This is a genomic window from Alicyclobacillus sp. TC, assembly GCF_016804365.1.
Classification (GTDB): domain Bacteria; phylum Bacillota; class Bacilli; order Alicyclobacillales; family Alicyclobacillaceae; genus Alicyclobacillus_I; species Alicyclobacillus_I tolerans.
Window position 1 is genome coordinate 2,593,195 of record NZ_CP044434.1, and the last position, 57,671, is coordinate 2,650,865.

Sequence of the window (57,671 nt, forward strand, 5' to 3'; positions counted from 1 at the left end):
TAATGCACAATATTGCTTGTTAAAACACAATATATGTCATACGTGAAATTTAATCTTAGGCAGTATTCAAGATCATCATGCCATATAAAAAAATCATCTCTTGGTAAACCATACTTTTCTACTGCTATTTTAGGAATTAAAAGTCCGACGAAGGATGAATAATCTACTTTTATAGAGTTCATCTTATTATTAATTTTCTTTAAATCTTTTTGAATTAAAAATTTTTTTGAGAAGTTTCCACTATGTTTTTTTTGTTTTATACCTCTAACATCTGTAACATTAGAGGAAACAATTAGTTTATTAAATTGATTGTATTCATTATTTTTAAAATTTATCAATTCTTCAAGAGCGTTATAATCAGGAATAGCATCGTCATCTAATGTCCAAATTAAATCGTAATTATCTTCTACTGCTGCACTTATTCCGACCTTAAATCCTCCTGCCCCACCAATATTTTTTTTATTAAAAATAATTTTAAAAATATCGTTTTTTCTTATTATACGTAAATAATCAACAACATCATTATTACTGGCATTGTCGACAATTATGATTTTGTTTAATTGATAACTTTGCGAAAGAAGAGCATCAATACATTTAATCAATAATTCTTTTCTATTATATGATACAACTACTGCTGCAATTCTTTCATTTTTCCCCATTTTATACTCTCCATTTTATTTATCATTACTTTTATTTCACGAGTTGTTTTTTTCCACTTTTTATTAAATTTTAAGATATTAAGAATTATTGAAATAATATTATTTTCCAGTTTAACCAAACCATTATCAACAACTGCATAAACATTTTTTGTAATTATATTAAGCAGTAAAGAGCAATTATTATATGGTACTATTGCTATATCAAAAATCTTTTTTCTAATAATTAAATATAATAATATCTTAAAAAATCTTTTCATTCTTTTATTAGGATAAAAATATAAATTAGACCCCAACAAATATGCTCCAGCCATAAAATCATTTTCTGATGAATATACAAACAAACTTTTAATTTGATTTCGTAAATCATTTATTATATTTTCAACATTTGTTCCAGAAAAATTTGGTGATATTACAACTTTATCTACTCTCATTAGTTCAGTAGCAAATTCACCCCAGTTAATGACTTTTGTATTTTCGTTAAGATTATGTAATGATTTACCTTTTATCCCCCTAATAAAATCATTTATACCTAATAAAGTATTATTCGCAAATTCTTCTTTACCCAAAACAATATTTTTAATTGCAGATAATCTAAACCTATTTATCGCTTTAAAAGCAGAATTACCACCATAATACTCCATAAGCAAATATAAATAATTCCTTACATCATAATATCTAATCCACGTTACAGGTTTTGAAATCATCGACATATGCCAAATTATAGATTTTGGATTACAATAAATTTTATAACCATATTTCCTTATTCTCATACACCATTCGATATCATCAAAATGTATAAACATATCAGCCCATAATCCCACTTTATCTATAACTTCTTTTCGAACTAATAGACTAGCTGCCGCACAATAATGTACTGATATTAATTTTTGACTCTCTTTTAATTTTGCAAATTCATCCACTTTCATGCCGTGATGTAGTAAATATACACCACCCATTTCAGGAATTATCAATCCTCCATTTTCATTTATTATTTCCGGATTTTCTAACTGTCTCATTTGAGAGCCAATTGCTCCAATATTATTATCTGTTTTCATAGCATTAATTAATTCAATAAAAGTGTTTTCATCCAACACAACATCATTATCTAACAGCCACAAATATTCATATTTTCCTGATTTAACAACACTACTTATTCCGGTATTAAAGCCGCCTGTACCACCCAAATTTTCTTTGTTAACTATTAAATTTACATCAGGATGGTATTTTTTTATTAATAAAACAGTATCATCTGTAGATGCATTATCAACAACAAAATAATCAAGTTTATAATTTTCTTTTTTAATTTTATTTAACGAGTTAAGCAAAGAAAGTACAAAATTTGATTTATTCCATGTCACAATAATTACGGCTATTCTCAATTTGATACCTCCGTTAATTTGTTTATAACTTATATATATATATATATCAAAAGTCTCCTTTAGCTATTTTTTCAAATAAAGTCAATGCTTGCGCAACAACTTGATCCATATTGTAGTATTTATATGTAGCTAGTCTACCGATAAAGTGTACTGATTTTAGTTTTAAAGATAGTTCTTTATATTTAGAATATAGTTCATCATTTTCTTCTCTTGGAATAGGATAATATGGGTCTCCAATAGAGCTTGAATATTCCCTTACAATTGTTGTGCTTTCTGCAGTTTGATTTGTTAAATGCTTAAATTCTGTTACTCTTGTAAAATCATAGGAATTCGGATAATTAATTGTTGCAACTGGTTGATATATTTCTTTTTTATAATTTTCAAATTTAAATTTTAGTGATCTATATGGTAATTTGCCATATGATAAATCAAAAAAATCATCTATAGGGCCAGTATAAATTAGTTTATTAAATTTAATATCATTTATTATTTTTTTGTAATCTTCTTTTAACAAAATCGATATATTTGGATGGGATAAAAGAGATTCGAACATCTTTGAATATCCATGTTTCGGCATCACTTGATATTTATCTGAAAAATATCTGTCATCATCATTAAATCTAATTGGTATTCTTGCACAAACCGATGGGTTTAACTCCTCAGGATATAAATCCCATTGTTTTTTTGTATATCCTTTAAATATTTTTTCATATAATTCAATACCAATTTTAGAAACAATTATATCTTTAGAGTTTTCAATTTTATCTATATTAATTTTGATTTTTGAAAAAAAATCTTCTACCTCATCATTAGACAATGATAATCCAAAAATTGAATTAACAGTCAATCTATTTATCGGCATTGGAATAAGTTTTCCATCCACACTTGCTAATACTCTGTGTTCGTAATAATTCCATTCTGTAAAATTTGATAAATAATTAAAAACCTTTTCGCTATTAGTATGAAAAATATGTGGTCCATATTTGTGTATTAAAATTCCATTTTCGTCATAAAAATCATAAGCATTTCCTCCAATATGATTTCTTTTATCAACTACTAAAACTTTTTTATTTAATTGAGATGCTAGTCTTTCAGCAATAACTGAACCTGCAAAACCTGCGCCCACTACTATATAGTCGTACATTTAAGTCCTCCAAATCTATTTGTTATTTTGTATATATTTCTTTATATTTTTTTAAAACTTTATCTACATCTCCTATATCTTCTATTCTAGAACGATTAAGGAGAACTGCTTGATCACATATTTCTTTTACGGCTGATGAATCATGAGTTACCAATACAATTGTTCTATTTTCATTTCTTAACTCTTTCATTTTGTTAATACATTTTTTTTGAAATGATGCATCTCCAACAGCTAATACTTCATCCAACAATAAAATATCAGGTTTAATTAATGTAGCAATTGAAAAAGCTAGTCTCATATACATCCCCGAGGAATACCCTCTTATTGGCTCATGTATAAATTCTCCTAGCTCTGAGAATTCTATTATTTCATCAATCCTTTTATTTAATTCTTTTTTTGTAAATCCCATTAACGATCCATTTAAATAAATATTCTCTAAACCTGTAAATTCCGGATGAAAACCAGCTCCTAATTCAAGCAAACTTGAAACCCTACCACTAACAATTACTTCACCGGAGTCTGGATATAATATTCGTGATATAATTTTTAATAAGGTACTTTTACCCGAACCATTAACTCCAATGAGCCCTACTGTCATCCCCCTTTTTATATCTATTGATACATTTTCTAGTGCTAGAAATTCTTTGTGTTTTGTTCTACCTGCATATAATATTTTTTCTTTTAATGTGAAATTTTTTTCACCATATATCCTGAATCTTTTAGTAACACCTTTAACCTGAATAGCTAAATCTGAGTGTAACATTTTATATTTCCTCCGCAAATCTTCTATTCAGTTTAATAAATACCTTCCAACCAATATATAGAATCATGATACTAAATATAACTGAATACAAAAACATTTTCCATCTTAATGGTTGATGATAATATAATATGCTTTGGAATAATACTTCAAAATCAGTCATCGGATTAAGTTTAAAAAGTAAATGATATTTAGTTGGTATTAATTTTATAGAATACACAACTGGAGTTATATAGAACCATGCCATCAAAAAGATATTTAGTACGTGTTCAACATCTCGTAAATATACATTTATTGAAGAAAAAAATAATGAGAAACCTGCTATTGTAATAGTTTCAAACAACAAAATTACAGGTAATAATAACCAAAATATGGAAGGTTTAATCCCTGAAACTAAAAGAAAAGGTATTAAAATTAACAAAGAAAAAATATAATTAATCACATTTGATGCGACAATTGATAGTGGGAGAATTTCCCTTGGAAAATATATTTTTTTCACTAAAGATGATTGCCTAATTATAACCCCAGATGTAGAGCTTAATGATATTGAAAACATATTCCATGCAAGTATTCCAATAAACAGAAATGCTGGGTAATGAGGTAAATTAGATTTCATTATTATTGAAAATACTATAGAATATACAATAAGCATTAATAATGGATTTAAAAAAGTCCATAAAAATCCAAGTATTGAACCTTTATACTTTGTTCTTAACTCTGATAAAGTCAAACTCCAAAACATTGTTCTATACTCATAAATTTCTTTTATTCTATCTATCATAATATATCAACCTTTTTATTTTTTCTAATAATATACGAATTATATTTTGTTATAATATTTATTAATAAATTAATTATATATAATGTCATTTTTTTATTGGGGTAATGTTTAGAAAAATAAATTATCATAGCATTGTAAAATGAATTTTTACTAGTTAAAGTTTTTCTCCCTCCATTTGCACCTTTTATGTGCAAAGAAATTATTTTACCCTCATACCAAATCAATTTTCCTTTATCTCGTATTCTCTTACAAAAATCAATATCTTCACCATACATAAAAAAAACTTCATCCAATCCAGAAAGTTCCCAATATAGATTTGTGCGTGTTAATAAAAATGCTCCACAAATACATCCAACTTCACACGAGATATCTTCTGGCAAATAGGTCAGATTATAACCGGAAATCCATTTAATACGAGGAAACAATTTAGAAATCCCCGAAAATTTCATTGCTGAATTCCATAATGTAGGAAGTGAACGCTTGCAGGCTAAATCAAGTTCACCATTAGGCATTCTTAATTGACAGCCAACTGCCCCTATATCTTTTCTATTTTCAAGCACATGCAAGCATTTTTCTATGGCATCCTTTCCTACATAACAATCTGGGTTGAGCAATAACAAATACTCCCCCTCAGCAATCTCAGCCCCTCTGTTATTCGCAAATGCATATCCTAGATTCTCATTTAATCTCATCGACTTTATATTATAGAAATAACATCTATATTGATCTAATAATTGAATTGTATATTCCCATTCCTGAATTGTAGAAGCATTATCTACTATAATAATTTCAAGCATACTAGCTATATTACTATTTCCTAAGTATTCCAAGCAGTCTTTAATAACTCCTGACGAATTGTAAGTAACTAGAAGAACAGAGATCATTTCAATTAACCTCATTCTATCCGGAATATAATTAATCGGATATTTTATTCAATACGCATTCTCATCCACAAACCCTCTCGTCAGCGTTTTCCAGACGATTTGAAAATCGAGGAGCAATGACCAATTTTCAATATAATCGATGTCAAACTTGATTCGCTCCACTATAGAAGTATCACCACGCCAGCCATTGACTTGCGCCCAACCTGTAATACCCGGACGCACACGGTGTTTGACCATGTATTTAGGAACTTCCTCCTTGAACTTATCGACAAACTGAGGACGTTCTGGACGCGGGCCAATGACACTCATATCGCCAATCAAGACATTCCAAAATTGCGGCAACTCATCAAGACTGGTTTTTCGCAGCCACTTGCCAAGCGCTGTGCGCCTTGAATCGTTGGGAACCGTCCAACCCAAATCCGCTTCCAACTGAGTGACCGCCACTTCATGGTTGCCATTGTCATGCTCAACAACCGATGAAACTGAGGGATTCACCACCATGGTACGAAACTTATACATGGTGAACAAGCGGCGGTTTTTGCCAACTCGCTCCTGTTTAAATAAGATAGGACCAGGAGAGGTCAGTTTGACCGCCAGTGCAATCGCCAAATAGAGCGGAGACAAGCCCACTAAAACAAGTACAGAAAATAAAATATCAAACGCTCGCTTAAACATAGCGTTGAGAGCGTCATCCAGCGGCACATAGCGCGTATCAATCAACGGCATACCCGCGAATGTCTCAAAGCGAGGACGAGCAGGCAGAACATCGAAATAATCAGGGAGAATCAGCGACTGCACGCCATGCGCTTCACAAACACTCATGACATGCGGAAGATAGGACACATCCTGGCGGGAGAGCGAGATAAGAACGTGATCGACCAAATGCTCATGAAGTACATCATCAAGATTGTCTATAGTATTCAGTACAGGCAAGGCAGGTTTTTCACGAGTGATAAAACTTGCCCCCTGCGGTAAAACACATCCTAGTACATGATAGCCAAACCAGGGATGCGCATCCATGGCTTCAATAAACCGCGCTGTGGCAGGCGTATAACCGACGAGCAAAATAAATTTCTTGTTAAAACCGCGACTGCGCAACAAACTGAGCGTACTGCGGACAGCTATTCTCTCCACAACAATGAGCGACGCATAGACAACTGCAAATAAAATCAGAACGGCACGCGAAAATTGAGCCAAATGGAGAAAATAGAGCAAACTCATGAAAAACAACATGCCGAAAAACAGCGAACGAATGAGCGCCGCACCTTCTTGAAAAAAGGTGCGAGAACGAATGGGTTTATATAGGCCACCTATCCAGTTAGCCAGCCAGAAGAGCGGCAAACTGATCAAAATGGCCGGCAAAAAGCTAGCCAACGGTTCATGTCCGCGGTAAGGAAGAAGTCCAGTATCAAATTTGATACGCCAAGCGACAAAAAACGACAAAATGACAATGCAGGCGTCTATGATCTGAAACATACGATTCCAGAAGACCTGGTAGGTTCGAAACAACGGTTTCCCTCCTGCGCCTTCAACCCTTTACCATGCTTGTTCTATCTCTTTACTCAGGTTATCCGAAATTTTAAGATTTGACAAAGTTTCACTGTGTACAGTATAGCGAAGTGATCAACTTTTTTGAAGGTGATTCTAACGTGTCAATGAAAAATTCTGTCAAACTGTGTTTTGACTTCTATGATGAAAACAACCAGCCTGAACAACTTTACTTCTCTCAACCCATCAAAATTTTTGCCGCACACCATCTATCCGAAGTACGGCCTGTCCTCCAAAATGTTGAATTATGGAGTCGCTCAGGCTATTACGCAGCCGGTTTTCTGAGTTATGAAGCCGCCCCAGCTTTTGACGACGCTTATCAAGTCTGTGCGCAGCAAACAGAACTGCCACTAGCTTGGTTTGCCATTTTTGCAGACGTCCAGCATTTACATTTAACTGCAAAATCTCCGCAGACTGCTTCCATAAATTTGCCCAATCCATGGACGCCGTCCAAGACGGAACAGCAATTTGCGGATGATCTCGATACGATAAGACGGTTGATTGAAGCCGGCGAAACCTATCAGATGAACTACACTTATCGGTTGCATACCATTTTGAATGAAAATCCGCAGACTCTCTATGAATACTGGAAAGAACAGCAAAATTGCCCGTATGCAGCTTATTTAGAATTTCCCGGTTGGCGTCTGCTTTCTTTCTCACCTGAACTGTTTTTCCGTACCTCTACATCTAGAGAAAATTCTGAACGTATTCTTTTGACCAAACCGATGAAAGGAACCGCCGAGAAAGGTCGATGGCTGGAGGAAACCCTGTACAACAGAGATTGGCTGAAGCAATCCGAAAAAAATCGAGCGGAAAATGTAATGATTGTCGACTTGCTGCGCAACGATATGAGCCGAATTTGTAAAATCGGCAGCGTACATGTACCTGTGCTGTTTGAAATTGAAGAATATCCTACCGTTTGGCAAATGACCTCCACCATTTGTGGAAACTTGCAACTCAACGTCCGTTTGGAAGACATTTTTAGCGCCTTGTTCCCTTGCGGGTCGATTACTGGAGCGCCCAAAATTCAAACGATGCGGCGTATTGCTGAGTTGGAAGCTGAACCGCGCGGAGTTTACTGTGGAGCTATTGGCTATGTCAAACCAGGCGGAGACGCGATATTCAACGTGGCCATTCGTACCGTTACATTGCATCAAAAGGGAAACACTTGGCAAGCGGAGTACGGTGTTGGCGGAGGCATAACCATAGATTCTACACCAACCGAAGAGTGGCGTGAGACTCAGGCTAAAACAGCATTTCTCAGACAAAATCGTTCACCTTTTTACCACAAGGAATTTGCTTTACTAGAAACACTCTTACTGCAAGATGGACAGTTTGTGCTACTAGAGGAACATATGGAAAGATTGCGATCATCCGCAGCTTTTTTCCATTTTCCTTTGCCAGAAGAACGCATTCTGGCTGATTTGCATTCACTGAGCATTGCCAGTTTTCATGAAGCAGCTTTGCGCGTACGTCTGACTGTGGATGCAAAAGGAGGATATGATATCAACTTCCAACCTACAGAACGTATGCACGGGAGAACCGATGCACTGCCAAACCCAGAAAGCACCAGACAAAACCCTGTCTTCAAAATCATGCTTGCCCAAAACCCCGTGGACTCAACAAACTTGTTTCTCTATCACAAAACAACCTATCGGAACCTTTATCAAGTACACGTTTCAACCAATCCTAACGTACTTGATACTTTACTTTGGAATGAGCGTGGTGAAGTAACTGAATTCACGATTGGTAATTTAGTCGTATGGGATAAGGGTCGCTATTGGACACCCCATCGCCATTGTGGCCTTTTAGCAGGTACGCTGCGCCAACATCTTTTAAAACGAGGACTTGTAGAAGAAAGCGTGCTGTCGTTGGACGACGTGTTGCATGCGGAGCATCTGTGGTTTATCAATTCGGTTCGCGGATGGAGAAAGGTTGAAATATGCAAAAATATTTAATTATATTCTATTTTTTATAGACAAGCCCGAATAGAATGATTATGATAAAGACAAATTTAAGAATTAAATTTAACATGTGTCAAAGGCAAACCTGTGGAAATGCAGGGACGCAAAGCTAAAGGGGCTAAAGCGAGAGAATCGCCATGCTTGCCAGTTGCCACTCATGAATGATGACGTGGTTTAACTGGCAATCAGGTGTCCTCCAGCCTGTCTGCCAGTTTTTCTTTTCTTTCAAGCCAGATTCAATAGCTTACTGGCTTCATCCATCGAAGTAAAAGGGGTTGGGTAAACTTGATGAAGAAATGGTTCAGTCAATTACAGCCAGACAAAAAATCTCTCCTTACCGGTGCAGTCGTTGGTACGCTCTTTGGCTCGCTGCTTGCGGGAGGTGCTGTGTTTGCAGCTACCAGCAACTTTGTCCAGGCTCAGAAAGAAATCGCGAATTACGACGGCATCAAGGGCAGTGCTCTTGTTTATGGCGGCACAACTTATGCTGAACTTTATGCCGTACAGCAAGTGCTCCAAAAACAAGGTATTGTGAACCAGTGGAATGGCGACGTCAAAAACTTCTCTATGGATTCTCCATCACAGAGCCTACAACAACTTTCCAGTGAGAACAGCAACCTAGATCAACAGGTAGGAGATTTTAAAGATATTCTCAAAAGTATTGAGAAACTTCCGAGCAATGACCAGCAACAAGTATTGAATCAATTAAATGGATTGCTTAGCAGTACGAGTACGTCCACCAATACAAGCACATCGGATAACAGCACGAGTGATTTAAATGTTTGGGCCAAAGGATTGTTAAGAGCTGAACAAGAAACGGAAGGAAATCCGGGCAACGCAAACTCAGTTCTGCAAAACCTGATTCAACAATTTTCTCAAAAACATGGAGATCACGGCAACAGTCAAGATCATCAAAATGATGGACAAGACGGACAAAACAATTCACAACAGAATAACGGCAGTAATTCAGGAGACGGGTCAACTACAGGATCAGTCTATGGCAATACAGGGGATAACTCCGGAGATTAAGGGGCAAGCATGACATTTGACCGTGTACTGCTATGATAAATATCTCGCCAACAGAGAAACAAGCGGTTTCAACGTTTCAGCAACGATTCCAGCTTTGGCGAAACAAACCGGTACACGGTCAATTGTCCTTTACGCTCATGTTTGGATTGATGCATAGCTTCGTTTGCAGCCAAAATCAAGTCTTCCAGCGTCTCCACTTGCACCGGATAACAGGCGGCCCCTACACTAACCGCGCCCTCAATGGTCTGCCCAGCGATGGTATATTGTCCACTCAACGCGCGAACGAGACGTTGTCCTACCAGATTACACTCTTCCAGTCCGTGTATTCGGCAGAGCACAATAAATTCATCTCCACCGTGGCGCACAACCACATCTCTTTGGCGCACCGCTCCACGTAAACGTTCTGAAAATTGCACCAAAAACGCATCGCCTGCGTCATGACCATAACGATCATTGATAAATTTAAAATTATCGCAGTCAATATAAAAAAGTCCATATGTTGCGCGAGAATTACGAAGAAGTCGCAGGCACCGATCTAAGTATCGACGATTGTGGAGCTTAGTCAGCGGATCGCGATAGGCAGCCTTTTTCAGTTTCTTTTCATAGCGTTTACGCTCAGATATATCACGTATAGTCAGAAGAAAATAGCGATGCTCAGCAAGCCGCTGCGGAAGAGGGTCAACGACCACTTCGCCGCACCAGCCTTCAAAATCCATATCCATCACATGCCGCCCGCTGTTTTGCGTTACAGTGCGCATAAGTGGAATGAGTTGTTCGAGAACATGGATACTGTGCACATCATGCAAAGAACGTCCAGTAAGTCCCTGCCATCCCCCAATACGCGCTTCCGCTGATGGGTTGCCAAAAATGTAAGTATATTCACCATCTGGCCCCTGGCGGACAACCGCCAACGGATCGGACATATGTTTGAGAATGTCGGAAAGCAAATCCAAGTGTTCGTACAGCGCTAATTGCGCAGCATCACTCGCGGCCATTTCCAGCCCTTCCTCTCCTAACCGCTCACTGGTTTCCATCGGTGAACGGCGACGATGAACAGCATCTTCACCAGAGAGGGCAGGATTTACTTCACGTCGAACCTTGGGTGGCCATTCCTTGGAGGCATGGGCATCCTCAGAATTCAACAAAGATTTGGCTTGTGGAATTTTGAGCACGTCCATTTCCCCTTTTCCCTCCGACAATCTCTCATCTTTTTTTATAAATACTAGTCATTGTATGGAATATCCACTAATGGGAAGACAAACTTTCTCCTATTGTACAGTTAGCTTATAGAATTCTCAATATCTTATGCACAAAAGGTTCATTCTATTTTTAGAATTAAAAAATCCCCCGCAAAACTAGGACACTGTCTTGCGGAGGATCGATCTATATAGAAAGCACATTACTTCAGGGAATTCAGATCTTTTTGCAAGTCTGAATAGTAGGCGTTGGATTTTGGCACTACTTTCAAAGCCTGTTGAAGAGTTTGCTTGGCTGCTTGTTTTTGGTTCAGTTGTATCTGTACGAGATATAAGTTAAGCCACGCAACTCCGTATGTTGGACCTATTTGTGTAGCTTTTTTGTAATACGCTAGTGCCTGGCTTGGCTGTTTCAACCCCCGGAAATAGACATTACCTATATTGTTTAAAGGAATTGGGTCTTTAGGGTTTAATTGAGCCGCCTTCTGATAATAAGTGATGGCTTTCTCAAACTGCTGGTTATCAAAAGCACTAATACCTGCATCCATCTGCGCCTTCTCGCTCTTAGGTTGCGCCTTGGCCGCGTTCTCAAATTTTTTAAGATTTGCTGCGCCATAATATGCGGTAGCGCCTACCATGACTCCTCCGGGTGTCTTGATGGCCTGGTTAGCAGTCTTTTGAACCTGCTTGGCCGCTTGATTGGCCGTTTGATTGACAGTGCCACAACCAGCAACTAGACCGAGTGTAGCTACAGTTGTCAGGGATAAAAGAAGTTTTTTCATTTTTCTTGTCACCTCTCCTCGCTTTGGGCTTGTCTCAGAAATATTTCTCTGTATGGAAACACTTAGCCCATGCTTGCTAGCCCGAATGCTTAATGAAATGCAAAACAGGCTGCGATTCATTTCCAGCCCTTCTTACTATAACCGAGCTTGTCCAAAGGGCAAAGTCAAAAAGGCTCGGTTTCAACAAAATGTGACATTTTTCGATCTAGCTTTCCTTGCCCCGTGATACAATACACATGATTCGAACACAGTATTGGAGGAATTGTCCGTTGCAGTCATCCAGCATCCGAAATTTGAGTCAACATCTTTTTTGGATTGCGCTATCCGCTTTCATTGCCTGGATGCCTTTTTATAACAATGGCGTCTTTTTTAGCCGCGGTCACGCGCATATCGATCTCGTTTTGCTTATTCTGCTTTCATTCTATCTTGTCTTTCGAATCATTTCTTGGTTTGTGGACAAGCCCTCAACCGGGGAAAAACCTTTATACGTACATCTAAGTTGGTTTGATGTAGCTTTTGCTGTGTATGTTATCCTTTATCTCCTCTCGCTTTTTTATGCAGCCAGCCTGCCGCTGGCAGTTGAGGGCGCTCTGGATGCTTTAGCGCTTATCTTTCCCTTTGCGCTGATGCGTAATTATGGGCACTTCTCGCTTGCATCAACTTATCTATTGTGTGCACTCGGGATTTCGTCTATAGGTATCAATGCTATTGGCTTTGCCAACGGCTGGGGGCAACTATTATTTCCAAGCGCTATCACTCTTTCACCAAGTCTGCAAGTATCGTCTGTTTTCCAGTACCATAACACGTACGCGTCATTTGTAACGGCGATTGGACTTGGACTAATGGCGTATTGCGCACTTTCACCACGATGGATTATGTTGCGCGCGTTTTTTACAGGCATGGCCGCTCTTGATTTTGCTGGCTTGCTTCTTTCTGATTCTCGTGGCGCATTACTGTTTTTTGTTATTGTCCTCATCTGTCTTTTGATTGGACTAAAGACACAAGAAGGCAGCCAGGTTGCCCGTTCGCGATTTCTGCTCTTTTTTGCCGCTGCATGGGTGGGAGCTGGTTTATCTTACACGCTTCTACGCTCAGCCATTTTGCATCAGGATGTTGGTAACGGCTGGATTGCCTTTGTCATTGGAATCGTACTGCCAATTTTTTTAGTTCTCGCTTTTTCTGTTCCCTTTCGAGACTATACGAGCGTTCTCCTATCTGCCAAAAAAACTCTACCTATTATTACCACGGTCTATATTGTCGGTATCCTTGGCATAGCCGCTATGAAGTCAAAAAGTTTTCTACACAAGATTCACAGCTATCATGTCCATCAATTGTCAGTCATACAACGTTTTATTTTTTGGCGAGACGGATTGCGTATTTTTGCCTACAACCCTATCAGTGGAAAAGGTTACGGAGCATGGGCGGCCATGTTTGAAAGAGTAGAATCCTACCCATATTACAGCACGCAGGTACACTCGTTTTTCATGGACACCTTAATGAATATTGGCATCTTGGGAATCTGTGCCCTGCTCTTCGTCTTATGGCCACTCTTGCGAACTGTGATTGCCCCATGGCGCACCATTCTTGAGACAGATGTCTCTATTGCTGGCAGACGGGCACTATCCGTTATGGCTTTGATGCTGTTTGCCCACAGTCTGATGGATTGGGATTTTGCCTTTCTTTCCATGGAATTTCTGTTTTTCCTCGGTGTCGGATCTGCTTTTTCCTTGCGATCACATCTATCTGGACAAGGATTCTCTGTTCCTTTACATGGTTGGTTGATGCGAACGGCAACGACAATCACATGTCTGCTTTGTCTGGCTGGATTGTATCAATCAGCGCAAACTGTCCACGCAGAGAATTTAGTGCGAAACGCAAATGCCACACTCAGCGGAGAGGGACGCATCAATCTATACGCTGAAGCCGTGCATATAGTCCCTTACAATACAACCTATTTAACAGATGAAGCCAACGCATTTTTGGCAAACGGATCAAGCCAACAGAATTTGCAACAAGCCATCTCTATTTTGCAAAAAACTTTACAATTCGACCCATATAACGCTACAGTGCAATCTCAATTGGCGACCATCGCTTTTGAGGATAGGCAGTATTCTCTCGCCTACGAGGCTGCAGCGCGAGCTTTCCGTAACGCTCCTTTCTTCCCTTCAAATGTCAGTCTTGCGATTAACGCCGCCACCATTGACGGAATGCAAAAAGCTCCGAGTAATCCTAGCGTGGCAAGACAAAGACTTGTTGCTGCTCTCTCACTCTATCAGCAGTACCAAAAAAACTTGTCAATCGTTCAGCATTTGCCGCCCTATCTGCCGCCGATGCAACCGTATGTGCTCGATTCGTTCACCTTCGACTCACTGGCAACTGCAGAACTTGGCATTGGCAACAACCAGATGGCCATACAATTTGCCGCTAAAGAACTGGCAAACAGCGACAAACATACTCGAGACGTAGCCAAAATGATAACTTTAATTGCCCAACAGGGAGGACTCCCCGCCCTTCAAAATCCTACTGTTTTGGCTTTTGTCAAAGAGCGGCAAAATCTGCATAGTAGCTATGCACTGCTTACGAACTTGCGATTCTTAATGCCCTAGTGAATTTTTTGAGCCACTCCGGTTCGATCCAGTTGTGAAATAATGGCGCACCGAAATCGGTGCGCCATTGATTTTTAGCTTAAATCATGAATTGGAAAAGAGAAAATTACAGTATATTTTCTTGCGATTCCATACTGCCTGAAACAGAAGTCGAATATTTGACTACTTTTTCAAATTCAACAAATGGCATAGGTTTGCCTAGCAAATATCCTTGTATATAATCGCAGCCGTGCGTGTCAACTCACGTAAAAATCTTACCGAAGAGAGATGGCTAACTCATTTAAAAATCTAACCCATTCCCGATTCCGTTGAAGTGGGAGGGGTGAATGGCCGTAGGCCAGAGGGGAGGAGCGAAGCGGCTTCCCCTTTTTTTGTGTCTGTGGAGCTTGTGGGCAACTTGAAGAGTTGTCCATCAAATCCACAGACCGAATGTTTTGGCCTCAATAGGAGTCCCGAGTGCCGTTTCGTTTGTCGTTGTCGATCCCCCTGGAAACCGGTGCGGGCAGCGGAGCAGGAGCAAGGTTCGCCCCGCCTAGTCCCTGTGCCAGCAGTGTCACCAGTTGTCGGTGTAGCTGTAGTGGATTGAGGGACTGTGCCCACTCACTCCAGTACTTTTGGCTGTTCGTTGGGATGGCACTAGCATCGAACGCCCGTTGCAAAGGAGTTTTTGCTGAGTCGTATTTCTTTTGCATGTGACTGCCGTTACGTTTTTTCTCAATGACCTTGCGCATGGGCAGACAGGCATTGGCATATACGTCAAGCCACGCATAAACCGTGTTGAGCCATTGAACATGCTCTGGAGTGTCGAAACGCTCGTAACCTACGATTTCGCGGACCAAGAATCGATTCTTTTGCTCCACGTGAGCGTTGTCGTTCTTCTTGTAAGGTCGGCTTCTGGTGAGCGACAGCCCATTCGCCTTCGTGAAACGAACCAGGTGAGCATTGATGAACTCGCTGCCGTTGTCGCTGTGGATTCCCCACACCGGATATGGCCATTCCGTTAGTATGCGTTCCAGCGCTGCCATGACACCAAGCTGGCCCCTGCCAAGTACCGCAACGCGTCTACTGTATCCCGTCACGACGTCGACGACGGAGAGGGTGTAAGCGAAGTGTCCCAAGGACGATCCGCCGTTGTGCTCGACGAGGTCGATTTCCAACGCACCAGGTCTGTCCTCGTCCCAGTCATAGCGTTCCACTGGAATTTCCGAGCGTAGATGCGCGGACGGGCGTCTGTCGGCAGGGATGTGCTTGGGACCGGGACGCTTCCATTTGGCGATACGACGGGCCAGCGTCGCACGGCTCATTTGCTGCAAGTCACGGATTGCCTCTTGAGTCAGCTTGACCTCACCGTGATTGGCTAACTGTGCGGCAGTACACATCAGCACGGGATGCAAGCGCTCTGCACAAGGATAGTCGAGTGCTTCCCAAACGATTTGAACGATGGGCATCACATCCCTATACCGAAGAGAGCGAGTACGCTTAGCGGGCGGTTTATCGTGCTCCGGTTTGGGTTTCATAGTGGCAATCGCGTACTTCCGCGCGTATCCCAGGGTCCGCTCCAACTCATCCAAAATCTGCGATTTCTCTTGCCTAGTGCGTGCCTTAAGGTAACGCACGCGCATCGTACTCAGGTACTCTTGCCGACTCTGCATGGACATCCGCACATCGATCCCTTCGGTAAGATTTCTGTTTGAGTGAGCCGATACCCTTTCGGTAAGATTTTAGCTGAGTGATCGCGCCGTGTTGCTGTAGCCATTGCAATTGCGGTACTGTTTCTACTCCTTCTGCGACAGTGGAAATTCCTAGCTGACGAGCCAGTGTCAGCATCGAAGCCACAATTCGCTCATTGTCCCGATCCGGCTTGTCCACCTGAGCCAATTTACGGATAAATGATTGATCGATTTTGATGACATCCGGTCGAATATCGAGCAGATAAGTGAAAGAGGCGTATCCAGTGCCAAAATCATCAATGGCTATCATCACACCGAGGTCTTTCAGCTTTTTGATCATTTCCAGATGGACGGCACTGTTGAGCATGACGGTCTCTGTGAGTTCGAGTTTTACTTGAGAAGGAGGAATGATATGTTGAGAAAATAGTTTCAATAAATAGGGATAAAATTTCGGATGCTCCAATTGATGTACAGAACAATTAATCGAAAGTATCAATGGAGACTCCAAATTTTGACGATATAACGATGAGAAATCTTGAAAAGCCTGTTGTAAGACGTACTCGCCCAAGTCATGAATCATGCCTGTTCGTTCTACCACTGGAATAAATTCAGCAGGAGAAATTGCACCATTCGGTCCATTCAGTCGAAGCAAGGTTTCTGCGGCTACCAATTTCTGGTTGATATCAAAAATCGGTTGATATACTAGATAAAATTGTTTTTCATCCATAGCATCTCTGAGCAAATTATAAAAATGCTGACGACGAAGTACATCCATGACCATCTGCGGATGATAACAAAGCTGAGATTTGCCGCTGCTACGTGCTAAGTGTAATGCTGTTAATGAACGTTCTATGGCTGAGTTGATTTTCTCAAAAGCATCTAATTCAACAATAGAATTGATATAGAGACCACCTATAATGCGTGGACGAAATAAAAGTGTCTGTGAAAAATTGTTTTTCTCTAATTTTTTCATCAATCGAGCAGCCCAGTTTGTAGCTTCTTCCTCATCCTGAATCGGATGAACGAGTAGAAATTCGTTCCGTTCTGACTGACCAAGATATATTTCAGTATCACAAGTTTGCGCTTGCAACATCAATTCTTCCATTACATGGTTAGCCATTTTCCAACCGTACGCATCTGCCACAATGTAAAAATTATCAAACGAAATCGCAAGAAACAGTAGTTTTCTCTCATCTTGCAAACGTCCAAAGACACTGCTGATTTTTTCTTGTAGCCAACTTTGATTGGGAAAATTCGTCCGGCTATCAAAATAAGCCAGATGATATAAAGCCTGTTCTGAACGAATCTGTGGCGTAATATCACGGCATATAGCAAACGCATAAACCTCATCCTGAACAGTCAGAAGTTGTGCTGTGACTTCAACAGTCAACAATTTACCACCCTTACAAACATGTACAGAATGGTACTGCTTAGGAACAGCCTCTTCCAAAGTTTCGAAAAAAGAAGAGAGCCGACTATGCAAATTAGGATGAACAATTTCTTTAGTACTTTTCCCTATCAATTCTTCTCGGGAATACCCAAGCATACAACAAGCAGATGGATTTACATCCAAAATCACACTTGGAGTTTTATAGGGATCTAGTTTGCAGATATAGAAGGCATCTTCTGTTAATCGAGAGAGAATAGAAAAATCCGATATAGAGAGCATGTGGTTTATGGCATCTTTCATGCTATTTGGAGAAGAGAGATTGTCCAGTCTTATCACCCCAATTGGGAAGTTAATCCGTATGCCGAAACGATTGAGGACAAATGATTCTCTACTCCAACCAACCTGATTTCTACATATTTTTACAACATTCAACAAGATTCGACATTTTTATTATGCAAAGGAAGCTATTGCTAGGAAATCACTGTCCAGATTGACTTTAACATGAAATTCACACAAAAGTATACTGTCTGTACCAGTTCTTGTTCCTCATTTCAAAAAAATTTAACTTTATATTCTAGGCATCCTATATTTGTTCACCTTTGGCATGTTTTTAGAGAACTATTTTAAGAAAAAAGAAACTGCCAAAAGGCAGACAAGCCTTGCTGGCAGCCGAAAATCACTGATAAACATTAATAGACCGATTTACTATTGATTGCATAGTTTTTGGTGCTCCATGTAAACCAACGAATCCCAATACTCGGTGCATGGCCATCACTCGGATTTCTTACAATGAGGCTGTCTGGCACCGGCAAGTTGCCAAGTTCAATCACCGTATTATTCGGATTGGTTGTATAGAATGTTAACCCGCGTATATCTGCAAGCGTTGGCATATACGACCCGTCCACTGGATCGACCACACCATCGATGTGAATGTACGCTTTGCCATCTCCATAAGTGACATGATAGCGGACATACTGTTGTACGACATTGTAATTCAATAATTGGCTGGTGGTTGCGATGAGCAATTTTTTCTGGTCGTACTGACCGGCTAGCAACCATAGAGCATCTATCGCATTCGGTGGCAAGGGCAATTTAGTGTTCAGAGCCTCCAAATGCTGGGCAATAATGCTGTAATCATGATGTTGCTCAAGCCATTCCAACTTTTGACGAGTAATCTGCTCCGACAAATCACCAACCGTCCAGTTCCATTCCGGTTGACCGAAGCGGTTCCATCCGTTGCTTGTGTATCTCCAGAAACCCCAAACTTTATCGCCATTGGGCAATCGCATAGGATAAATCATGGATGACATACCAAAATGGTCATTTGCTCCATCCGCCCAAATAAAGCGAACACCGTAAGGAATGGTCATATCAGCATGATAGTATGGCGACCACGGATTGGCTCCTTGTTGATATCGATAAAACCGCGTAAGTCCAAAATCCCCCATATCATCTACATTGCTTTGATTCCCATGGTCTGTCCAAACAGTAAGGTAGTCTCCATTGGCTTTCAACGCTTGAATAGCCTGTGCTGCAAGCTCGGGTGAAAAACGAGTTTCAAACGGGTCTTTCATCGTGAAATCGCCCCACGAATGAAGCGTGTCTATCCAGCCTACGTGGATATAGTAGTTCAATATGCTTGCCGCATAGGGCTGATTACTGGTGCCTTTGAACCAGGAAAGTTCATGTGGTTTGCGAACATCACCGTAGTCGATAACTTTGTCAGTGTTACTGCCGTTATACATAAAGAAAGAATCCGCAAAAGGAATGCCTATGCCATAGTATCCAAAAGGCGTCATGTCGTGTGTATTGATAAACTCATGGATAAGATTGAATTTGCGCAGCGTCTCATGATCTGCATCTGATGAAATGGCGAGCATAGCCTGATAGGGATATGGAAATTTACGCATCCCCAGCACCTTCGGCGCCTGCTGCGTGCTAGGTTGCAAACTGAGTTCTTGCGTCATATTCCCAGGGTTGGTTTGAGGATGTTTGATTTGCTGCAGTCCATAAATCCCTGTTCCAATAGCTGCCGCCGCAATAACACCAGCAGCCCAAACAGGCCAGATTTTTTTATTTTTCTTCATACAATTTAACCCCCGTAAAGAATGAAATTCCGCTTCCCCATCTGCCTCTTTATCTTTTTCTCTACTGATTCGGATGATAGCACGGCTTGCTATAGGGCTCAATGACGTAAAAGATAAAACTTTTCTTATCTAATTTTCAGAAATAAAACGATTCAAATTGACAGGATTCGACCATTCCTGCTACAGTTTAACTAGGATCGTGTAACCTACCACTGTAGCCTATAATCTTATACCTCTTCCATTTTATTGCTATACACGCGCCTCAATTGCCTTGCGGACTCCATCAAAATCGACAGGATGTCGCACTCGGGCTGTTGGAGAATTTTTCTTGCGACGGTCGCAGTTTCTTGTTTTCCAGCGACCCTGTTGATTAGAGAGCCAAACTTGAGGATTCAACAATCCTGTTCATTCACAGCAAACTCCAGCAATCGGAGGTAGGTCATGAAAAAAACATCTCTTCTTGTCAGTCTTCCGGCCGTCATCATGCTAGCCGCATCGGTCAACACGGTGGAGGCAGCCACCCAGCCATCCGCATCGTCTATGACAGTTTCCAGTCACGCCAAAACCATCTATTTTAACCAGCAAAAAATTACACAAGCGTATGCAGTCGTGGCAAACGGCACCACCTACATGCCACTTTGGTATATTCAATATGCTTTGCAAAGCATTGGTGTCTCTTCTAAATGGATGCAAAATGTATGGTCGTTGCAAGTACCCTCCATTGTTCCCGTCAACGATTCCCATTTGCCACAGAAACCAAAAAAACTTTCGCCATCCACAGTTGTCATTCGTCTCAATCAAAAGACGGTTGACTACATTCCTGGTTTGGTTCATGTCGATCCGGCCAGTGGACAAGCTGTAGAATTCGTTCCGATTTGGTACGTGAGTCAAGTTTTGCAAAGATTTGGTGTACAAAGCGAATGGAACGGGAAATCTTGGTATCTTAGCAATCAAGCTAGTAGCGGTGTGACCGTTACCAGCACAACTTCCAGCAAAAGCTCTGAAAGCAGCCAGTCTTCTCAAAGCAAGCAAACAACAAGCAAAACGGGTAACAGCGCAAGTTCTACTAGCGGATCGGCCTCATCTGCCGCATCTTCTCAGCAATTATCAGATAACCAATCGAGCAGTACTCCACCTATACAAATGGTGAAGAAAACGATATCGTTTTCTGGCAATGTTATTTCTACACCTTATAGTTTCGTGGAAAACGGTACAACATACATGCCTCTCTGGTACGTAGGACAAGCTCTGAAAGCAGCCGGCATTGCAGGCACCTGGAAACCGGGTGAATGGTCGTTGCAAGCCCCTTCCAATATGACGGCTAAGCTTTCCAACCTGCCTTCCGTGCCAAAAACCCTTCCTCCCAATACGGCTATTGTCAAACTGAATGGCCAAGCCGTTTTGGTTGTGCCAACTTCAGTGCAAGTCGATCCTGATTCCAACAGCCCAACTACGTACGTACCCATCTGGTATATTCAACAGGTGCTCAAGCGCGTTAACTTGCAAACCACTTGGAATGGCAGTGAATGGAGTATTCCTGCTCCCAGTGCAACTAGTCCATCGAGCAGCGGCACAAGCAGCAAGAGTAACCCAAGTGGCAGTTCGCAAGGGAATAGCAGTCCAGACCCAAGTACCTCTGCGAATGGCAGTACCAGTTCAGGATCGGGCAGCAGTGGTGACCCACAGGGAGGCTCTAGCTCAACGCCCAGCAGTTCAAACGGAACCGATCCGAGTTCCAGCAGCAGTGGGACAAGCAATAACTCGGCAAGCAACGATCCCATTATTGCCCAATTCGGGGATACCGGACAAACTGTCCAATTGCTACAAAATGATTTAAACATTGTTGGAGACAATGTAGGACCCGTTGACGGAATTTTTGGCCCCATGACTGAGGGAGGGGTCAAAGCGTTCCAGCAATCCGCTGGTTTGCCTGTGACGGGTATTGTTGACCAGACCACTTGGCAGCAACTACAGGTAGCCACTTTACAAGCTGAAGAAAAAAATGGATTTCAATTTAACGACAATCCGCCACCTTCCAGTAACACGTCAGGAAGCAGCAGTTCTGCTGGCGGCACTTCATCAAACACTGGTTCCAGCAGTACGTCAGCAAATAACGGACCGAGCTTTACCAATGTGGATTTGCGTTTTCCAGCTCCTTCTGACGTTACGGCAAGCAGCATCGACAGCTACCTGTCGAGCAACGGATCGCCCATGACCGGCTTAGGAACTGTATTTATGCAGGCGCAGAATACTTACGGTGTAGACGCAAACTATCTTGTCTCGCACGCAATTTTAGAGAGTGCCTGGGGTAAGAGCCAAATCGCGCTTGCGAAAAACAATTTGTTTGGTTACGGAGCATACGACAGCAATCCAGGAAATGATGCTGGCATGTTCCCGAGTGAAGCGTATGCCATTCGTTTCCAAGCTTGGGAAGTACGCAACAACTATCTCGATCCGTCCGGCTCGCTTTACGTCTCACCCACCCTGACTGGCATGAACGTCAATTACGCAACCGATCCCAACTGGGCGACAGACATTGGCAATTTAATGAACCAATTTGCCACATCTCTGGGAAGCTCAGTCAATGACTATGTACAGTACACGCCGAATGACAACCCTCCACAACCTGCGTCTACAACAGAACCTGTCTTTTTGATGAATGGAGCCGTGGGCAAGGTTGTGGCCGATCCCGATTATAACGGCTTGCCTTATTACAGTTCGATGGGCGAAGGCGAATCGAACATGTTTTTTGGCACACTCTCTGAAGGATCCTTTGGCAGCAATGTCGCTTCCGTACAGGAGTATCTGAATCAAGTAGACAATGCTAATCTTACGGTAGACGGACAATTCGGACCGGATACACAAGCTGCTGTTGACCAATTTGAACAATCCCACAACCTTCCTGTCAATGGACAGTGGGATTACAGTATGTGGGCAATGTTTAACCCTGCTCCACCGCAAATGCTACAAAACGGCGCCACTGTTCAAGTTGAAGAGATGAAACAAGGAATGGCTGGCGGCATTGTCACTGAATGGTATGACCTGGCCGGGTACGGTTGGGTAGACTCCAATTATATACAGTTACAGAATGTATATCGCATTACCGTGCCTGACCCAACTTCAACCAACACAGAAGTAACCGTGTATAACGCTTCCAATCCGAGCCAAGTGTTGACTCAGTTACATGCGGGCAATTTTGTGGTATGCAATAACCCAGCGCCCAATAGCCAAGGCTATATCACCATTCAATTTGCCAATCAATTGACAGGACAAATGGAAACGGGGCTTATCTCTACCAATCAGGCTAGTTTGACACAGCAGCAATAACCATAGAGTTAGTAAAAATTGCCCATACGCACAAAGGCGCCTGCCATCTCCATTGAACTGAGATGCAGGCGCTTTCCACTTTTCACATTTTTCGTCTATCCTCGCGATTTCGACGAGGGATCTTGATTTGACCACTCATCCCACAGAAAGAGAAGAATTCTTAATATGCCGATGCCACCGAGAACTGCGCTTGTCCACAATATCCAGGAAACATCCCATGAACTTGATGTACGAAGGCTTGCCCAAATAATAAACAGTAAAATACCCGCTCCTAAAAACAACAAACCGTAGGTGACTGACCCAAACCCGATGGAAGTCTGAACATCCCATGAATCTATAGGCGTTTCATGATGATGATTTTTAGGAGGCAGCGGATTTTGAGTTGAGCCTTTTTTTTCATCTGCCTCTTTCTTCATATGTTCAAAGGAGCGGGAATCTTTGGCCCAGTTCTCCATTTCTGCCTGGCGAGCCAGGTCATACGAGGCACGTCTCTCTGGATGACTTAAAATACGATAAGCTTCCTGCAATGCCTGAAAGCGTTTGGCTGCCAATTCGTCTCCTGCATGGCGGTCTGGATGCCAGACAAGAATTTGCTTATGATACGCTCGTTTGATTTCTGGCATGCCAGCGGAAGCTGATACTCCAAGCACTTGATAGAGTGAATCCGATAAAGGCTCATGGCAAATTCCGCAACGAGCCCTTTGCACAGCTTCCAGTTTAACGCGATTTTTTGCGCTACAATGCGGACAGAGCAAGACCCTCTCCACTCCGTTGTACTCCTCGCGTGATGACATTTACCGCTCCTGTTGATCTTCCGTTTGATTTTCTGCAATAGGTTCTGGCTGTTGTTTCTTCTGTTCTGCCATGGAGCGCAACGCGGCTCGATAAAAAGAATCACTGCTACCCGACATAACTGGTTTGCGCTCGGGAGAAGGTTCTAGTTCTTCTCGCGGAGCTTCACGAGAAATGAACGACGCGGTTGCCTCAAGGTTCTCTGCCGCTTCTTCTGTAAGCGGTGGGCGGTCGGTTGTTGTAGGAGCATGACCAGAATTTTCAACTTTCATAGCTTCCGAAGCTCGGTTCTCCTTTTTTCCCTGAGAGTTTTCCGAATTGGAATCCAGCGCACGCCAATTAAAGAAAATCAAAAGAATGCCAATGACAACAACTGCCAACACAAAAATAACCAGAAAATTCATGCTCTCTTCCCCCATCCGCCCATACGCAGTGTTCCTGCTGTAAACCATGGTTTATGCATGGTCAAATAACTTCCCCGCCACATCAGCCACACGTCTTCCAAGGACGCGACCGAGTACTAAAAACTCTTCCGCTGGTGCATTCATAGGAGCTGAAGCATCTTCTTCTACTGGGCAAGTTACACCAAGACCATAATAACTTCCGTACAATACGTTTTCCGGCACATTGCCTGGCAAGCCAACGATAATCATACCGTTGTGCAACATGGGCGTCAGTAAATTCATTAAGGTCATTTCAATGCCCCCATGAACAGTTGCAGTGGTACAAAAAGCTGCACCCACCTTGCCCACCAATTTGCCTGTTGCCCAGAGATGCCCTAATTGATCTATCCACGCTTTCAGTCCAGACGAAATAGTGCCAAAGTGTCCTGGGCACCCCCAGATAATAGCGTCCATCTCCGTCAAATCACGCGGGTTGGCATCCTGGACATGATGCAAAAACACTTCTGCCTGCGGTTGAGTGCGCGCCCCTTCTGCAATCGCTTTAGCTAAAACTTCTGTATGGCCGTTTTCACTGTCATAAACGATATAAACTTTCACAAAGACGACCTCCTCACGCCGCGTCACCCGAAACCATCTTATTCTTTCAGTCCTGGCTAAACCAAGCAATCAGTTGTAGATATGAATATTTTAACTTCTATATTATCTTGCTGACCCGATCTTATCGAAGCCTTATGGAAGAATCAACCTCACAATTTAAAACCCAAAGTAAACTTGTGCATGCTTGCAATATTTTTTTCACAAAAGTTTGCTATTAGGTTTCCCAATGACATTTCTTTCTTATCCATCGAGGATACATTTCAAACACTTTATTCTCCTGGCACCAAGACTATCCAATCATAACAGCCAATCCATTAAGATAAAAAGATGTTTTTAAAAATGTTCATTTCTTGACTCACCATTTTCAATGCAAATTTGATTATGATAAAAGTGTCGCTTCATTGATTTGTATTTTTATCTTCCTATTTAAAACGCGGAGGAGCTTATGGCAAAAAAGAGATCGACCAAAACTAGGAGAAAAATGCCAGCCAGCCGACTTTGGTTTATTTCCGGCATGACCACTCTTGCGTTTACCAGTTTGATTTTACGAATGGGTTATTTACAAGTTGTGCAAGGCGCAACATACCGAACGGATGCCTCCAATGTAGCGGTTGTCTCCACTCCCGTTTTACCTTCACGTGGCTATATTTACAGCAGTAATGGCACCATACTTGCACGCGATCAATATATCTATGATGCCTATCTGGCCAGAGTACCCCATGTGCACCAAGATTATCGAAAAATGGCTGAATTATTGGCTCCCATCTTTCATACGACAGTTCAGAAACTTTTACAAAAAATGAACACCAGTCCGTTATCCCCGCAAGTAAGAATTGCACAAAATTTATCTTATACCGCCATTTCTTATATTTCTGAACATCATCATCAACTCCCCGGTATTGAGATTCAAACGGATTATGTACGCCAATATCCACTAGGCGACTTGGCCGGACACATTCTCGGCTACGTGGGACCTATTACCCCACAAAATGAGTCGTATTATGTCAACAAACTCCATTATTTAAATAACCAAACAGTCGGTGAAACGGGTATCGAAGCAGAGTACAACAAATACTTAGAAGGAAAAGCTGGATATGAGCAGTATCTCATACACAGTAATGGCAGTGTTAAAAGTTTGGGTCTATTACCCCCGCCTCAATCGGGGATAATATCCAACTTACCATCAATTCGGCTTATCAAGCAGAGGCGCAAAAGATTGTTTCGGATTTTATTCAACGAGACGATGTGATGCGATATGAAATTAATTCAGCGTCTGCCGTAGTTTTAAACGTCAAAACAGGCGCCGTATTGGCTTTGGTCAGTTACCCATTCTACAATCCAAATTGGTTTGTGGATGGAAACTTAATGAAACATGAAAAATATCTTAACCAAACTTCAGCCTTGATTGATAACGCGATTCAAAGCCCTGAATACCCTGGTTCGGCTGTCAAACCTGCCAATGCGCTTGCAGGATTGGAGACGGGTACGATTACCCCCAATACGATAGTGGATGATAAAGGCTATCTGAAGATTGGTAACCGCATCTTCCACAATTGGTATCTTCCGGGTTTTGGACCTGTCAATGTAGTGCTAGCCCTTGAGCATTCTGACGATACTTTCTTTTATCAACTAGGCATGTGGTTAGGCGGTTGGACCAACCAGCACTATCCGAATCACGAATCCTATACACAATGGGTGAAAACTCGATTTGTTAAAGCGTTGGATACCATCTTTGGATGGGAATACAAGTTTGGACTAGGTCAATTAACGGGTATCGATCTCCCAGGAGAAGTCAAAGGACAATTCTACGAAGAAGACACAAAGAAAAATTATGAAGAAGTGTCTTACCCTTTGCTCAAAGCAGAGGCAAGTATGAAAAAATATGGGTACTTCAACAACTGGGGTGCTTTACCAGACTTGGCATTTGCTGATATTGGACAGTCCCAAGAGTTTACACCGATTGAAATGGCCCAATATGTAATGACACTTGCCGACAAAGGCGTGAAGTATCAACCCTATATCCTTAAAGCTATTTACCCGGCCAATGAAGTGCCTGGAGCACCAGGCAGCAAACCTATCTATACTATGCATCCGAAAGTTCAGGCTCGCATTCAACTCAATCCTAAAGATTTACACGCTGTATATCAAGGCATGTATCTCATGGCCAATGCTCCAGGCGGTTTGCTGTATCAAGGAGGATTTGCCGGATCGCCCTACCATGCAGCCGGAAAAACGGGAACTGCACAAATTGTGCTGAATGGCAAACGCGTAGACGATTCTGTGACCATTGCTTTTGCGCCCTATCATCATCCACAGATTGCTATTGCCGTAATGGTTCCCGGCGGTGGAGCAAGTACGACTACGGCGTCCCATATTGCGCATCGACTCTTTAACGCTTATTTTGAGATGCACCATGAATATTTCCCTCAAAGTCAGTGGCTTTCCGATCATTTTCAAGCAACTGCTTGGCTGCACTCCTTTGCTTACAAGCAACCTGAAGAAGGGGTGTTGCCCTAAGAGCGACTCGAGAACATGGTTCTCTCTTGTTTTATCTGTTCGATAAGCATGAAACTCGACTTTTAGGAAATGGAGTTGCGTTATCCTATGTTTGTAAAACGTGCCGTCCGTTTCATTTTATACAGCATGATGGCGGTTGTGTACGCGTTTGTGCTGGGTTCCCTTTTACTTTTTCATGGGCCATTTCCAGCAGTTCGACAATATGTGATTGATTCACTGGAAACCACCATGCATGGATATTTACTTGAACCATTGGCTTTAGATACACTTCCTGAAAAAGTCATTCAGTCGGCACAGCCTCATCTTCGCGACATCCAACAAGCATCAACGCATGTCGTGCGAGAAAATTTTCTATATTCTAAAACGACTACTGTCCGTATCGAGACCTATCACGGCAGCACCTACACTGCCGATATTATGTTGATTCCTGATCCGACCCGTGTTCGAGTGGGAGTCACCAAGTATATTGGTAAATTTGGCATGACATTAAGCGAAATGTTGAACTATTATCATGCTATCGGCGGCATTAACGGCGGAGCTTTTCAGGATGTCCAGCACTGGCGGGGAACTGGCGGATCACCTCAAGGTATTACAATTATGAACGGAAAAGTCATTACCGATCAACAATCCAGTAACCAAACCGTCATTGCCTTAACCAACGAAGGTCAATTAATCACTGGCCCATACACCTTGTCACAATTGCAAAAACTGCATGTAACGCAGGCGCTGACTTTTGGACCTACGCTTGTTCAAAATGGACAAGGAATGATCAAAAACGGCAATGGTGGATGGGGATATGCGCCACGAACCGTAATTGGACAAAAATCTGATGGAACATTAATTTTTATTGTGACGGATGGTCGAGGTATTCACGGCCCTAACGACATTGGCGCCTCACTTCTGCAAATGCAAAATTTAATGTTGCGACTTGGAGCTGTTACTGCTGCCAATTTAGACGGCGGTTCATCGAGTACAATGATGTATAATGGGAAACTTGTCAATCAACCGACAGACGTGTTAGGTGAAAGAGAAGTCGCCACTGCTTTCTTAATCTTTCCAGCCAGTAATTGAAAGGTATGATTGATTATGGCAAGGACTGTAAAACGTTCACATACTGTCATGGCAATACCTAAACAACAGAAACCACAAAAACATGCTCAGAAACAAAGACATTTAGGCAGACGCATGTTCATGGTGGCAGCTGTCATTGCTGTTGCGGAATTTTTGTTTTTTCAACACTATAATGCTCTATTGATTCATTCCGAACAGAGAGCACAAAAGGTTAGTTTGCAATTGAACCAGCAGCAGCAAAAAATATCTCTGATAGCTCAACAACATCTAGACTCTATAGAGAAGTTATATTCTCCTTTGGTATTGACTTCACCCAATCGACAATATGTGGCTTATGTCAATTCCAATGGCACGCTCAAAATTAAAAACTTATCTACCGAGAAATTGCTCTACTCGAAGACATTTTCCAATCCGATCACGTTTTTGCGCTGGATTCGCAACGATGAAGTTTTTGTAGGCGAAAATGATGGTAATGGCCAATTGGTTTTAAAGACGGCCAATCTCTTGACAGGTTCTACTCGTTTAATTCAAACGTTTGCTGGTCTATCCTCTAATGCGCAGTTTCTTAAAATTACTGATAGTCCATACACCAACGACATGTACATTTTAATTGCCGACTCAAGCAGCAGTGTAGTCTATCATTACGATACAGATGGAAATATGTTTCAAACCCACTTTGGCGGTTTAGATATCCGCAATATCTCTGTTTCAGAAACGGGAGATATTCTCTACTTTGAAGATTACTCCGGTGGAACATTTAATGTTGGATATTTAACACAAAGTCCCCATCTCAATCACTGGTCAGTACATTTGATTCAACAAAACGCTGGTTTGATAGGATGCGTAGGAAATACTTTTTATTACGCCGCTATCAATCAGCAAGGTTTAGCTACCGCCGTCTACAAATTTGATTTGCAAACCGGACAGTCCACTTTGGTGGAAAATCTGCAAACGCCAACTATTGCTCGCTATATCGACATCACATCGACTGGAAAACTGCGAGTGTTAACTCACCCTGCCCATTATGCCATTTTAACAAGCAACAGCAATGTTTAAGTTTTGTGTCACAAAATAGCTCGCCATAACGTCTATCCAGTAACATAAAATTTTTCTATAGATATGGATAACAAAACGGGGTGAATGATGTGCGTTTCTCTCGCTTGACTGTTGTAGGCGTTTCCTTGGGTCTGGCTATTTTGTCCACTGGTTGTGGTGTACTTTATTTAAAATCCAGATTATCTTTTTTTCCTGATACACAATCTCTGGCCCCTAAAGTTTTGCAGTCTTCTGACCATACAAATCCAACTCAATCCACTGTGAAGACGGTCTCTTTACAACAAAGCACCAGTCAATCTTCCAACAGCCAACCGCAGAACTCTGCCACTCCCTCATCACCATACCCCAGTTTTGGCTTGGGAACCACAGGTCCTGAAGTTCTGGCGTTAAACGAACGTTTAGCCGAATTGGGATATCTGCCTGTGACGATTGAAGGAAACGCTCCGGACATTACTCTGAATAACATTCAAAATCCACCACAAGTCACATTTGTTTGGAAGTACGGAAATATTCCCTCTACCCTTCAAAACTTGTGGCAACCAGACACTTATACCGCATTAACCAGAGCTGCTGTCATTGCGGTTGAACATGTCAATAACCTCACCATTGATGGAATTGCCGGACCAGCCGTATGGCAAGCTATTCTTTCTCCTAACGCCGTCGCAGATCCGCATCGCTTTACATACGTGTTGGTTTCCAAAAATCCAGCACCGGAAACATTGCGCATTTGGAAAGATGGTGAGTGGATTTATCAGTCTGTTTGCAATACGGGTATTCCTGGAGCAAGTACACCAGACGGTACATATGCTATCTATTTACGCTTTCAATCGCAGACCATGCGTGGAGAAAATCCTAATGGCAGCAAATATGTCGATCCCGGTATCCCAGATGTTAATTACTTTCACGGAAGCGATGCTATTCACGGGTTTATTCGAGCCAGTTACGGGTTCCCACAGAGTCTGGGTTGCGTAGAACTGCCGTATGCTCATGCTGCACAAGTTTGGACACTTGTCCACTATGGAACTCTGGTGACCATTCGCGGTCATTATGTGTCACCATCCAGTGTGAACATCACAACGACTTCATCTTCAACATCACCTTCCAATCAGGGATCAGAAGGCAACACGGATACCAGTCATTCGCAACCTAGTACAGCGCAGTCTGTCTATGTCCAAAACGTGAACTAAGTTGTCCGCTGGGAATCATTCTGTCTATGGAAGATTTGTAGCGAGCTGTTAAAATCAAGCTTTTCCGTGCAGTAAATTCTCTGTCAGTTGGGCATCGGCGACATGAACATGTACTACGTGAACAGCATCATTTTGATAGCCTTTGCTATTCCATTTCGCTTTCATCGGTTGAGATTCGCCAAGTTCGTTGGTCGCTTTGGCCATCAATGTATAGACTCCCGGTTGATCAACACGCCAATCCAGCGACCAGCGCCGCCATGAATACGCTATATCCGGATCGAGCAGTTGAGCTTCTCTCCAATGTTTCCCTCCATCCGTGCTTACTTCTACTTTACTTACTGAATGTTCTCCAGCCCAGGCATAACCACAGATAACATGCTGACCCATAGCGATTTCTTCTTCTTCCGAGGGAGAGGCTATCGAGGAATTGATGACAACGGAAGAAACAGGCTTGGCATGTGTATAATCATTGGGTTTCTCTAGAATGACATAATCGATACTTTGAAAAGGCCCCTTAAATACTTCTTCAACCACACGAATACGATGCAGCCACTTCACTGAAGCCATAGCATAGTACCCCGGCACGAGAAGACGCAAAGGGAATCCGTGTTTGAACGGCAGAGGTTGGCCATTCATCTCTAGTGCAAGTAACGTATCGGGATGAAGCGCTTTTTCAAGGGGCAGGCTTCTTTCAAAAAACACCTGTTCTTCCATATCCGGACGCTGGCCACTATCAAGTCCTTGAAAAACAACTTCTTTCGCTTGATGGGATATTCCAGCTTGTTCTAAGACATCTTTGAGACGCACGCCTCTCCATTCAGCATGGCTAATGGCACCAAGACTAAATTGAACTCCTTGCGCTTTCTTGTCCCATAACGACCTCTTATTACCTGCACATTCAAGAGTCGCCGGCAAGGTAACCAAGTTCATCTTCAGTAAATCTTGATAAGTTAACTGAAGGGGTTGAACGACCATACCTTCTATGGAAAGCGACCATTGATGGACATCCACAAAAGGGTATTCAAAATGATTTCTAACGTAAAACAATTCATTGGGAGTGATGAGTTGTGGTTCTGTCATCATTGGATATTCAAGATTTTCCGATGGATAGTAAGAAACAGGCTTTACATGAATGTCACGCAATCCAAAGTACCCTCCAACGTCCAGAAATGTAAATCTATACATTACCTTGTCTAGACGTCATCTTCACCATTCCATCCCTTTGTTATAGAAGGATAGAAAGAAATGAAAAAGGCAAGCATCATGTGGCTGCACTGTGGTACTTTGAGGTTGACTTATGAAAGTGTCGGAGCCTGCAAGGATACATGCACCTGTTCACCTGGATAAACGGGCTGACCAGCAGCAATTGAACTACCAACGACAAATCCCGAGCCAGAAATGATAGGGCGCAAGCCAAAATCATGTAAGAGTTGCAACAGAGGTGTTAACGTAAGACCTCGGATCGACGGCATTTTTTCTTGAGTTCGGGCTGTACTTGTCCAGACATAAATGGGTTGAGAAGCTTGTACCGAACTACCCGCCAGCGGCCACTGACGGAGAATGGTTGATCCGTTACCGTTGACCACAAGGGACCCTGCTATACCATGAGCCACCTTTTGGGCTTCCTGAACAGAATCTCCAATTAAACTGGGCAGGTTTTGGATATAGACAGTTTTTTGGGCAGGATGAGTCAGCATAGAGGTTTGGGCTGAGGTAGCCGTACGCGGAGCTATGCCATAGTAGTTCATTAGATCTTTCATGACTTGGCGTACAGCTGGTGTAGCCGTTGTACTGCCCCATGTATCGTTGGCAGGCAATTTAGGCCAGTCTACCGCGCAATAGATAACCACTTTCGGCGCCCACCCAGGAGCGAAACCTACAAAAGATGTGATAAACCTGGAACTATAAAATTTCCCTGTCTTTGGATTGACCACTTGAGCCGTTCCTGTTTTCCCGGCAATCTCATAGCCTTTAATATACGCTGCGTTGTCAATACCTTGTGAAACATCGAGTATCATACCGTGACGCACAGTTGCCAATACAGAAGCAGGCGCAATATTGCGTCGGACAACATGAGGCTCTATGGTTTGAATCACTTTTCCCTGTGGAGAAATAATTTTTTGGACTACATAAGGCCGATACAATGTTCCACCATTCGCAATTGCGGAAACACCATCCACAAGTTGAATCGGGGTGACTGCAATACCTTGACCAAAACCTGTGGTAGCCAATTCGATTTGACCTTCTTGTGAAGGCGGGAAGAGAATGGAGTCGCCTTCATCCGGCAAGTCGATACCGGTTGGTTGGGTAAGACCAAACAGGCGAAGATAATGCATTAAATTGGTCCATCCCACCCTCATGGCAATCTTTGCAAAACCTACGTTGCTAGAGTATTCAAGCGCCTTTAAAAAACTGATTCTCCCCCAACCCCAGTAGTTCCAGTCATGAATAGTCCGTCCGTCAATGGTGATTTTCCCAGACATATAGGTTTGATTCAGATGAATGGAATGAGTCGCCAACGCAGCCGTCAAGACAAATAATTTAAATGTCGATCCCGGTTCAAACGCGGCTGACACTCCCCAATTTTGATCGAGAGCGTTGGAAGTAGCGGTCCAGTAATGGTTTGGATTAAAATCCGGTTGATTGGACATGGCAAGGATTTGCCCGTTCCAGGGGTCCATGACAATCATGGTTGCATGCTCAGGGTGAAGTTTTGCATTTAGATTTTTCATCACGTGATCGACAAAACCTTGAATGACCGGATTGATGGTCAGTTCCACAGAATCCCCCGGTTTAGGCGCAACAAGAGTATGCACCGTTCCAGGCAACGGGAATCCTAACGCGTCTTGTTTATAGATGATTTTTCCGGGAGTCCCTTCTAAGAGCTTGTTTTCCTCCGCCTCTACCCCCATGACTCCCTGACCATTAGAACCGACATAACCTACTGTAGCCGCCGCAAAGCTACCAAAAGGATAAAATCGTTTTTCTGTAGCTGTAAAACTGAAATCTGTCGCATGCTTTCCATTGCCGTACAATTTTTCAATAGCATCTTTGGCGGTCGCAAGAATAGGCTGATTCCATTGAATCCAATCATACTTTTGAGCAATCAGGGGATAAATTTCACTATAAGGAAGGTTTAATATTTTGGAGAGATTTTGCGCTAAAGCTTTTTTATTAGAAAAATCGGAGATTTTAATATCCATCATATAAGCCGGCACATCATAAGCAATGGGCTGTCCTGCAGAATCCAGAATCTCTCCGCGTGGAGCCAATTCTACCTTGGATACATCTTGTACCTTAGCCGCTGCCGTGAGCAATTCATGGCCCATGGCGTGTTGAATGTTGGCAATCCGCAAAATAACTAGACCAAGCGCGGCAAGTCCGCCCACCTGCAAAGCTAACATGCGTTTTTTATGACGGCTTGAGTGTTTTTTCATGATGATTTTCCCAGGCTTGTAACCTTGCTTGCCTTTCAAAAAACCACTTCCTTAAAATATCCTGACTGAGGTGAAAAAAGGGGCAGCCGCTGATAGTGAAAACCACCCCGATGGACAATGGAAACGTGTAATCGTGGTTAACCTTTGATAGAAGTATGAACGCCAAGGCCGTAATGGTAGACCATGGTCCCTCCTAAATGGCCGGTAATTGTTACCAGGACCGCGGCTACAATACTAAAGAGAAATGCGAGTAAAGAAATTCTATCTTTACGGCGAGCTAGTAGCCATTGGAAAGCCAGAGCAATAACCAGAGCCACTCCCGTCAATTCACCAAACTTTCTGTGCACAGGCAACATAGCTCTTGCCCCAGCAGAAATATGAACTAGATAAGATTCACTGATGACACCGGCAACTCCTGCCGCAATGGTGGATAAAATGGCCAATATGAGAAGATAGGTGTAAGACCGCGCGTAAAATCTATCTCCTGGACGAAACAGGCCAATGAATCCAGCCAGCAAAGACAGATAATTGATGGCAATGGTGAAATGTACGACCATAGGGTGAATGGTAGCAGGAAATAGGTGATAAATAGACTCTAACATGGTTTCCTCCTCAATATACATGGATGAGCTTGGTTATCCAGCACTTTTAAATTCAGTATCTTATTTTACTCTATATCGATAATAAAATTGGAGAATTTTTAAATCAAACCTTGAAAATTTGTATAAAACGATTCAAAAATCCTTTTTTTCGATTCTAGACAAGCCATGAAAATCCTTGTCCAAGAGGACGAAAAAAATAAAATTTGTGGACAAATTGCAACAAGCGTTGACTCTCCATGGTCATGATAGAATCATAATGAAAGAGGAATGAAGGAGGAGAAAAAATGGGATTTTTTGATAACCTCGTTCGTGCTATGGAAGGCAATTCATCAAACGGTAACTATCAGGGAGACCATGAATGCCTACGTTGCCACATTCCCATGCGCTATCATGGCGCCCATGTTTTACGAACCGGCGGTGTCAGCCGAGGGGCAGGTCTCATTGGCGATTTGCTCTTGGGAGGCAGAGATGAAGAATTTATCAATACCGCGTTAGAAAGAAATGTAGCTGTCCACGTCTTCGCATGCGAGCGTTGTGGCAGCTTAGAATTTATTAACGACCCTCGCCATGGATTTCAATAATCCTTGTCTCGATGAGGCTTGTCTGAAAAAGAGGGAAGATGCGCTGACGAAGTTGCTTACTCGGCAGAATTCTTCTTCATACGCGCAATAATATCTGGTCGAGGTGTCCAGCAACGAAATTGATAGAAACTGCGCGTTTCATAGCCAAGACGGGCGCAATACGTACGCACGCGCGATTTCTTTTCTGCAAGCGAGTCTCCAGCCTCTTGCGGGCTGGAGAGTTGTTGCTTGCGAAGATTTTCCGCGCGAAAATGCTGGCAAGTTGCGCAGCAATGGTATCGCTGATTCTGCTCAGACAAGTTCATTCCAGTCCCCAATCCACATGATTCGGATCGTATTCGAAGCTGCGTTGGTTGCGATTGAGGGCCGTGATTTCAGCAACTTCTTCTTGGCTAAGCTGAAAATCGAACAGCTGGGCGTTTTCCGCAATACGTTCGCGTCTCACCGACTTGGGTATGGTAACTACCTCTTGCTGCAAATCCCATCTCAATACAATTTGTGCTGGCGTTTTCGAATATTTTTCAGCCAAACGGAGAATCAACGGATGGTTCAACAATTCTCCACCACGCATCAGAGGCGACCAAGCTTCCAATTGAATGTGATGAGCGCGGCAAAACTCGTATAACTCGCGCTGCGTCAGATAAGGATGAAACTCTACCTGGTTGACAGCCGGAACCACTTCAAAATGATTCATAATATCCTGGAGATGTTTAGGCTCAAAATTGCTGACACCAATCGCTCTGACATATCCATCTTTCAGCAGCTTTTCAAAAGCGCGCCAGGATTCTAAATATTTCCCTTCAATCGCCCAATGGATAAGATAGAGATCGACATAATCAACTCCCAGCTTTTTACGGCTGACTTCGAAGGCTTGCAGAGCTTTTTCGTAACCATGGCTGTTATTCCATAGTTTCGTGGTTATAAAAATTTCCTCACGGGCTACGCCGCTGTCGCGAATCGCTTGGCCAACACCTTCCTCATTGCCGTAAGCTGCTGCTGTATCTATATGGCGGTAACCCAATTCAAGGGCGGCTCGAACCGCATTCTCAACCTCGCCGCCTTGTTTGGATTGCCATACACCCAAACCTACATAGGGCATCTCCACACCATTGTTCAGTTTTGCTGTACTGGTCAAACTGTTGATGCTGGTCATCATACCCCTCCATAAGCAAATATTTTCAATCTTTTTTATTGTACACCTCCGTTGAGTCAGAAGCGAATGATGACGCAGCAAAAATGGTTGTCCTGCTCTAGTGTTTGCTATCTGACTTGTTCCTGAAAAATCGAAAGACAAACAAGATTTCAACTGATATATTTGAAGAAGAAAAAACATAGGAAGATGAAGTATACTGCGCCTACGATAGATGATTGGGGGAGAATGGGTTTGAAAAAAAGCCTACTAGGATTAATGGGAACCTTCTGTGTGATGGGCATGTGCTCTACCAGTGCCATGGCTTCACCCATGCCGCAAATGAGTCCTGCTCCATACGCCCTGGCAGACGGCTATCCCATCCACATGCCAGGCAGTGTCACCTTGCATGGTGAAACCTACTTGCCCTTATGGTACTTGATTCATGATTTACAGCGGGCAGGGATATCCTCCCATTGGGAAGCAGGTTCGTGGGTCATTCATTTGCCAGGATTACAATTACAACCTATTGGAAAGCTCGCCGTTGCAGGTGTTCCAGTGGTTGTCAACGGCACCACCATTGCTATATTGCCAGGTATGAATCGGGTCGATCCGTTTTCACACAAGACCACCTTTTTTGTCAACATGACCGATATGGACCGCGTTGTACAGGCTCTAGGTTGGCAGGTATCTTTTAACGGCAGTCAATGGCAAGCAGACAGTCCCAGCTTGCAATCTTTAAAAATCGCGTTGACCGATACATCAAGCAGTCCTTTTTACCAAGCCAACGCCATAGAACATCTGCACATGCAAACACAACTGACCCAAACTGCGATAAACGATTTGAAATCAGCCCAGCAAAGCATGCCAACGTCTGAAAATTTAACTATACAAACGAAGATGGAAGTCGGCAAGGTGGCGGGTCAAAGAGCAGAGTTGGCCGAAGTAACGACGCAGATGCAAGACAGTACGATACCCCCACAGAGTTCAGAAGTTTACATTCAAGGCAATCATCTCTATGAGAGGATGTTGAACAGCAGCGGATCGACCCAAGGACAAGGACAGTGGATGGAATCCACCATCTCGGAAAAATTGCTTAAATTGGAGGAAAATCCGGAACTGGGCGCTGATTTGTCGCTTTCCATGCTGCGCAACATCCACATCACTGCTACCAGAGGCGATACGACTACCTATGCAGCTCAACTCGACACCAGCAGCCTTGAACGTTACATGTCTTTGCTTTTCTCGGAAAGTGGATTAAGTGGATTGGCAGGACAGGAAAATTTGTCAAGCTCGCAAATGCTCTATCTGTTAAATCACATTCTTCAAACCACCAAGATGCAACTTCATTTGACGGTCAGCGGGCAAGGAGACAACGCAAAATTGTCAAAAGAAACGGCCCAGATGAGTTTCTCCATTACACCTAATATGTTTGGCAAGAGTCTAGGTCAGCAAATGACCGCTTATATCAAACAAATCGAGGCGAATATTGATTTGCAGCTTACCTATACCTATAACAACACGCCCGTTACTCCGCCTTCCGATTTGCCACAAAATGAATCGTCCACAACCGGCGCCACTTACGGTTCTGGACAATAAGGAAAAGGAGCGTGCTATCCATGAGCATTTATAACTTTTCAGTCCAAACCCTTGATGGTGAAGAACAATCGATGGAGATGTACCGGGGCAAGGTGTTGCTGATTGTCAACACGGCAAGTCAATGCGGATTTACACCGCAATACGAGGGACTGCAAAAACTGTATGAAACTTACGGAGACAAAGGATTGGTTGTTCTTGGCTTCCCGTGCAACCAATTCGGGGGTCAAGAACCTGGCAATGAAGAGGAAATTCGCAATTTTTGCGAGACACGCTACCACGTGACATTCCCAATGTTTGCCAAGGTGGAAGTCAATGGCCCAAACGCCCATCCACTTTTTCAATATCTAAAAAAAGAAGAAAAAGGCGCACTTGGCACAGAATCGATTAAGTGGAATTTCACAAAATTTCTCGTTGGCCGCGACGGTCAAACGATTCACCGATACAGTCCGAATACGTCTCCAGAAAGTATCAAACCAGACATTGAAAAAGCTCTGGCCGCCGTCTAATTCAATCAGCTATTCTTTCTACTGTCATCTCTTGCCTCTAACCGCTTTCTGTTAGGGGCGGATTTTCACAGTTGTGCCTATAGGGACTTTTTGAGCCAATTCCAAAACATCTTGGTTATACATGCGGATGCAGCCTTTGGATACGGCTTTACCAATCGAAGAGGGCCGATTGGTACCATGGATTCCATAGTGGCGTTTGGAAAGACCCAGCCAATACGCACCAAAAGGCCCTCCAGGATTGGGCTCCTTATTGACAATCATGTAATCGCCAACGGGTGTTTGCGTCAGCATTTTACCAATTCCCACCGGGTACGTTTTTTCCAATTTCCCATCTTTATAGAGAGATAATTTGCGTTCCGACAAATCAACCTGAATGGCGTACGTCAAGACGCAACCCTCCCTGATGCAGGCGTTAATCCAGTATATTGGTGAGAATTCAAACTCGTGTATGGAAGGTAAAGGGGATCAAAAATGAAAAGAAAATGGATTTTATTTTCCTGTTGCGCTCTGTTCACCGCGACTACGGGATGTGCAAACCCAACCAAACCTGTTCAATCCAAAGAAAACAAACCCAAACCTATATCCACAGCTACCCAGCAAACGTACGCTGTTCCTCCTACTCATTCCACATCTCAGGAGGAAAAATGGTTGCCGTCGATTTCTGAAGCTATGCGTTTTATTCAAAACCGCACTCAAATCCAACCCATGGCACCCACCCTGCCTATTTACCACCCTGAATCTAACCAATGGTCTATAGGCGCCTTAGCTCAAGCCGGACAGACCCAGTACAACGTCACTTTACAATGGACCAAGCAGCCGTTGCCGCTCAACAGCCCCGCACTTCAAGCATCGCTGAATGCAGGGTTAGCTCAACTGATAGGAGGATTTGGCGCTAACCAATACAAGTCCGATTCTGCAGCGGTTCAACAGTTGTACCAGTCCAATCCAGGTGACGTAGCCCCTGCCTATATCGAGCCACCTGCAGGCAGTTCACAGAGCCTCATCCATCTCGGTCATGGCATGGTTGGCACAGATTATCAGCAACCCGATAGCTCCCTTATCGTTTGGCATGAAGGCAAATGGACTTTGCAAGTCGAAGGCACAAATCCTACAGCCATCTCTGTCGCCAAAGAATTGGTAAACTATTTCAATCAAAACCTGCTACCAGAAACGCGGGGTACACTGGCTGTAAATATCACTGGGGACGGAAATCACACGGCTGCCGAATGGGTCTTTGGTTCCACGCTCTATGAGTGCTGGGATTATCGCAGCGCCTTGGAAGCAGCAAAGATGGCTGTGTCCATGCGCTTCTACCCTGCCTCCTCTCAACATCAGCCATAACAAATGGCAACTGATGCCTGATGGATGCGCACAAAAAAGGGCGTTTCGCCCAAGGGCCAACGCGCCTTTTTACATTTTTTGAAATTCAATGCATGTTTACTTCATGGAGGAATGGTCACACAGTTAGGTAAACAGCGCTTTACAAAGGACGATACAACTCCCGATCTCGTTTAGCCAAAAGCGGTAAAATTGTATCCTTCACCAGTCGCTGAAAATAGTCCGTCTCTGCATGAGCCTCCAAGGCCTGTTCATTTTCATATTGTTCAAAGAGCAGAAAGACGTCGGGATTTTCCAGCGAGCGATTGACTAAATAGAGCAGACAGCCACTCTCCTTTTGAACCAGTGATTTCATCTCCATCAATGCCGCCTGCACTTGTTCAGACGTACCAGGTTTACACTCGTAACGTGCTGTCAATACAACCACTTGATTCTCCCCTCCGTCCTCCAGCAACCACACGCCGTCTTATCTTCGCATGTTTATAGATTGGCCGTGCTTGTTGACGTATGTTCAGACGCTTCCTGAATTGCAGTCTCCAATGACGCTGTACGGCGACCACTGGCAATACCCCAGAAGTAGAAAATAATTGAACCCACTGCAACCACAATGATATCCAGAGGATAGGCCAACTTGCCCTTGCCGCCAAAACTACCATAGTATGAAACCACGTACATGAAGATCATATAAACCAATATCCAGATGGAAGATACAAACGATTTCCCTAGATTTTCACGCAAACGCGGTGCAAACAGCGAAAAGAGGAAGAAAACAACGAGCGCAATAAATTCTAGAATAATCAGTGGTTGCACATTGCTCCAACCCGTCCAATAGATGATATTGCTCCCTACAATAAAAGCAAGAATAGCAATGACAGGCAACCCACCCAGACGAACCGGCCGATGCGCATCGGCAGCGTGCCGTCGAAAAACCATTGCACTGACCGGACCAACAACGTAAGTCAACACGGAGGCACTCGAACAAAACGCCACCAACTTACTCCAAATGGGAAATGGACCTGTCCAGATGATACCTAAAATTAATGTCAACCACATGGCTGCACGTGGAATTCCTGTTTTTTCGTCTACCTTGGAGAATAAGTTAAAGAAATATCCGTTATTGGAGAAGCCCAGCACTGCCCGCGCTGTAGAAGCGAAATAAACCCAACCTGCTCCGAGTGGCGAGACTACAGCTGATACCTCCATAAACCATGCCAACCATGTCAGTCCCAATATCAAGGAAACGTCCACCAAAGGACCCTGGAAGGACAGTTTGGCCCATCCATGCTGAAAAGCATGTGCTGGTACGGCGCCAATGAAAACAGCTTGCACCAAGATATAGACAATGGCTACAATCACCAATTCCAGAATGATGGCACGCGGCACATCTCGTCCAGGATTCTTCGCCTCAGCAGACATGTCCACAGCTTGCCGGAAACCAAGCATGGAAAAGATGATGCCCGAAGTAGCAACAGCTGTCAAAATGCCATGAAATCCATAGGGCGCAAAACCTTTTGAAGTAAAATTCGATACATGAATACTGAAAATTAATGTGATAAAAGTCAAAAGCGGGACAATCACTTTAAAAATCGTCACGACATTATTGATACGAGCCAAAATTTTAATTCCATAATAGTTCATCAAGAAAAAGAGCACCACAAGCAGAGCTTCAATCAGCCAACCGGTAAAATTGGGCAATCCTGATTTAGCATTGAAAAACGCCTTAGGAGCTAAATATTGCACAGCAGCTTCCGCTTCAATGGGCGGAATGGTGGAATAGGCAATGATGGTAGCGATAGACATTAAAAATCCCAAAATACTCCCGTGAGAATAATCTGGGTATCGCACGACACCGCCAGCAGCCGGCAACATGGAAGACAACTCCGCATAAACGAGCGCAATAAAAATGAGTGCTACAGCACCAATGGCCCAACCTACAATGGCAGCCGGTCCTGCATCATTGGCCGCATACTGTACGCCAAACAACCAACCAGAACCAATGGCTGCTCCAATACCGATTAAGGTCAGATCAAGCATGGACAAGTTCTTTTTGAGCTTTTTGTCTTGACTCGGCAATCTAATCCTCCCCTTCTTAAAAATTGCCCCTTAGGACTTTTTTCTTCTGCGCGCAATCTCCAAAACCTGCGCTTTCCCATTCCTGCACGCAGATGGGCAAAGCAGTTCCGCATCCTCAAACGCATACGTAAGCGTTTTCTCCCCGAGGAATGCGGAACTCTTTATCGTGTTTAAATTTAGACACCTTCTTATTCTATGTCTAAATTTTATACATGATTTCAGATTATAAAGAATACATTCAACGCGCACAAGTAGAAGTGATGTATTTTTTTAATATTCCGTCAGATGGTACTGGCGCATTTTGTAGTACAACGCCCCTCGGGATATCCCCAGCAAACGAGCTGCCTGCGCTTTGTTGCCGGATGTCTGTTCTAACGCTGCGACAATCCGCTTGCGTTCCATCTCCTGCGCATAGTCATTGAGCGGCAGCGACAAATCGGTCAACTGTTCTACAGTCATGGGACGCAACTCGCGCGGCAGATGTTCAAGTGTCAGCGGACCTTCTCCAGCATTCAACAACATCCATTCCATAGCCCTCCGCAATTCCGGCAAATTGCCCGGCCAATGATAGTTCGTCAGTGCTGCCATGACTTCGGGACTTAGCTGCGGCAACCCTTTAGCAAAACGTTTGGCCGCTTGCGCCAAATAGAAATGACAAATAGCTGGGATATCTTCTTTCCTTTCCCGCAGCGATGGTACTCGTAACTCATAGAAGAGAAATCGCAAATTGGAGACCAGCGTTTCAGACACGTCCGCATCCGGCATTACATGGGCAGCACCAACGACTCGGCAAGTCATCGGCAACCATTGCCCATCCGTTTTGGCCAATCCTCCCGATTGCAGAGCCTGCGCCAGTTTGAGTTGAGTTTTTTCCGCCATTTTATCCACATTGCGCAAGAAAAGCGTCCCTTGCCCCGCCGTTTCCAACTTACCTGCTTTTTCACTGCTCTGAGATGTGTACCATTCTGCAGATTGTCCAAACAGCTCCATATCTAGTATGCCTTCCGGAAGCACTTGGCAATCCACTACCACAAACGGCCCCTTACGCTTCGCTGCAGTGTGAATCCAGCGTGCCAGCCATTCTTTGCCCGATCCGTTTTCTCCCAAGAGGAGCAGTGGAGCATCCGGTCGCAGTTTGTCTATTTTATCTAAAAAATGGATAACTTCCCTCAAGGCATGATTTTGAGTATCCAGTAGTGTTTGCCAATCTTCATCCAGGTTGCCATTTTGTTGCGCGTATCGTTCTTCACTGAGTCGAACTAAATCAGTAATATCCTGCTCCATGGAGATGGCGCCCACCAAATGGCCTTCTCTGTTGTGAACCGGAACGGTATGAATGTAGACATGCTTGTCCGGTCGAGGTTGATGGTACACTCCGTAGACAGGCAAGCCACTTTCCATGACCTGAAAGAGCATAAGGGAACCGCGTTGAAAAAACTGACCGATGGGCTGACCAATAATTTGTTCTGGCAAGATATCGTACAGTTTGGCCGCCGCCTGATTCCAGGCAAGCACTTCCCCCTCGCGATTCACCATAGTGATGGCTTCGGGCAGCGCGTCCAACAGCACTTTATAAAAGGAAAACATCTCCTTATCTGAATGGCTGACCATTTTTAAGCACCGTCCATTATGCAAAATGTACACGCTCTCAATATAGGCTATCCTTCGTTAATTTCCTAGTTGCCTTTTGAAAAGAGAAAAGTTACAATCATCATGTGTATAATTTATAATCATTTTTTATAAATGTGTTTAATTTTAATCACTTGCATCTCATTGAAAGTGAGGGATATTCAATGGAAGCCTTAATGCGCAACACATTCTTGTTCCTAGCTAAAAATCGTGCCGCCAATAAGGCTGCACAGGCTTATGGCATGCGGCTTGGGGCCAGTCGTTTTGTCGCTGGTGATAATATTGAAAGCGCTATCCAAAAGGTCCGTGACTTTAACCGCCGTGGTATTGTGGCCACGCTCGATCACTTAGGCGAGTTTGTTTTTAGCGAAGAAGAAGCTCGGATGGCGGCTGACGAGTGTGTTGCGGCACTTGACGCGATTGGCGCGGCTGGCGTACAGTCTCATCTTTCCTTGAAAATGACTCAGCTAGGTCTGGATATTTCGCAAGATCTTTGCCTGGACAATATGCACCGCATCCTCGACACTGCAAAAAAACATGGCAATTTTGTCCGAATAGACATGGAAGATTATGCACACAACGAGATCAGCATTGACATTTTCAAACGACTGCGTGCGGAATATGGTGAAACGGTAGGTTTGGTCATTCAGGCTTATCTCTACAAAAGCGCTCAGGATATTGAAGATTTGAATGTTTTTCACCCAAACCTGAGGCTCGTCAAAGGAGCCTATAAAGAACCTGAAAGTGTGGCTTTCCCGAAAAAAGAAGATGTAGACGCCAATTATATTCGCATCATTGAGCGACATTTGACTCTAGGAAATTATGCGGCCGTAGCCAGTCATGACGAGAAGATCATTGAACACGTCAAACGGTTTACGGCAGAGCATCAGATTCCCCGTCAACAGTTTGAATTTCAAATGCTCTACGGTATTCGCTCGGACCTACAAGATCAACTAGCTGCAGAAGGTTACACAGTACGAGTTTACATTCCTTACGGCACCGACTGGTACGGCTATTTCATGCGCCGTTTGGCAGAACGTCCGGCCAACGTAGGTTTTGTTCTCAAATCGATGTTGAAGGGATAAAAGACAGTTTGTCATTAGACATGATGAAACCACCAGCCACTGTGTCCGTTCTCACAAGCTCTGGTGGTTTCTTCCTTTCCCTGAATCCTTTTTCACTTTTATTCATATCTCAACGCGTCAATGGGCTTAAGATTTGCCGCCTTGCGCGCCGGATACACACCAAACACCAAACCTATCAAGATGGAGAAAATGACTGCCAATATCATGGCACCCGGTGAGAGCAAATTTCCAGTATGGCTGACAGCACCAACCGTCAAAGCCCCAGCCGTACCCAAAAGCAAGCCAATCACTGCTCCGGATAGCGACAGACCTAAAGATTCCAGAAGAAATTGTGTCAAGATGACACCTCGCCTTGCTCCAATGGCCTTGCGAATACCAATTTCACGGGTACGTTCGGTCACTGAGACAAGCATGATGTTCATAATGCCAATCCCACCAACCAAAAGCGAAATAGCTGAAATGCCATCGAGAAGATCGGTCAGTATCTGAGTCACCCCTGACAACGCGGAGAGGATGGTAGCCTGATTAATAATTTGAAAATCATCGGCTGTACTGGGAGACAGTTGGTGCAAAACGCGTAACGTCGATTCAATTTCCAACTGCGCCTGATTCATGACGTTAGCCGATTTGGCCGATGCCAAAATTTCATTGACTGTGTCCGATCCGGTCAACAAGTTCTGCTCGGTTGTCACGGGTATGGCTATCGCGTCGTTTTCATTTTGAAAACCACTCGCTCCTTGCGAGGCTGCCACACCAATAACAGTGAAAGGAATTCCGGCAATATCTATGGTTTGTCCCACCGGATTGACGCCAGTTCCAGAAAAAAGCGTTTGTTCCACCTGACTGCCGAGAACAGCAACATTGGCTGCTTTCGAAACGTCTTCCGACGTAAAGAAGCTACCTTGCGCCATGCTGACATCTTTAATCGCGGGATAGTTTTGGTTAGTGCCTTCTATAGCGGTATTGGTATTGTTGGCCCCAAAGACGACCTGTGCCGAGTGTGAAACAAGCGGCGCTGTCATCGCCACATCGGGATCGTCCTGTTGAATGGCTGTGGCGTTGCTGATTGTCAAAGTGGATGCGCTCCCATAGCCTTGGTTCACTCCACCAACTGATGTGGAACCGGGCATAATGGTAAGTACGTTGGAACCGAGGCTCTCAATACGGCTGGTGACACCGTTTTTAGCACTCATGCCAATGGCAGAACTGAGCACCACGGCCATTACACCAATAATGATGCCGAGCATGGTAAGGAACGAACGCATCTTGTTGGCTTTGACACTTCTCCAAGCCACACGCATAATCTCAAGCATCATCAGCGACTTCCCCCATCCTGACCCTGCCGAATGGCTTCGGCTGCTGCGACGGGTTGTTTGATTTCCATATCATGGGCTGTATCCGACTCTACACGACCATCGCGGAAGCGAATGATGCGCTTGGCTCGGCGACCGACTTCAGGCTCGTGCGTAACTAAAACAATGGTGTTGCCTTGCGCATGCAAGTCCGCAAATAACTGCAAAATTTCTTCCGTTGTATGACTGTCGAGAGCGCCTGTAGGCTCGTCAGCCAACAATAAGACAGGCTTATTTACCAAGGCTCGGGCAATGGATACACGCTGCTGCTGACCGCCGGACAATTCATTAGGACGGTTATGCATACGTTCTGCCAACCCTACACGCTCTAGAGCCTCCATAGCTCGTTGACGTCGTTCACGCAGTGAAATTCCCGCATAGAGCATGGGCAACTCCACATTTTCCAGAGCTGTTGTTTTGGGCAATAGATTAAAGTTCTGAAAAACAAAACCAATTTTCTGGTTTCGCAAGATGGCCAACTCGTCATCGGATAAACGGGATACGTCATAACCGTCCAAACGATATGTTCCGCTGGAAGGTACATCCAGGCAACCAATCATGTTCATCATAGTGGATTTGCCACTTCCTGACGGTCCCATAATGGCGACATATTCACCACGCTGAATGGTCAGGTTGACACCGCTGAGTGCACGAATTTCTTGCCCCCCCACTTGATAAGTGCGGACAAGTTGATGAATCTCTAATAGCGCTGTCATCCCTGTTTCCCTCCAGCGGCTCCGCCGCCGTTGCCACCATGACCTCCACCAGCAAATCCAGCACCACCGCCAAAGCCGCCGCCAAAGTGGAATCCGCTGCTTTGACTATTGACAATAGCGGCTGCAGTCTGCCCTGGCAAAACCAGCAGTATTTTTTCACCTGCCGTTAAACCACTGGTAATTTCTACGGTATTGGTTCCCATCAATCCCACTTGGACAGGTTGGAAATGCACACCCGCCGGCAAACCAGCACTGAATGGTGACTTGCCTGATTTTGCCTGACTATTGGCAAAATGACTATATTTTTTGCTTGAATTTGTGCGATTTCCAGTACTTGTATCTACATAGACACCCTCAATGGAACCTAGTTGATGAAGCGCAATGGCTGGAATACTCAGAACATGGTTGGCTGAAGCTGTGTCAATCGTTGCACTTGCTGACATTCCAGCTTTTAGGCTGCCGTTGTCGTTATTTACAGCGGCCATCACCGTATATTCGGTAACGGAAGAACTTTGTACGGGTGTGGGATAAACTTGTGTAATCGTACCCGTGAACGTTTGGTTAGGATAAGCAGGAACTGTGAACTGCACTGATTCACCCGGGTGCACGCTGCCGATTTGCGATTCAGCCACATCCAGTTGAACAGCGAGATCGTCAGGATTCAAATCGGCCATTTCAATCAATCCTGTTCCACTACCGGAGCCGGATGAACTGGAAGAACTAGCCTTGCTTGCTTCACCTTCACTGGCTGTTTCACCCACCACGCCATTGATGGCGGTTATCACGCCAGAGATGGGCGCACGGATGACTGTTTCTGACTCATTGAGTTGTGCATTTTGCAAACTGGCCTCAGCATTTTGCACTTGCGCTTGCGCACTGGCTATACTCGCTTCATCCTGGGCTATGGTAGCTGGAGTAGCGGGTTGTTCGACATTTTGCAGAGTCAACTCGGCTGTCTGTAAGGCTTCCTGGGCCTGGGTGACGTTTGCTTGCGCACTATCAAGAGCTTGTTTGGCGCTGATGGGATTATTGTACTGTTCTTCTGCCAATTGCAGCGCTTGCTTATCTTCTTGAACCGTCTGTTCTAACTTCTGCTGATTGCTCGATTGACTCGCTTGGTCATTTTGCAAGGTAGTTTTATCTGTTTGAACGGCTTGTTGTTCGTTGTTTACTGCCTGCTGTGCTTGCTGAATAGCGCTGTACCCAGTCTCTAAAAGTTGGTACTGAGTCTGTGTTTGGCTCACCTGCGCTTCGTAAGGATTATTTCCAGTGTAGTGGCTGGCCCAATAATTCGCAGTTTCCTGAGCCGTTTGATAGGCTTGATAGGCGTTTTGCACCTGTGACTCGGTAATATTCCCATACTGCGCAATGGCGTCTTGCAACTGTTGCTGATCTTGCTGGAGTGCTGCCTCATCATCCTGCAACTTTTGCTCATCCAGTGAGACTTGATCACTGGGTTGATTTAATTCATCTTCAGCTTGCGTCAAAGCAGCTTGTGCACTTTGCACAGCTTGTTCTTCACTGGTACGGTCATTATAGGCAGCAAGTTGATCCTGATATTGTTGTTGCGCTTCTTGCAGACTGGACTGAGCTTTCGTGACAGCTTCTTTATCGAGTGCCAATTGTGTTGGGGTAACCCCTGCTTCATCTTGCTGTAATTTTGCTTCTGCAGATTGCAAGGATGCTTCTGCTTCAGAGACTGTGGACTGTGCTTGTGCAACTGCAATTTGTTCTGTTTGATCGTTTTCTGTAGCGAGTATTTGACCCGCCTTCACTTTTTCTCCAATATGCACGGGGATGGAAGTGACAACGGATTGTGTACCTTGAAAATCCAAATCTATCGTTGTGGGAGCAACGATGGTACCAGAAGTACTGATGGTTTGCAGCACATTTCCATAACCTACGGTATACCAATCATTCGCTGGTATGGATGTGTGCGATCTCGTTTTGGCAAGTGCTATGGGTATGCCAACTCCTAATACAACAATAACGGCGGCTCCTGTGTAGAGCCATTTCTTACGTGACTTGCGCAGCGGCTGAATGATTTCTTCTGCCGCAGATGGCGTAGGTTCCATTTGACTGTCCCTCACTTGTTTATCCATGTCATGTTTTCACAATGTAAATATTTTAATAGACAAATTATAATTGGGGAAGCTTGAAGGATGATTGAAATTTGACTTATGAAAGGTCACAAATGAGGAATTAGATTTTAAAATATGGAGAAATAAAAAAACCCGGGCGAACCCGGGTTTTTTGAGAACGAGATTAGTAGTTGATTTGACCGATTTGTGTTGGAGAGCCATTATTGAAGAAAGTAGTAGGTGCTGTAGAATTCCCATCGAAATAGATGGAGCCTGTTGATGTAGCTTGGCTATTTCCTTGGTATGTCCATACATAAGTCGCACCTGTTGTAGTACCAGTTCCAGATGATGCTACGACGTTACCGTTATAATACGGAACTTCTCCATTCTGCAGTGTAATGCTGACTTGACCATTTGCATTACTATAGACTGTTACAGTTCCAGCCGAACTGAAGTCGACAACACCAGGAATAAATACTGATTTATAGCCTAGTGTACCCGTGAAACTATAAAGCGGTATTGGAGTTGGTTCAGTCTGACCATTCGTACCTATTCCTTGCGAGAGAGTTGTTCCATTAACAGCAGTCAACCATGAACCTGATGGTGCTGTGTTATCATAAGTCAAAGTTGTTGGGGCATTTGGTACGGGATCTCCCATAGAATCTTCCACAGTATACGTAAATGTCTGTGATGCGCCATCAGTCAACGTTGCTTCTACAGGACTAAAGTTTGCAGCGTATGACTGTGTTCCAGATGTAAATTCATAACCTGCTGTTGCACTCATCGAACCACTATTTACTGTCAATGTAGTGTTATTTGCAGCACCTGCCGCAGTAGATTGCGCGACTTCTACTGCAATATCATTTAGTGATGATGTAACATTCCCAATATCAATTCCATCTGCTGTTACTGTGTAACCAGCAAAATCACCATTTGTAGCAGTATTTTCAGTAAGAACTACCTGCAGATTGCTCATACCAGAAAGTACTGCTGGAACAGGTAACCCAGCTACACTAGTAAAGGTAGCTCCATTTGTTAATGATAGGTTATATGTTCCCGCTGCATCCCCTGCCGTCATCGCATTACTTGTCGATGTAAACGGTACGAAGTAAGCATCTGCATTCCCAGGAATTCCTGTGACTGAATTCGGAATCGTGGATGGCGTTGTAGAAGGAACTAAGTTTTGTAATGCATATACGCCAATTCCTGTAACAGAACTTGAAACTGTTGATGATGCTGGCGTCCAGTTTACTACTTCATTTGGAATAGTAAATCCTGAAGCAGTTATCTGAACTGTTGCCGTACCATTCGCACTGAAGCTATTCAAATAAGCAGTTGCCTGACCATTTGAATTGGTTGTTACAGTTATTTGATTCGTACCGAGACTTTGACCACTAGATGTTGACAAGAATGCTCCAGAAGAAGTACTTAGTGTGAATGTTACGTTCACACCTGATTGTGCAGTGCCGTTACTATTAGGTGGCAGAGTAACCGTTACAGGAACCACACCTACACTTGGATTTGATACAGATGATGTTGTTGCTGAATAAGGAGAAGCAGGTGAGACTAAAGGCGTACTTGATGATGAAACAAAACCAAGATATGCAGTTTGGCTTAATTGTGAGCCATTAACTGTGTATTGAGCTGTAAATGTAGCAGTATATGCACCATTTCCAGTTACTGATACAGTAGCAACACCATTAGAATTAGTTGTGACATTATATGTCCAACCACCAGTAACATTTGTGCCCGCTAAATAGTTACCTCCTTGTTGTACAACTGGTTGATTTGCACCAAGAAGAGTAAGAGTTAAACTAGCCCCTGAAACTGGATTTCCACTAGCATCTGTTAGTGTTGTACTCAATGTCTCTGAAGTTCCATTTGTGTTAATTGCAGGAGCTGTTTCAGCGCCAGTGCCACTTGCAGCGCCTGATACCATAATTGCCGACAAACTAGCATTTGTACTAGCCGGTGTTGGAGCCTGCAGTGTCAAGGTTTCAGTGTTGCCATCCCAGTTGCTCTGGCTGGCTGCACCAATCGCGGACAACACCTTCAGCAAGAAGTAAACCGGCATGTAGGTGGTGTTAACACCAGAAGCCGGGTCTTTCATGACGACAGAATCCGTCATCTGCACGAGTTGACCGTTCAGATAGATGGAAGCTGTGCCTTGACCAGCGTTGGTGAACTGGCTCATGTCCACTTTCACACCAGATGGGGTGGTGATGGAGAACACTTTGTTAATGCCGTTCCAGGAAGCTTGGTAGCCATCCTTTTGCAGCATTTCAATCAAATAATAAATGGGCATGTAGTCGGTTTGTGTGCCGGCATACAATGCGTCAAAACCTTTAAAACCAAGTGTGGTGGAACCAATCTGAATGGTTTCCTGGTGCCATGTAGCATTGCTGTAATTGGCAGCGAAAACTGTCGGAACGGACATACCGAGAACGACAGACGCAGCAGCGATACCCGTAAGAGCTCGTTTCAAGTGAATTTCTCCTCCTTAAAAAACTTCTTTTTACAACTTACTGAGAGAGGGTGATTGCACCCCATCCTAGAACTTTTACAGTAGTTATGCCCCTACGCTATTCAACGGCGGTCTTGAACGGAGTAGACCATGTCAGACTAAGCTATGACTTAGCCGATGCACGATGCGCCGCGCAGGTAGGCATCCCTCCCTTCAGTAGAGATATTCACGGAGCCCCATATCCGGAAAACTCGCGATTGTCTCTCGATTCATGGCATTAAGAGACTTTTTACGACACAATTCGCAAAAATCCTCTTTTATCAGAGCAATTAAGCCATGAGTAGAAAATTTAGTAGCTATGTGAGAATAGGCAGATAGTCTACTGAACCCTTTATTATGTACGGAACAGGTCAGCCAAATGCTGTTGCCTTTTCCTACTCCCACGGCTGATTATACTGTTAGCTTGCTTGCGAGTAAAGCTAGAATTAATAATTTCCATTGTTTTCGCTCTAATCGATTAGAATTCCTCTTTCGGAAACTTTTTTCATTTCCCATTCACCATTGCCGTTTTGTACGCCGAATGCGGTCCAACAATGCTATGTTACGCGGAAAGTTCGTTGAACAGAACACTTTTGGCTTGATTTTCCTGACTCCTCTGCGCTGATTTCGAAAGACAAGTTGCTATACTATAAGTTTTCAGCGTTTACTTAGACGTAACAAACGTTCTTGATGTTACAGACTATCGATAAATATTTTTTCTTTTTGTGGGTCAAGCCTAACCCGGTGTCAATTTTTGTCGAATGGCGCAGATGAAAAGCAATGGACTAGAAAATCATCGAGATCGACCCAGAAGCCCTGCAAAAAAGGAGATTTCTCTATGAACTCAACAACTCTTGCAGAATCCAGCATGTTCAGCATGGAAATTAAAAAATCCAAATTTATTGGTCGGGCCATCCCTCTTTTGCGTGAGAAAGACAGCGATTTGTGGCTAGAGAAAATTCGAACTGAAGAGCGTGGCGCGGCGCATCATTGTTTTGCCTGGCGTTTTGGTCTGGACAGAGTGCAGGAACGATACTCGGATGACGGTGAACCAAGCGGTACGGCAGGACGACCGATTTTAGACGTGATTCGCAGGCAACAGCTCGATTGTCTGCTCGTTGTTGTCACTCGCTATTTTGGCGGAACACTTCTGGGGGCAAATGGACTTGTGCGGGCGTATACAGAGGCAGCAGCCGGCGCCTTGCAAGCTGCTGTAAAAATGGCCTTGTTTCAGGCGACCGTTTTAGAAGTTACACTTCCTTACAGTGACTACGGGCGTTTGGAGTACGCCCTGCACAACGAGGGCGTACACATTCTGGAGAGCGATTTTACAGACAACGTCCGTTTACGGCTGCTTCTTTCGCTTCAAGACACCAGCCACTGGCAAGCGGCGATTCAGGAATGGACGGCCGGCCGGGCCACCATCCATCTCTCACCGCCTGTTTGGGCTGGCCGTGTCGATCACGGTGAATTGCGCCTGGAAAACTTGCCACAAGGGTTGTAATTCGCCTTTCCACCCTTTATTCACGAAACTGCCTGTCCCGCCATACAGCTGCAAATAGATTTCCATCCATAAATCTTTGTTGAATCTGTTCACGGCTCATATAGACCAATAAATTTTTCCCATTCGTAAACTCCAACATTTTTGTTTTCTCCTCAACATTATGGATGGTCTTCACTTCTTTTCCTACGATATAGCCAGTAGCTCCCTCATGGCGCGTCAGAGGTCTGGCTATGGTTTTAACGGCACAAAATGTTGATTTCCCAGCTCGCGCCACAAGAGGCACATACTGTGATTTTTGCATGACTTCTCTTTGAATCTCACGCAGAGATTGCCAATGCAAACCGTAATACGCAGCCACCCTTCGGTATGCATAAGGGATGGACCAAGGTACATACATATCCTCCTCCATCCGGCGAATCAGTCGCGTCATACGTCCCACATTGGCTACATCAACAGGTACAAAACCCATGACATCGTCAATCCAGTCTTCTAAATGAGGTACATTTTGCTTGGAATGATAGATACAAAACGATTCTGTGTTTTCCTTTCCCTTCCATGAATGTGCCTGCAAATGATTGTTCTCATTCAATTGGAATCATCCCCTTATGTCCCCTGAATTCATGTCTGTCTTGTCAGACTTCCTTTTCACTCAGGACTTGTCCAAAAAAACATTTTTAAACTTAATAAATTAAAATTAAATTTAAATAAATATATATATAATTATGCTATCTTGAATTTGGATAAATTTCAATATGATTAACATATTTTGCTGACTTTCACACAACTCCCGATTCGCTCTCTCCGTCACTTCCGTTTTAAGCTACAGATAACGCGTTAGACACCTTGAGACCGGTCTCCCAAGGAACGGGAGAGAAACGTATGGATGATAACGAACAAACCGCACTAAACGCCTGGCAGGCAGGAGATTCTACTGGCGCCGAATTTCTCTTGCAAAAGTATGAAAAGCTCGTCTGGAAATTGGCTAACAAATATCGCCATACCTCACTCGAAGACGCTGTACAGGAGGCACGCTACGCGCTGCTTGTGGCGGCTAAAGCCTACAGATCTACAGGCGGGGCAAGTCTCCTGACGTATCTGTATCGTTCGATTCACGGACATTTGCGCAACATCATGCGCCGCGAATGGAAACATGAAGCTCATTGCCAACCGAGATCGACCGAAGAATGGCTATTCCATTGGACAATCGACCCCAGTGCTGAGCAAACGACAGAACGTTTTTTACTTCGCCATGATATGGAACAATGGATTCACAACGCCCGACTCAGCCCCCGCGAGAAAGAGGCGATGCGCGCTGTATTTGAAGATCAATCCTTGCAGGATTTGGCTCGCCAACATGGAGTTTCCAAAGAAACGTGCAAAATATGGCGCAAAAGAGCCGTACAAAAATTAAGGAAAACTTATAATCTGTAAGAAGGCAGATATGAATAAAAGAAACTTTGCATACGGTAAACAACAAGTTTGGCCGTCCACTGAAAGATGCGATAAAATGTTTTGAAAATTTAGTGGATAACCCCCGTAAAAGAAAGATCTAAAGCGAATCCGTTTATTGACGAATTGTCACTATCTTTGCCTGACTTCATATCTATACCAAGTTCAGCATCTGCCATTCTGGGGGGATTGGTTTTGAATCTGGTAGAAATGTTGGAAGCATCCGTAGAGACACACAGAGAACGAGTAGCCATGCAGCATAAAGTTAATGGCCAATACGTAGCGCTGACCTATGAGCAGTTGTGGGAGAAAATTCTCGCTACCGCTGCCGGCTTGCAGGAAATCGGAGTACGCGAAGGCGATAAAGTGGCACTTTGGGCGGAAAGCAGTCCAGATTGGGCTATCTGTGATTTCGCCTGCATGGCCATTGGCGCAGTTGTGGCTCCCATTTATCCTACGTTGCCTCGCGATGCTGTGACGTACATTTTACAAAACGCTGAAGCACGTTTTCTGCTCGTTGGACATTGGAAACTTTTAGAGAAACTGATGGATGAAGAAAATCATCTTCCTGAAGATCTGGAAGGTACGGTACTGCTGGAAGATCTCGGACTCGCCCGTTTTCCATCAAGCTTTCCACTCTACGCTCTAAAAGCGTTACAAAACCATGGTCAACAACGTTTAGCTGCATCACAAAGCCCTATTGCGCAACCACGTCCACCGCAAGAAATTTTCCCCAACATCCCCTCCAGCGCGCTGGCCACCATTGTCCACACATCAGGCACATCTGGCCAGCCGAAAGGCGTGATGCTGACTCACCAAAATTTGATCAGCAATGTGAAAGCGATTACACGTGTGGTGCCAGTCTATCCAGAGGATAAAGCTCTTTCTTATCTCCCTTTGTCCCACATATTCGAACGAACAGTCGGTTTGTTTACGCCGTTACTGTTTGGTGCATCCATAGCCTACGCGGAATCCATTGACACCATTCGTGATAACTTGCTCGAAATTCGCCCTTCTATTCTGGTTACTGTACCGCGCCTTTTGGAGAAAGTGTATGCAGGCATTCTGGAAAATCTCGAACATGCTCCTAAAGCGGTGCGTCCGTTACTGGAAAAAGGAATGGGTGAGCGTCCTTCACCTTTGGCTCATAAAGTAGTTGATAAACTGGTCTACAGCAAAATTCGCAGCGCTTTAGGCGGGCAAATGCGCCTTGTAGTGTCTGGTGGTGCTGGCTTAGCCAGCAACATTGCGAAATTTTTTAGCCGCGCTGGTATTCCTATTGTAGAAGGTTACGGTATGACAGAAACTGCGCCCGTTATTGCCGTCAATCCGCTTGAAGATGCACGGCCAGGTTTTGTGGGCAAACCTATTCCCGGCGTAGAAGTAAGATTGGCTGAAGACGGTGAGCTTTTAGTGCGCGGTCCAAACGTAATGCAGGGCTATTATCGCCAGCCAGAAGCCACTGAAGAGACGATTGACGAAGAAGGATGGCTCCATACGGGCGATCTCGCCGAAATCATAGACGGCTATATTCGCATTGTGGATCGCAAAAAAAATATCTTGGTACTGGCAACGGGCAAAAATGTCGCTCCGTTTCCGATTGAAAACGCTTTGACACTTAGTCCAGCAGTTTCGGACGCAGTTCTGATTGGCGACGGCAAGCCTTATGTTACCTGCCTGCTGGTACCAGACTTTGAGGTATTGAAAACTCGTTTTGACGATGTTTCTGACGGCAACACAACAGCACTTCTTCAACGCCCCGATGTACTGGCATGGCTGGACGCGGAGATTGTGAAAGCGGTTGCTCCATTTGCCGCCTTCGAGCGTCCCAAACGAGCACTGTTATTGCGTCAACCCTTCTCCATGGAAAGCGGAGAATTAACTCCTACTTTGAAAGTCAAGTCACGTCTCTTGACTATGCGCTACGAACAAGAAATTGAACGGATGTACCATTCCCCCAGCAAAGATGTCTTACTGATTGGCAGCGGCGGCCAGACGGGGGACGGTGACGACAGTGAGCATCACGACACAACTGACGGTACTGCCCATTGGATAGAAACCGATGCCATTGAAGATAAAGAACCGGCGCAAGAAAACTCCAAACTGGCCACTCGAAGCCGCTTGCGACGCGCACTTTTCATAGGAGGCGGGACGCTCGGAGCACTCGTTGTAGCGAGTGGAATTGCGCTAGCTGCTACGCATCCGCAAAACGTCAAGAAATTGTCGGATGAACTGAACATTGGCCACACGCTCTCTCAAATACAAACGCATAACAACGGGATCAGCCAGAACAACGCGCAGATTGTCAAAGAGATGGATAAAGCAGGAACGTTATCGGGAGCTTCTACAGTGATGAATCAGCAACTCGGTGGATTGTATCAAGGCATTGGAGAAGAAGACAAAACTTTACAGCGCCTGAATGGACTGAGTTTGCAGGAAGTCAATTTAAGCAACAGCTTTGGACAATACGCCAACTCCATTCACGGCAATTTGCTGAATATAGCTGCTAACAGTTCCAGCCAGAACCATGCACTTTCGCAAATGAACGAATTGACGCAGGAGCTCAGTCAAACGGCCGCCCGTTTGAACGAGATCAATCAAGAAATGGGCGGAAAGTTGAATACAGCCAAAGCTGACAGCCAACAATTGGCGAACGAAATGCCTTAAGAGAAAGCGAGGGATTCGCTGATGAAAACATGGCTTGCTGGCAGTGGGACAGTGGCTATTCTGGCAGTGCTTGGCGTGATGTTGCCGACCACTGTCCAACTGACTCGTTTAAACCTTGGGCTCAATTCCAGTTTGCGCTCTACTCAACAATTGGTAATTGCCGAGCAAGAAATTGTGACCAAAAACAAAAGTTTGCCGCTGCTCGTACAAACGGCGGAGAAAATGACACAGCGTATTGAAGCAACTGTCACTGAAACGGGTGCGATTCACGACAATATTGTACGCATTAATCAACTGAACAGCGATGTACTCGCGATGAACCAGGCCATGATGAGTCCAACGGGAGAGAGCGCTGCCACACTTGCAAAAGTCAACGCGAATCTGTTGGCCATTACTGAGGCAGCCCAACAAATGCAACAATCTGTTGCATCACTCGACCAAGTACTGGGTCAAGACGCCAGCAATTTATCACAAATAGAAACGGCTACTCAGACGATGAACCAAAAAGTGCCGGAGGTGTCGCCATGAAAAGTGCTGTCATTACGAAACTGGCTAGCATTATTGCTCCTTTAGGTTTGTTGGCGCTCGGT

General features: G+C 43.8%; 48 protein-coding genes and 1 riboswitch (2 of these 49 only partly in view). Of the genes, 19 read left to right on the forward strand and 29 right to left on the reverse strand.

The window, feature by feature from the left end:
• The 7 genes in view from FY534_RS12710 to FY534_RS12740 are tightly spaced (at most 46 nt apart) and all read right to left on the reverse strand, a layout consistent with a single transcriptional unit that may run on beyond the window.
• A protein-coding gene (locus FY534_RS12710) for a glycosyltransferase (protein WP_203114769.1) crosses the window boundary here: on the reverse strand, window positions 1-659 show its 5' portion. It extends 289 nt beyond the left edge of the window; 659 of the gene's 948 nt are visible here — the first part of the coding sequence; the start codon lies at window positions 657-659; the stop codon falls past the left edge of the window.
• Window positions 629-2,038, reverse strand: coding sequence for a glycosyltransferase family 2 protein (locus tag FY534_RS12715; RefSeq protein WP_203114770.1), 1,410 nt, complete (start codon window positions 2,036-2,038; stop codon window positions 629-631). The genes FY534_RS12710 and FY534_RS12715 overlap by 31 nt, the downstream gene beginning before the upstream one ends.
• A 46-nt stretch (window positions 2,039-2,084) precedes the next feature.
• Window positions 2,085-3,182 carry a UDP-galactopyranose mutase gene (gene glf, locus FY534_RS12720; RefSeq protein WP_203114771.1) on the reverse strand — a complete coding sequence of 366 codons (1,098 nt, stop codon included), beginning with the start codon at window positions 3,180-3,182 and terminating at the stop codon, window positions 2,085-2,087.
• A 22-nt stretch (window positions 3,183-3,204) separates the two neighbouring features.
• Window positions 3,205-3,945, reverse strand: a complete 741-nt coding sequence (locus FY534_RS12725) for an ABC transporter ATP-binding protein (protein ID WP_203114772.1) — start codon at window positions 3,943-3,945, stop codon at window positions 3,205-3,207.
• 1 nt (window position 3,946) lies between these two features.
• Window positions 3,947-4,723 (reverse strand): ABC transporter permease, encoded by a 777-nt coding sequence (locus FY534_RS12730; RefSeq protein WP_238413560.1) that lies wholly within the window; start codon window positions 4,721-4,723, stop codon window positions 3,947-3,949.
• Window positions 4,720-5,622: a glycosyltransferase family 2 protein gene (locus tag FY534_RS12735; RefSeq protein ID WP_370541536.1), complete on the reverse strand. Its 903-nt coding sequence runs from the start codon at window positions 5,620-5,622 to the stop codon at window positions 4,720-4,722. The genes FY534_RS12730 and FY534_RS12735 overlap by 4 nt, the downstream gene beginning before the upstream one ends.
• Window positions 5,623-5,655: 33 nt before the next feature.
• Window positions 5,656-7,116, reverse strand: a complete 1,461-nt coding sequence (locus FY534_RS12740; protein ID WP_203114774.1) for an undecaprenyl-phosphate glucose phosphotransferase — start codon at window positions 7,114-7,116, stop codon at window positions 5,656-5,658.
• A gap of 146 nt (window positions 7,117-7,262) precedes the next feature.
• On the opposite strand from FY534_RS12740, the gene pabB reads away from it, so the two are divergent.
• Both pabB and FY534_RS12750 read left to right on the forward strand, forming a co-directional pair.
• The gene (pabB, locus tag FY534_RS12745; RefSeq protein ID WP_238413766.1) at window positions 7,263-9,113 is read left to right on the forward strand and encodes an aminodeoxychorismate synthase component I; all 1,851 of its coding nucleotides are present in this window, start codon (window positions 7,263-7,265) and stop codon (window positions 9,111-9,113) included.
• Window positions 9,114-9,187: 74 nt separating this feature from the next.
• Window positions 9,188-9,275, forward strand: a riboswitch (cyclic di-GMP riboswitch).
• A gap of 129 nt (window positions 9,276-9,404) precedes the next feature.
• The gene (locus FY534_RS12750) at window positions 9,405-10,148 is read left to right on the forward strand and encodes a hypothetical protein (RefSeq protein ID WP_203114776.1); all 744 of its coding nucleotides are present in this window, start codon (window positions 9,405-9,407) and stop codon (window positions 10,146-10,148) included.
• A 68-nt stretch (window positions 10,149-10,216) separates the two neighbouring features.
• On the opposite strand, the gene FY534_RS12755 is transcribed toward FY534_RS12750, so the two are convergent.
• Both FY534_RS12755 and FY534_RS12760 read right to left on the reverse strand, forming a co-directional pair.
• On the reverse strand, window positions 10,217-11,326 hold the full coding sequence (locus FY534_RS12755; RefSeq protein ID WP_203114777.1) for a sensor domain-containing diguanylate cyclase: 1,110 nt from the start codon (window positions 11,324-11,326) through the stop codon (window positions 10,217-10,219).
• A 221-nt stretch (window positions 11,327-11,547) separates the two neighbouring features.
• Window positions 11,548-12,126, reverse strand: a complete 579-nt coding sequence (locus FY534_RS12760; RefSeq protein ID WP_072873277.1) for a tetratricopeptide repeat protein — start codon at window positions 12,124-12,126, stop codon at window positions 11,548-11,550.
• 269 nt (window positions 12,127-12,395) lie between these two features.
• Here FY534_RS12760 and FY534_RS12765 point away from each other — a divergent pair, with 269 nt between their 5' ends.
• Window positions 12,396-14,732 carry an O-antigen ligase family protein gene (locus tag FY534_RS12765; protein WP_203114778.1) on the forward strand — a complete coding sequence of 779 codons (2,337 nt, stop codon included), beginning with the start codon at window positions 12,396-12,398 and terminating at the stop codon, window positions 14,730-14,732.
• Window positions 14,733-15,172: 440 nt separating this feature from the next.
• On the opposite strand, the gene FY534_RS12770 is transcribed toward FY534_RS12765, so the two are convergent.
• The 3 genes from FY534_RS12770 to FY534_RS12780 form a co-directional block, all read right to left on the reverse strand.
• The gene (locus FY534_RS12770) at window positions 15,173-16,180 is read right to left on the reverse strand and encodes a transposase (protein WP_238413450.1); all 1,008 of its coding nucleotides are present in this window, start codon (window positions 16,178-16,180) and stop codon (window positions 15,173-15,175) included.
• A gap of 154 nt (window positions 16,181-16,334) precedes the next feature.
• A complete protein-coding gene (locus FY534_RS12775) occupies window positions 16,335-18,071 on the reverse strand; it encodes a GGDEF domain-containing phosphodiesterase (RefSeq protein WP_238413562.1) in 1,737 nt (578 codons plus the stop codon).
• Between the two features lie 410 nt (window positions 18,072-18,481).
• Window positions 18,482-19,879, reverse strand: a complete 1,398-nt coding sequence (locus tag FY534_RS12780) for a hypothetical protein (RefSeq protein WP_238413563.1) — start codon at window positions 19,877-19,879, stop codon at window positions 18,482-18,484.
• A 441-nt stretch (window positions 19,880-20,320) separates the two neighbouring features.
• Here FY534_RS12780 and FY534_RS12785 point away from each other — a divergent pair, with 441 nt between their 5' ends.
• Window positions 20,321-23,206, forward strand: coding sequence for a peptidoglycan-binding protein (locus FY534_RS12785; protein WP_203114780.1), 2,886 nt, complete (start codon window positions 20,321-20,323; stop codon window positions 23,204-23,206).
• Between the two features lie 95 nt (window positions 23,207-23,301).
• On the opposite strand, the gene FY534_RS12790 is transcribed toward FY534_RS12785, so the two are convergent.
• Genes FY534_RS12790 through FY534_RS12800 form a run of 3 tightly spaced genes read right to left on the reverse strand, consistent with a single transcriptional unit; the run spans window position 23,302 to window position 24,999 of the window.
• On the reverse strand, window positions 23,302-24,000 hold the full coding sequence (locus FY534_RS12790) for a J domain-containing protein (RefSeq protein ID WP_203114781.1): 699 nt from the start codon (window positions 23,998-24,000) through the stop codon (window positions 23,302-23,304).
• Complete coding sequence (locus tag FY534_RS12795) at window positions 24,001-24,402, reverse strand: hypothetical protein (protein ID WP_203114782.1); 402 nt, start codon at window positions 24,400-24,402, stop codon at window positions 24,001-24,003.
• 51 nt (window positions 24,403-24,453) lie between these two features.
• On the reverse strand, window positions 24,454-24,999 hold the full coding sequence (locus FY534_RS12800) for an NAD(P)H-dependent oxidoreductase (RefSeq protein ID WP_203114783.1): 546 nt from the start codon (window positions 24,997-24,999) through the stop codon (window positions 24,454-24,456).
• A 445-nt stretch (window positions 25,000-25,444) separates the two neighbouring features.
• On the opposite strand from FY534_RS12800, the gene FY534_RS12805 reads away from it, so the two are divergent.
• The 5 genes from FY534_RS12805 (at window position 25,445) to FY534_RS12825 (ending at window position 30,830) form a co-directional block, all read left to right on the forward strand.
• The gene (locus tag FY534_RS12805; protein WP_203114784.1) at window positions 25,445-26,248 is read left to right on the forward strand and encodes a penicillin-binding protein 2; all 804 of its coding nucleotides are present in this window, start codon (window positions 25,445-25,447) and stop codon (window positions 26,246-26,248) included.
• Entirely contained in the window at window positions 26,248-27,516 is a 1,269-nt protein-coding gene (locus tag FY534_RS12810; RefSeq protein WP_203114785.1) for a penicillin-binding transpeptidase domain-containing protein, read from the forward strand. Before FY534_RS12805 ends, FY534_RS12810 begins: the two co-directional genes overlap by 1 nt.
• An 87-nt stretch (window positions 27,517-27,603) precedes the next feature.
• Complete coding sequence (locus FY534_RS12815; RefSeq protein WP_238413564.1) at window positions 27,604-28,587, forward strand: phosphodiester glycosidase family protein; 984 nt, start codon at window positions 27,604-27,606, stop codon at window positions 28,585-28,587.
• A gap of 15 nt (window positions 28,588-28,602) precedes the next feature.
• Window positions 28,603-29,643: a hypothetical protein gene (locus tag FY534_RS12820; protein WP_238413565.1), complete on the forward strand. Its 1,041-nt coding sequence runs from the start codon at window positions 28,603-28,605 to the stop codon at window positions 29,641-29,643.
• 89 nt (window positions 29,644-29,732) lie between these two features.
• Window positions 29,733-30,830 (forward strand): L,D-transpeptidase family protein, encoded by a 1,098-nt coding sequence (locus FY534_RS12825; protein ID WP_238413566.1) that lies wholly within the window; start codon window positions 29,733-29,735, stop codon window positions 30,828-30,830.
• 54 nt (window positions 30,831-30,884) lie between these two features.
• On the opposite strand, the gene FY534_RS12830 is transcribed toward FY534_RS12825, so the two are convergent.
• The 3 genes from FY534_RS12830 to FY534_RS12840 all read right to left on the reverse strand — a co-directional run bounded on the left by FY534_RS12830 (window position 30,885) and on the right by FY534_RS12840 (window position 34,869).
• Window positions 30,885-31,973 (reverse strand): sulfite oxidase, encoded by a 1,089-nt coding sequence (locus FY534_RS12830; protein ID WP_238413567.1) that lies wholly within the window; start codon window positions 31,971-31,973, stop codon window positions 30,885-30,887.
• Between the two features lie 152 nt (window positions 31,974-32,125).
• A complete protein-coding gene (locus tag FY534_RS12835; protein ID WP_238413568.1) occupies window positions 32,126-34,306 on the reverse strand; it encodes a penicillin-binding transpeptidase domain-containing protein in 2,181 nt (726 codons plus the stop codon).
• Window positions 34,307-34,404: 98 nt separating this feature from the next.
• Window positions 34,405-34,869, reverse strand: coding sequence for a DUF2231 domain-containing protein (locus tag FY534_RS12840; RefSeq protein ID WP_203114790.1), 465 nt, complete (start codon window positions 34,867-34,869; stop codon window positions 34,405-34,407).
• 284 nt (window positions 34,870-35,153) lie between these two features.
• Between FY534_RS12840 and FY534_RS12845 the strand changes: the two genes are divergently transcribed.
• Window positions 35,154-35,450 (forward strand): hypothetical protein, encoded by a 297-nt coding sequence (locus FY534_RS12845; RefSeq protein ID WP_072873264.1) that lies wholly within the window; start codon window positions 35,154-35,156, stop codon window positions 35,448-35,450.
• Window positions 35,451-35,506: 56 nt separating this feature from the next.
• Here the strand turns inward: FY534_RS12845 and FY534_RS12850 are convergent, their stop codons facing one another.
• Entirely contained in the window at window positions 35,507-35,749 is a 243-nt protein-coding gene (locus tag FY534_RS12850; protein ID WP_238413569.1) for a hypothetical protein, read from the reverse strand.
• A 2-nt stretch (window positions 35,750-35,751) separates the two neighbouring features.
• Window positions 35,752-36,594: an aldo/keto reductase gene (locus tag FY534_RS12855; RefSeq protein ID WP_370541576.1), complete on the reverse strand. Its 843-nt coding sequence runs from the start codon at window positions 36,592-36,594 to the stop codon at window positions 35,752-35,754.
• A 240-nt stretch (window positions 36,595-36,834) separates the two neighbouring features.
• Here FY534_RS12855 and FY534_RS12860 point away from each other — a divergent pair, with 240 nt between their 5' ends.
• A complete protein-coding gene (locus tag FY534_RS12860; protein WP_072873261.1) occupies window positions 36,835-38,178 on the forward strand; it encodes a hypothetical protein in 1,344 nt (447 codons plus the stop codon).
• A gap of 20 nt (window positions 38,179-38,198) precedes the next feature.
• Complete coding sequence (locus FY534_RS12865; protein WP_203114792.1) at window positions 38,199-38,684, forward strand: glutathione peroxidase; 486 nt, start codon at window positions 38,199-38,201, stop codon at window positions 38,682-38,684.
• 51 nt (window positions 38,685-38,735) lie between these two features.
• Here the strand turns inward: FY534_RS12865 and FY534_RS12870 are convergent, their stop codons facing one another.
• The gene (locus tag FY534_RS12870; RefSeq protein ID WP_072873259.1) at window positions 38,736-39,071 is read right to left on the reverse strand and encodes a L,D-transpeptidase; all 336 of its coding nucleotides are present in this window, start codon (window positions 39,069-39,071) and stop codon (window positions 38,736-38,738) included.
• 84 nt (window positions 39,072-39,155) lie between these two features.
• Between FY534_RS12870 and FY534_RS12875 the strand changes: the two genes are divergently transcribed.
• Window positions 39,156-40,025, forward strand: a complete 870-nt coding sequence (locus FY534_RS12875; RefSeq protein ID WP_203114793.1) for a hypothetical protein — start codon at window positions 39,156-39,158, stop codon at window positions 40,023-40,025.
• 139 nt (window positions 40,026-40,164) lie between these two features.
• Here the strand turns inward: FY534_RS12875 and FY534_RS12880 are convergent, their stop codons facing one another.
• From FY534_RS12880 to FY534_RS12890, 3 genes are all read right to left on the reverse strand, one after another.
• Entirely contained in the window at window positions 40,165-40,482 is a 318-nt protein-coding gene (locus FY534_RS12880; RefSeq protein WP_203114794.1) for a putative quinol monooxygenase, read from the reverse strand.
• Window positions 40,483-40,502: 20 nt separating this feature from the next.
• The gene (locus FY534_RS12885) at window positions 40,503-42,095 is read right to left on the reverse strand and encodes an APC family permease (protein WP_083574052.1); all 1,593 of its coding nucleotides are present in this window, start codon (window positions 42,093-42,095) and stop codon (window positions 40,503-40,505) included.
• Window positions 42,096-42,365: 270 nt separating this feature from the next.
• On the reverse strand, window positions 42,366-43,706 hold the full coding sequence (locus FY534_RS12890; RefSeq protein WP_238413570.1) for a sigma 54-interacting transcriptional regulator: 1,341 nt from the start codon (window positions 43,704-43,706) through the stop codon (window positions 42,366-42,368).
• A 182-nt stretch (window positions 43,707-43,888) separates the two neighbouring features.
• On the opposite strand from FY534_RS12890, the gene FY534_RS12895 reads away from it, so the two are divergent.
• On the forward strand, window positions 43,889-44,809 hold the full coding sequence (locus FY534_RS12895; protein ID WP_203114796.1) for a proline dehydrogenase family protein: 921 nt from the start codon (window positions 43,889-43,891) through the stop codon (window positions 44,807-44,809).
• 98 nt (window positions 44,810-44,907) lie between these two features.
• Here the strand turns inward: FY534_RS12895 and FY534_RS12900 are convergent, their stop codons facing one another.
• From FY534_RS12900 to FY534_RS12915, 4 genes are all read right to left on the reverse strand, one after another.
• Window positions 44,908-46,125, reverse strand: coding sequence for an ABC transporter permease (locus FY534_RS12900; protein WP_306953265.1), 1,218 nt, complete (start codon window positions 46,123-46,125; stop codon window positions 44,908-44,910).
• A complete protein-coding gene (locus FY534_RS12905) occupies window positions 46,125-46,877 on the reverse strand; it encodes an ABC transporter ATP-binding protein (RefSeq protein WP_203114797.1) in 753 nt (250 codons plus the stop codon). The genes FY534_RS12900 and FY534_RS12905 overlap by 1 nt, the downstream gene beginning before the upstream one ends.
• Window positions 46,874-48,952, reverse strand: coding sequence for an HlyD family efflux transporter periplasmic adaptor subunit (locus tag FY534_RS12910; protein WP_238413571.1), 2,079 nt, complete (start codon window positions 48,950-48,952; stop codon window positions 46,874-46,876). Before FY534_RS12910 ends, FY534_RS12905 begins: the two co-directional genes overlap by 4 nt.
• Before the next feature lie 190 nt (window positions 48,953-49,142).
• Window positions 49,143-51,443, reverse strand: coding sequence for a beta strand repeat-containing protein (locus FY534_RS12915; protein WP_203114799.1), 2,301 nt, complete (start codon window positions 51,441-51,443; stop codon window positions 49,143-49,145).
• An 856-nt stretch (window positions 51,444-52,299) separates the two neighbouring features.
• Between FY534_RS12915 and FY534_RS12920 the strand changes: the two genes are divergently transcribed.
• Window positions 52,300-52,965, forward strand: coding sequence for an IMPACT family protein (locus tag FY534_RS12920; protein ID WP_238413572.1), 666 nt, complete (start codon window positions 52,300-52,302; stop codon window positions 52,963-52,965).
• A 16-nt stretch (window positions 52,966-52,981) separates the two neighbouring features.
• Here the strand turns inward: FY534_RS12920 and FY534_RS12925 are convergent, their stop codons facing one another.
• Window positions 52,982-53,554, reverse strand: a complete 573-nt coding sequence (locus FY534_RS12925; RefSeq protein ID WP_203114800.1) for a hypothetical protein — start codon at window positions 53,552-53,554, stop codon at window positions 52,982-52,984.
• Window positions 53,555-53,844: 290 nt separating this feature from the next.
• Here FY534_RS12925 and FY534_RS12930 point away from each other — a divergent pair, with 290 nt between their 5' ends.
• From FY534_RS12930 to FY534_RS12945, 4 genes are all read left to right on the forward strand, one after another.
• Window positions 53,845-54,396, forward strand: a complete 552-nt coding sequence (locus FY534_RS12930) for a sigma-70 family RNA polymerase sigma factor (protein WP_203114801.1) — start codon at window positions 53,845-53,847, stop codon at window positions 54,394-54,396.
• Window positions 54,397-54,609: 213 nt separating this feature from the next.
• Window positions 54,610-57,081 carry an AMP-dependent synthetase/ligase gene (locus FY534_RS12935; RefSeq protein WP_203114802.1) on the forward strand — a complete coding sequence of 824 codons (2,472 nt, stop codon included), beginning with the start codon at window positions 54,610-54,612 and terminating at the stop codon, window positions 57,079-57,081.
• Window positions 57,082-57,102: 21 nt separating this feature from the next.
• Complete coding sequence (locus tag FY534_RS12940) at window positions 57,103-57,609, forward strand: hypothetical protein (protein WP_203114803.1); 507 nt, start codon at window positions 57,103-57,105, stop codon at window positions 57,607-57,609.
• Window positions 57,606-57,671, forward strand: partial view of a hypothetical protein gene (locus FY534_RS12945; protein ID WP_203114804.1) — the 5' end (the start) only. Its footprint extends 453 nt past the window's final position; only the first 66 of its 519 coding nucleotides appear in the window; its start codon is at window positions 57,606-57,608; its stop codon lies off the right edge, out of view. The genes FY534_RS12940 and FY534_RS12945 overlap by 4 nt, the downstream gene beginning before the upstream one ends.

Excerpts from the sequence above, each read along its gene's own strand:
- FY534_RS12725 (WP_203114772.1), bottom strand. The coding sequence starts at position 3,945 with ATGTTACACTCAGATTTAGCTATTCAGGTTAAAGGTGTTACTAAAAGA.
- FY534_RS12930 (WP_203114801.1), top strand. The coding sequence starts at position 53,845 with ATGGATGATAACGAACAAACCGCACTAAACGCCTGGCAGGCAGGAGAT.
- FY534_RS12895 (WP_203114796.1), top strand. The coding sequence starts at position 43,889 with ATGGAAGCCTTAATGCGCAACACATTCTTGTTCCTAGCTAAAAATCGT.
- FY534_RS12735 (WP_370541536.1), bottom strand. The coding sequence starts at position 5,622 with ATGAGGTTAATTGAAATGATCTCTGTTCTTCTAGTTACTTACAATTCG.
- FY534_RS12940 (WP_203114803.1), top strand. The coding sequence starts at position 57,103 with ATGAAAACATGGCTTGCTGGCAGTGGGACAGTGGCTATTCTGGCAGTG.
- FY534_RS12795 (WP_203114782.1), bottom strand. The coding sequence starts at position 24,402 with ATGAATTTTCTGGTTATTTTTGTGTTGGCAGTTGTTGTCATTGGCATT.
- FY534_RS12820 (WP_238413565.1), top strand. The coding sequence starts at position 28,603 with ATGGCAAGGACTGTAAAACGTTCACATACTGTCATGGCAATACCTAAA.
- FY534_RS12900 (WP_306953265.1), bottom strand. The coding sequence starts at position 46,125 with ATGATGCTTGAGATTATGCGTGTGGCTTGGAGAAGTGTCAAAGCCAAC.
- FY534_RS12805 (WP_203114784.1), top strand. The coding sequence starts at position 25,445 with ATGGCAAAAAAGAGATCGACCAAAACTAGGAGAAAAATGCCAGCCAGC.
- FY534_RS12770 (WP_238413450.1), bottom strand. The coding sequence starts at position 16,180 with ATGCCCATCGTTCAAATCGTTTGGGAAGCACTCGACTATCCTTGTGCA.
- FY534_RS12810 (WP_203114785.1), top strand. The coding sequence starts at position 26,248 with ATGCGATATGAAATTAATTCAGCGTCTGCCGTAGTTTTAAACGTCAAA.
- FY534_RS12785 (WP_203114780.1), top strand. The coding sequence starts at position 20,321 with ATGAAAAAAACATCTCTTCTTGTCAGTCTTCCGGCCGTCATCATGCTA.
- FY534_RS12875 (WP_203114793.1), top strand. The coding sequence starts at position 39,156 with ATGAAAAGAAAATGGATTTTATTTTCCTGTTGCGCTCTGTTCACCGCG.
- FY534_RS12755 (WP_203114777.1), bottom strand. The coding sequence starts at position 11,326 with ATGGACGTGCTCAAAATTCCACAAGCCAAATCTTTGTTGAATTCTGAG.
- FY534_RS12790 (WP_203114781.1), bottom strand. The coding sequence starts at position 24,000 with ATGTCATCACGCGAGGAGTACAACGGAGTGGAGAGGGTCTTGCTCTGT.
- FY534_RS12775 (WP_238413562.1), bottom strand. The coding sequence starts at position 18,071 with ATGCTCTCTATATCGGATTTTTCTATTCTCTCTCGATTAACAGAAGAT.
- FY534_RS12910 (WP_238413571.1), bottom strand. The coding sequence starts at position 48,952 with ATGGAACCTACGCCATCTGCGGCAGAAGAAATCATTCAGCCGCTGCGC.
- FY534_RS12780 (WP_238413563.1), bottom strand. The coding sequence starts at position 19,879 with ATGAAGAAAAATAAAAAAATCTGGCCTGTTTGGGCTGCTGGTGTTATT.
- glf (WP_203114771.1), bottom strand. The coding sequence starts at position 3,182 with ATGTACGACTATATAGTAGTGGGCGCAGGTTTTGCAGGTTCAGTTATT.
- pabB (WP_238413766.1), top strand. The coding sequence starts at position 7,263 with ATGAAAAATTCTGTCAAACTGTGTTTTGACTTCTATGATGAAAACAAC.
- FY534_RS12920 (WP_238413572.1), top strand. The coding sequence starts at position 52,300 with ATGAACTCAACAACTCTTGCAGAATCCAGCATGTTCAGCATGGAAATT.
- FY534_RS12890 (WP_238413570.1), bottom strand. The coding sequence starts at position 43,706 with ATGGTCAGCCATTCAGATAAGGAGATGTTTTCCTTTTATAAAGTGCTG.
- FY534_RS12840 (WP_203114790.1), bottom strand. The coding sequence starts at position 34,869 with ATGTTAGAGTCTATTTATCACCTATTTCCTGCTACCATTCACCCTATG.
- FY534_RS12730 (WP_238413560.1), bottom strand. The coding sequence starts at position 4,723 with ATGATAGATAGAATAAAAGAAATTTATGAGTATAGAACAATGTTTTGG.
- FY534_RS12905 (WP_203114797.1), bottom strand. The coding sequence starts at position 46,877 with ATGACAGCGCTATTAGAGATTCATCAACTTGTCCGCACTTATCAAGTG.
- FY534_RS12845 (WP_072873264.1), top strand. The coding sequence starts at position 35,154 with ATGGGATTTTTTGATAACCTCGTTCGTGCTATGGAAGGCAATTCATCA.
- FY534_RS12815 (WP_238413564.1), top strand. The coding sequence starts at position 27,604 with ATGTTTGTAAAACGTGCCGTCCGTTTCATTTTATACAGCATGATGGCG.
- FY534_RS12865 (WP_203114792.1), top strand. The coding sequence starts at position 38,199 with ATGAGCATTTATAACTTTTCAGTCCAAACCCTTGATGGTGAAGAACAA.
- FY534_RS12760 (WP_072873277.1), bottom strand. The coding sequence starts at position 12,126 with ATGAAAAAACTTCTTTTATCCCTGACAACTGTAGCTACACTCGGTCTA.